Here is a 57,671-nt window from a genome sequence, read left to right on the forward strand (position 1 = left end):
ACCAACCACGCCCAGATCCCGGTGAACCAGCCCAAGAGCCAGGTCAACAACTACAGCCAGGACGGCGCCGGACGCTACCTCTTCAACGCCCCGTCCGTTCCGGTCTACGCCCCGAACACCCTCGGCGGCCCGGCAGCCATCGAGCCGCAGAACCCGGCCGGCGGCTGGGAGAACGACGGCGAACTGACCCTCGCCGCGCACTCCCTGCACGCCGAGGACGGCGACTTCGTCCAGGCCGGCACCCTCTACCGCGAGGTCTACGACGACGCCGCCAAGGCCCGCCTGCTGGACACCATCACCGGCGCCGTGGGCGGCGTGAAGAGCCCCGGCATCAAGGAACGCGCCATCCAGTACTGGACCAACGTCGACGCCGAACTCGGCGCCAAACTCCGCGCCAACCTCGGCGCAGCACCCCTCTCCGACGCAGAGGCAGCCAACAAGATCGGCTAACAAGCCACTACCGGCTGAAAAGAACCCCGCCCCGGCACTCACACTGCCGCGGCGGGGTTCTTTGTCTTCTCCACGGTTGTCCACATAGCCTGCGCTGTCCACATAGCCTGCGGCGGGGGTGGGCAGCGGTGCGCACCGTCCCTACTCTTCAATCATGAGCACATTTGACGGCATTCCCGCTGCTGCCGCGGAATTCTACGAGGAGCTGGAACAGAACAACACCAGGGAATGGTGGCACGCCCATGAGGAGGTGTATGCGGCGTCCGTCAAGGAGCCGCTCACCACGCTCCTGGCCCGGCTTGAGCCCCGGTTCGGGCCCGGCAAGATCTTCCGCCCGCACCGGGACATCCGGTTCTCGCAGGACAAGTCCCCGTACAAGACAGCCCAGGGCGCGTTCGCGTCATACCAGGAAGGCGTCGGCTACTACCTGCAGCTCAGCGCTGACGGCCTGCTCGTGGGCGGAGGCTACCATTCCCACTCCCCCGCCCAGCTGGCGCGGTACCGGAATGCCGTGGACGCCGCCGGCACCGGGGAACAGCTGCAACACATCGTCGATTCCATAGCCATGGCCGGGTTCCACATCGAGGGAGAGAAGCTCAAGACGGTGCCCCGGGGTTACGCCCGGGACCATCCCCGCGGGGAGCTCCTGAAACACAAGTCGCTCGCCGCGAGTGTGGCTCTGGGCCAGCCGGAATGGCTTCCTTCACCTGCAGCGGAGGCCGAGATCGCCCGGCTGTGGGAGCAGCTGCGGCCGCTGGTGGACTGGGTCGGACGGCACGCCGCGCCCTAGGACAGGTCTCCGCTCCAGCATGCCGGCTTCAGCGCTGTTCAGCCCCCGAAGTGCCATGCATCGAGCACAACACGGCCACGCGGCGATTCCAGCGCCGCGGTGAGCGGCGCGTTCTGCACAGCGTCGACCGGGCTCGCCTGAACGGCCGGAAGCTTCAGCACGTCGACCGCCTGGGCGGGAACGCCGCGCAGCACCAGCCCCTGCAGCGCCACATCGCTGAGGGGCATGTGGGCACACGGATGTTGCCCTTCCCATTCGATCAAGCTGGGCAGCGCGCCTGCACATTCGGCGCGGCCGTCGTCGCGGATGGTGATTCGCCACTTCAACAGTCCGTCAGGCGTGTCGCGCTGCGCTGCCACCAACTCGCCAGGGTCGAGGGCGAAGTTGGCAAGTTCCCGCCGCAGCGTCTCAATCTTGCGCGTGCGCGCCACTGCGTGCACCAGCCGAGGGGATTCGCGGACAGCCTCACGCACTTCGGGGTGGTCGAGCCCAAACCAGCGCGGCCTCCCCGGCGCCGGCGCCTCGGGATCGATCGCGATCACCTCGAGGTAGCAGTCGGGGAAACTCTCGCTGCTGATGGCCATCACTCGGTTGTGAGTACCCATCAACGGGTGTTTGCCACCGCCGGAGGGCTGAATGCCGAACGTTGCCGCGCACCAGGCAGCGCCCTGTTCCAGGGAATCGGCGGCGATGACCAGGTGATCGATAGTGGCGTTCACAAGTCAACCGTACCGCTCGGGGCGTTTGGCAGATCGGACCGCTGTCCGACGACTCGGACCCAACGGTTGGAAGAGGCACCCTGGGGGCGCGGGGCACGGTACGCCTAAGCTGTCCCCACGCCGGCCGTCCAACGCCAGTCCAGCAGCGGGTCAGACCTTCGTCAGGGCGTCCTCGTCGTCGTCCAGGTCGTCGTCCGAGCTCCGGGCCGGGCCGCCGTTCACGGCGGCCTTCGCTCCGGCGAACTTTTCGTTGAGCCGGGAGTGGCGCTGGCCGTAGGCAAAGTAAATGCCCAGGCCCACCGCGAGCCAGATGGCGAAGAAGATCCACGTCTCCACGGCCAGGTTGGTCATGAGATACAGGCACAGCACCGCAGACAGGATCGGCAGGACCTTGCCGAACGGCACCCGGAACGCAGGCTTGAGATCCGGCCGCTTCTTACGCAGCACCAGGATCCCCAGGCTGACCATCACGAATGCGGAGAGCGTGCCGATGTTGATCATTTCCTCGAGCAGATCAACGTTCGTCAGGCCTGCCACGAGGGCCACCGCGGCGCCGCAGATGATCTGGAGCCGTGCCGGCGTCGAACGCTTCTCGCTGGTCTTGGACAGGGACCGCGGAAGCAGCCCGTCGCGGCTCATGGCCAGGACCACGCGGGAGAGGCCCATCAGCAGCACCATGATCACCGTGGTCAGGCCCACCAGGGAGCCGAATGCGATGATCTTGGCGGCATCGGTGTTCCCGACGGCTTCGAAGGCGGTGGTGAGCGTCGGGTTCTCGACCTCGGCCAGCTGCTTGTAGGAGACCATTCCCGTGAGGGCGAGGGATACCAGGATGTACAGCAGCGTGACGAGGGCAAGGCCGCCGAAGATGCCGCGCGGCAGGGTCTTTTGCGGGTTCTTGACCTCTTCCGCGGAGGTCGCCACCACGTCAAAGCCGATGAAAGCGAAGAACACCAGTGCTGCTCCGGCGAAGATGCCCAGCGTTCCATACTGGGCGGGGGCGGCACCGGTGAGGAAGCCGAAGAAGGACTGCTTCATGACATCCGCTGCCCCGGTGCCCGCTGTGGGTTCAGAGGCCGGAACGAACGGGGCGTAGTTGGAGAACTTGACGTAGCTGAAGCCCACAACGATCACGAAGATGACGACGCCGATCTTGATCAGCGTGAAGATGTTGCCCACCCGGGCGGACAGTTTCGTTCCCAGCACCAGCAGTACGGTGAAGACGGCGACGATGAGGAACGCGCCCCAGTACAGGTCCACGCCGCCGAGCGAGACAGCGGGCGGGATCTCCACGCCCATGAGAGCGAAGACCTTGCTGAGGTAGATGCCCCAGTATTTGGCAATCACGGCAGCAGCGGTGAACAGCTCAAGGATCAGGTTCCAGCCGATGACCCACGCAAGAACCTCGCCCATCGTGGCGTAGGTGAACACGTAGGCGGAGCCGGCCACGGGGATGGCAGTGGCGAATTCCGCGTAGCACATGATGGCAAGGGCACAGGTGATGGCAGCCACCGCAAAGGACACGGTGACAGCGGGGCCGGCGAAGTTGGCTGCGGCCTTGGCACCCACGGAGAAGATGCCGGCGCCCACTGCTACGGCGACGCCCATGATCATGAGGTCCCACGTGCTCAATGAACGCTTCAGCTGGCGTCCGGGCTCATCGGCGTCGGCAATTGACTGCTCGATGGATTTGGTCCGGAAAAGATTCATAGGTAGTCCACAATCCTGATCGGGGTTGGAAACAGACCTAGCAATAATAGAGTCCAGCCAATGGACGGCTGCATTTGTCCCAAATAATGAGACTGGAATGGTGTTCGACGGCACAAAACCACGCCCGGACCTCCCCCGCGCTGCGGCTGCGCGGTGTGGTGGAAGGTCCGGACGTGGTGGTATGGGCCTGTATCAGCGCTGAAGGCTGATACTGGGGTGGAGCAGCCTCCCGGCCCGTCCGGGTCCGGGAGGCTGCTGGGAAACGGACTAGCTGATGGCGTTCATGATGTTCCAGCCCGTGCCTGCCGAGACCCTCGTCGGGAAGATTCCGGCACCGTTGCCCAGGTAGGTCCAGAGCGTGCCGCCCGAGTCCCTGGCGACCAGGTCAGCCCTGCCGTCACCGTTCAGGTCACCGGCACCGCTGATTGCCGTCATGGTGTTCCAGCCGGCGCCTGCGCGGATCCGGTTCGGGAAGGTTCCGGCACCGCTGCCCAGGTAGGACCACAGCACGCCGCTCGTGTCCCTGGCCAGCAGGTCAGCCCTGCCGTCACCGTTCAGGTCGCGCGAGGAACTGATGGCATTCATGCCGCCCCAGCCGCCGCCGACCCGGATCCGGTTCGGGAAGATTCCGGCACCGTTGCCCAGGTAGGACCACAGCACACCGCTCGTATCCCTGGCGATCAGGTCAGCCCTGCCGTCACCATTCACGTCACCGGAGGCGCTGATGGCATTCATGACACCCCAGCCGCCGCCGACCCGGATCCGGTTCGGGAAGATTCCGGCGCCGTTGCCCAGGTAGGACCACAGCACACCGCTCGTATCCCTGGCGATCAGGTCAGCCCTGCCGTCACCGTTCACGTCACCGGAGGCGCTGATGGTATTCATGACACCCCAGCCGCCGCCAACCCGGACCCGCGTCGGGAATGCTCCCGATGCGTTGCCCATGTAGGTCCAGAGCACTCCGCTCGAGTCCCTGGCCAGCAGGTCCGCGTTGCCGTCACCGTTGAAGTCACGCAGCGCTGTCAGGAGGCCCACAACGTTGGCTGCCGTTACCGCCGTCGAGGTCTGGGATGCCGTGGCGTACCCGTCCTTCGACCCGGTGACCCTGACGGTGATTGCCTTGCCGGCGTCGCCGGCCCTCAGGGTGTACGTGTCCGCCGTAGCCCCGCCGATGGCAGTGCCGTCCGCGAACCACTGGTAGCTGAACGTGACCGGCGCCGGTCCCCAGACTCCGGTGTTGGCCCTCAGCAGGCCTCCGACTACAGAGGCTCCCGTAATGGTCGGGGCCGCAGTCACCAGCACCGGCATGACGGGAGTGACCGCGTTGGACACTGCAGCCGGGCTGGAGCCGTGGACGTTCTTAGCCGTGACCTCGAAGCGGACCTGCACTCCGTTGGCCAGCCCGGTGACAACCAGGCTGTTGGCATCGCCTGGTGCTGTGCGAAGTGCACCGACCTGCTCTCCGGTAGCCACATTGACAACCTTGATGGAGAACTCGTCCGTGATCCCGCCGGCCACAGCAGCCGTGAAGTTCACGGTTGCCGAAGCGTTGCCGGTCACGGCCGTCACACCGGTGGGTGCGCTGGGCGCGACCGAGTCGGCGAAGATCAGCGTTTCGATGTTCCGGAGGGTGTCCGTTCCATCGGGGCCGGCGTTGTTGTGGGTCACCGTGGTCACCCCGGTCTCTTCGTTGACGTCGACGGTGTAGTTCGCCTCGATATCGGAGAACACGGCCTTGTCGGTGCCACCGCTGGTGGAGAGGAGTTCCCGCACCACCTCGATGTTGCCCGGGTCGACCTTGCCGGCGAACACGTCCGCCTGGAGGGTCGCTCCGGTCAGGGCACCGGCCTCGTTCTTCAGGTACTGCGTGGTCATGCCCGTGGCGCTGCCGATCACTTCGCCGGCGTCGTTCTTGACGCTCAGCCGAACGTTCAGGTAACGGTCACCGTCGATGATGTCGTTGCCTCCACGGCCTTCGATAATGTCGTTGCCGCCGCCGCCGAGGAGGACGTTGCCGTCGCCCCAGGCCATCGCGTTCTCGGACTTGTCCAGAAGCGGGCAGTCCTTCGAGGCCGAAGCGGCAATCACATCGGCGATGGGGGTTGTCCGCGCTTCTGCCGGGATCAGCTCATTGAGGCCGGCGATGCGGTTCACACCGTGCTCATCAAGGACGTTGCAGCCGATGAAGCCGGCGCCGCCGATGTCAGCGGGAACCACGTCGTCACCGCGGAGTTTGTCGTCGAAGGGGCCTCCGGAGAGGGCCTCGACTTCGTTGTAGCGGTCGCGGACGCCCGTCTGGAGGATGTCCAGCGGCAGGATCTGCAGATCCAGGTCGGCATCCTGCGGCTGCGGATCGGCAATGCCGATCTCCCAGTCATAGCCGGAGCCGCCGGCAACCTTCTCGATGCCGGGACCTGCGAGGCCGATGTCGTCGCCACCTTCCATGTCGTAGTCATCGTCACCGCCCTGGCCTGCCTGGACGTCGTGGCCCGGCTTCTGCGAGTCGTCCAGGAAGAACAGGTTGCTGGAGTCACCCATCAGGAGGTCGGGCTCGTCTCCGCCCTCCATCCAGTCACTGCCACCGTCGCCGAAGACAGCGTCTTCGCCCTGGCCGGCGATTGCAAAGTCATCGCCTTCGCCGGAGAAGGTTTCGTTGATGTTGGGTCCGCCGTTGGTGAAGTCCTTGCCGTCACCGGCCATGATGATGTCCAGGCCTGGGCCTGCATCGATGGCGTCGTTGCCCGGGCCGCCCTTGTGGACGTCGTCACCGGCGATATCGGTGATGATGTCGTTGCCTTCGCCGCCAAGTCCGACGTCGGCCCCGTCACCGCCCTCGATGATGTCGTTGCCTTCGCCGCCCCAGAACGTGTCGTTATCGTTGCCGCCGTAGACGCGGTCAGGGTTGACGGTTCCGTTGAAGACGCTCTGGCCGTTGATGCCGGAAGGGTCCACGGTGTTGGTCATCCGGTACTTGATGGTGCCGTCAGCCATGCGGATCAGAACCTTGGTTTCGTTGCACTCCGAGGCCGAGTCGTCAGCGACGGTGTTGCCGAATGTGGTGAACCCGTCCCGGGTGCCGGCAAGGTTCTTCAGCTCGAACTTGCAGTCCGCCGTGGCAAAGGCGTCTGCCTTCAGGGCCTGCGCATTGGTGTTGCGCATCATGAGTTCCGCAAATGAGTTGCCTTCCAGCTGAGCCCGCAGGTTCATGCCGGGGGTGCGGGCCAGGTAGTAGAACCGGTCGCCGTTCTGCAGCTCGGTGAGCTGCTGCTCGAAGACGTGGTTGAACGTGCTGCCCAGGAGGCCACCGAACATGTTGGTGCGTTCCGCGAGGCCACCGACCCACAGTTCGACGTCGTCGAGGCCGGTCCGGGAGTGTCCGTTCTGGTCTGACCAGGTATCGCCGTCACTGTTCATGAACGCCGCGGCGTCCGCCGGAGGAACATCGCCGGCAAGGGCGTCCGGGTTGACGATGGCACGGGCAGCGTCGCGGCGGGACTTCAGCGAAGCGGGTTTGTCATCGGCGTTGTCCAGTACCTTATCCGGTCCAGCATCCTTGAGGATCGTGGGGTGCTTGCCGTAGGCCGCCACGAAGTTGATCAGCGACTCAGGGTGCTTGAGGTTCTCACCGAAGTCGATCCAGTTCGTGTAGGGCTTGAGCTGGCCGTCATTGGTCTCAGCGTGGAGGTCCTTGCGGAATTCGTTGAGCGTCGGGATGCCCTCAGACCTGGCCCGCGTCATGTTGATAGTGGCAAGGTCAAGGGGAAGTCCCAGCAGGTTGTTCCGGAGCGTGTCCGTGACGAATTCGTCCAGTTCGTTGCCGGCCTGGTCGGACATGCCCATGATGATGCTGCCCGCTGCCTGTTCCGACGTCAGCTCACCCTCGGCGCCGCCGTCGGTGTAGGCCGGCGGGTTGAGGAATCCTTCGAGCAGTGAGATGTCGTTTTCGGAGCCCCGGATGTCGTCGGACGTTCCGTAGGCGGCGTCGGGGCCGGGCTTGTCTTCGTTCCGGCGCGAGATGGTCTCGGTCAGCATGGAGTGGCCGAACCGGTAGACGGCGTGGGCGAATTCGGCCTTGATGGCCGGGTTGATTTCCGTCTGCGTGAAGGCAAACGGCTGGAACGGGTTGATCAGAGGCTGGATCTTGCGCGCGAATTCTTCGAAGACCAGGTGCTGGTACTCCATCTCGGTCACGAAGCGGGCCGCCTGGAAGAGGCGCTCACCGTAGTTGAACGTCGCGTCGCCGACAGCCTGGTAGTCGCCCAGAAGCGCGGCATTCTCCGGCTTGGCCAGCGTGGTCTTGATGTCGTCGACCAGGCGGTCGTGCTCGGAGTGGAACACCTGGTGAATGGCGGTCAGGCCGATGTTCTCGTTGACGCGGCCGTCGCCGGCGATGAAGTGCGCATCGAGCATCTCATCGTCGTAGGTGCCGGGTGCCTGGCTGGCGAAATCGGCCGAGGCGGTGGTGTCCGCGTCCTTGGTCGGGGCCACAGCCGGAGTCCCGGGGTTGTGGTCATGGTCCTTCTTTGACGGGTCGGCGTTGTGCGCAATGTCCGTCAGGAACGGGGTGTTGAAGTAGTGCACATCGGCAGGAACGAGCGTTCCCGTTCCGCCGTTGTCGGCGGGGTTCGCCTCAACCTCGCCGCTGGCCGTCATGAACACGGGAAGGCCGCGTTCCGGACCGGGGACGAAGTTGCCGTACAGGTCAGACTTGATCATCGGGACGTTGAGGACATCCTTGTCCTCAAGCCGGATGCCGAGCTTCTCGAAGGCCTGCACCTTGGTGGTTGCCCACGTGGCCATGCCTCCTGCGGTCGGTCCGGCGGGGCCGCCGAGCAGCTTGCCGGTGGCAACGGGACGGCCGGCGTCGTCCGTCACGTACTCACGGAGGAACACCTGGTGCGAGGGGTGGGAGGTGTAGGTCTGGCTCTGGTCCACCCACGGGGAGTCGGTGTTGAGGGCGTCCTGGACATCGTCAGCACTTTCATCAACAGGCGTGCTGGGGTCGTCACCGAGAATGCCGTCCGCACCCGGCTGGTTTAGGCCGCGGGTCAGGGCCATGAAACGCAGGTGCACGGGCAAGTCGTCGCCTTCAACAACATCCCGTGTTGCCGGATTGTCCACGCCCTCGACGGCGGGAGTCGCCGGGTCGTCGTCAAATTTATGGTTGGGGCCCGCGATCAGCGGGTCGTCTGCCTTGAGGGGAACGTAGACGTTGCCGCCGCCTTTCACGGTCTGGTCGATGCCGTGGTCGAAGAACTGGCCGAACAGAGTGAAGAGGGAGTTGTAGGGCGGGGACAGCCCGACGTCCGTGGTCACGTTGGGGATGAAGAGCGTGCTGTAGGACGGAACGCAGTCCACGGGGTCAGCTGCCACCGGCGGATCGGACAGCGGGTCCGGGTCGGTGGTGCAGGGCTTGACCCCTTCATTGCCCTGGGTACGCACGGGATTGCCGGCAGCGGAAACGGCTGCCGGGTTCGTGGACGTCTGGTCGACGATCAGGTTGCTGATGACGCGTGGGTGCGAGTCGAAAACGTTGCCCTTCTTTTGGGAGTACTTGGTGGCGACGGGAGGACCAAAGGCCGCGTTCTCTGCGTCCTTGAAGGATGCGGCACCCAAACGCGGGAACACCTGGTCGGCGGCGCCGAAGTTGTCCTGTCCGGGCTCGAGGTGGTTGCAGCTGCCGTCTACCGTCCGCAGTCCGAGGGAGAGCATCGGGCTTGCGAGCTGGTTTTTCAGGGCGCCACAGGGGCCGGTCTCGGCCGTCGTATCGGCCACGTGCTTTTCGGCGATCTTGATCTGCTTCAGGATGAACGACAGGTCCGAAGGGGTGACATTGAACCCCGCCCCTACTGGTCCCTGCACCGCGTTGGCTGCAACCACGGGCAGTCCCATGGCCGCGGGCATCGCCAGGGTGGTTGCTGCCGCAATCAGCCGGAAGGAGACCGGCCGCTTGTTTCGCTTGCTGCGTCGTAGACGCCGATTGGTTGGTGGATCGGTGGGGGCTGTGGATCGGCTTTGATCCCCGCCCCCGTCTGACTTCAAGGCTGAGAGTTTCATGGCACACCTGCCGCTAGGAGGGATGGAACACTGACATGGTGTTCGGCCCCACTCCTAAAAACCTTGGAGTAAATGGGTTCTGCAGAGGCGCGGAGAACGGTTCCCTTCGAAAAGGCCACCCAGATTGGGGGTTCCCAATGACGGCTTGAACATGCAACGCCCGGGCCGGGCCTTCAATTGCGGCCCCGCGCCCGGGCGTCATCTTCTAGGTTTTTTCTGCAGTAAGGCCGACCGGCTTCCATCGGTCCGTCCATCCCGCGGCTTCCCCCGGGAGCGCGTCATCAGTGCGCGCCAAAGTGTCAGGTGCGGGAAATCTCGATCATTTCCTCGCGCGGCACTACTTTGATGCGTTCGCGCACGACGCCCTCAGCCGCCGCTGATTCGGACCACGCCGCTCCGAGGGCTGCTTCGTGCGCGTTCAGCCGGTTCCAGCCCTCCCACGTGGTGTACTGGATGCCGCGTTCCTCGAGCAGGTCGATGATCGCCTGCGGATCCGGGTTCTCCGCGGGCGGCAGCGTCAGCCGGTCCTCGAGGAGGAAACCGATGGTTTCCAGGGCGTCGCCTTTGGTGTGCCCGATCAGGCCGACAGGCCCGCGCTTGATCCAGCCCGTGGCGTAGATGCCGGGGACGGGCTTCCCCTCGGCGTCGAGCACGCGGCCGCCCTCGTTCGGGATCACCCCTCGCTCGGCGTCGTATTCCAGTTCGTCGAGCGGGGAGCCGTGGTAGCCGATGGCGCGGTAGACCGCCTGCACCGGGTAGTCAATGAACTCCCCCGTGCCCTTGACGTTTCCGGTGCCGTCCAGCTGCATCCGCTCGAACTTGATGCCGGCAACCTTGCCGGACCCGCCGTCGTCGTATATCTCCACGGGGCTGTGCAGGAAGTGCAGGTGCAGGCGGCGGGAGGACGGCTGTTCGGACTCGGCGTGCTCTTCCACCAGCCAGTTGGTCATGGTGTTCACCATGGTCTTGGTCTGGTTGTTGGTGCGGATCGCCTCGTCCGAGGCCTCATCAAACTCAAAGTCCTCCGGGTACAGCACAATGTCCACGTCGCGGGCATGGCTAAGTTCGCGAAGCTCCAGGGGCGTGAATTTGACCTGCGCCGGGCCGCGGCGTCCGAACACGTGTACGTCAGTGACCGGCGAATTCTTCAGGCCCTGGTAGACGTTGTCCGGAATCTCGGTGACGAGGAGCTCATCGGCGTGCTTGACCAGCATCCGCGCCACGTCCAGAGCCACGTTGCCGTTGCCGATCACGGCGATTTCCTTGGCGTCCAGCGGCCACTCGCGCGGGACGTCGGGGTGGCCGTCGTACCATGACACGAAGTCCGCGGCGCCGAAGGAGCCCTCGAGGTCGATGCCCGGGATGTCCAGGTCGGCGTCCTTGATGGCGCCGGTGGAGAAGATCACGGCATCGTAGAAGGCCCGGAAGTCGTGCAGGGTGAGGTCCCGGCCGTAGGTGACGTTGCCGAGGAAACGGATGTCGCCGCGGTCCAGGACCTTGTGCAGGGCGTTGACGATGCCCTTGATGCGGGGATGATCCGGAGCAACCCCGTATCGGATCAGGCCGTAAGGTGCAGGGTAGGCCTCGAAAAGATCGATGCTGACCTCCAGGTCCCCGCCCTTCACTTCATTGGATTTGGTCAGGATGTCCGCAGCGTAGACACCGGCGGGTCCGGCTCCGACAATTGCGACGCGGAGCGGCCTCTGGGAGGTGGATTCAGCTGAGTTGGACACCGGGAGCCCTTCTGGAACGGGAAATTGCGCGTGTCATCCTGCGCGCAGTTTTCAATTCTAATTGTCCTCATGTTCCTGCGCTGAACCGTGACGCAGCGGGTCAGCCGCCAGGCCTCGGGCAATCAGCCGCTCTCCTTTAGGGGCACCACGTCGCCTTCGCGGTAGAGCAGGGCCCGCAGTTCCGATTCCCCGGAGTCCAGCCGTTTGGGGTCGATCGTCTCGCCGGCCGCGAAGTGATCCAGCATGCGCGGATCCACGTAGCTTTTCCGGGCGATCGACGGCGTGTTCCCCAGGACGGCGGCGGCATCCTGCATGGCAGCTTTGACGGCACCCTTCCGTGCCGCAACCTTCGTCTGCGGGCCGCTCCGGGCGAGGCTGACGGCGGCTGCGACGGTCCCGTGGAGGGTCCGGAAGTCCTTTGCGGTGAAGTCGGATCCGGTGCGCTCCTTGACGTATTCGTTGATGTCGGCGCTGGTCACCGGATGCCAGTTCCTCCCATCCTTGTAGGCCAGCAGGCGGGCGTTGCCACCGCGCCGCTTGAGCACGCGTACCAGGGCGGCGAGGTCCTCGTCGGCGATTTCCGATTCCCAGTTCTTGCCGCTCTTGGCCGGGAAGCTGAGCAGCACGCGCCCTTTCCTGACCTGCACGTGCGCGCAGAGCAGCGTGGCGAGGCCGCGGCTGCCGTTTTCGTTCGTGTACCGTTCGGAGCCCACGCGCAGGGATCCGCTGTCAAGCATGCGAAAGGCGGCGGCGAGGACTCGGCGGCGGGTAACGCCGTCGCTCCTCAGATCCATGGTGACCAGCCGGCGGGCGGCGGGCAGCGACTCCGCGAGCTGGAGCGCGCGGTTGTACTTCACCCGGTCCTTCCGCTCGCGCCATTCCGGGTGGTAGATGTACTGCCGGCGCCCCATCGCGTCCAGGCCGGTGGCCTGGATGTGGCCGTTCTCAAACGGCGAGATCCACACATCGGTCCAGGCCGGCGGGATGCCGATGCTTTCGAGCCGCTCCCGGACGGGCCCGGGCGGCAGGGTTGACCCGTCGAGGTCCCGGTAGCTGAACCCCTTGCCCGCCGCCACCCTGCGGTACCCGCGCCCGGAGGCGTTGCTGCGGCGCAGCCTCATCGCGCCTCATCCTGCCCGCTAAACATCCTCATAATGGAAAGCCTACTGACTATTCCTGTGCGGCACGCAACTACGGCCCCACTGGACGGAATACGGCAGCGCCAGATGGCGTTATGGATCTTGTGCCTACGCCTGACGGATCCGTCTCCTCCGCTGTACCTCCCGCCGCGCCGCCCACTGCGGAACGGCCGGCGGTGACCGCTTCCGGTGCGCAGACTCCGGGCCTGAAGGCCGTGGACAAGGACACGACGGCGGGGGTCCTGTTCGGCGTCGGCGCATACGGTCTGTGGGGGCTGCTCCCGCTCTACTTCTTCGTGCTGCAGCCGGCGGGAGCCGTCGAAATCGTGGCCAACCGGGTGGTCTGGTCCCTGCTGTTCTGTGCACTTCTGGTCACCGTCACCAGGGCGTGGCGTGTCCTGGGCGCCGCCTTCCGGAACCGCTCCGTCCTGGGCACCCTCACTCTCGCCGCCGTCCTGATTGCCGTGAACTGGCTGACCTACACCTACGGCGTGACCACCGGCCAGGCCGTCGAGACCTCGCTGGGCTACTTCATCAACCCGCTGGTCTCCGTCCTGCTCGGCGTGTTCGTACTGAAGGAAACACTCCGCCCCCTGCAGTGGGCCGCCGTCGGCATCGGTTTCATTGCTGTCGCCGTGCTCACGTATTCCTACGGCAAACTGCCATGGATCGCCCTCACATTGGCCGTCAGTTTCGGCCTGTACGGGTTCGTCAAGAAGCGCGTGGGTCCCAAGGTGGGCGCCGTCACGGGTCTCACGGTGGAGACCGTGGTGCTGACGCCGTTGGCCGCCGCCACCATGATTTTCCTGGGCGTCAGCGGGAGTGCCACGCTGGCCAGCCACGGCGCCGGACACTTCTGGCTGCTTGCCGCATCCGGCATCATCACCGCCGTGCCACTGATGTTCTTCGGTGCGTCCGCCCGCAGGCTGCCGATGACCACGATCGGGCTGCTGCAGTACTTCGCGCCGGTGCTGCAGTTCATCGTCGCCCTGGCGGTCTTCCAGGAAGCCATGACCCTCGAGCGGTGGATCGGCTTCGGCGTCGTCTGGCTGGCCCTGCTCGTGCTCACCGTCGACATGCTCACCACGGCCCGCAAGAACTCCGCTGCCCGCAGGCTCTCCCTTCGGGAAGCGCGAACGGACACCTAAGCCCCCACCTCCGGCGCGCTCGGTGGGGTCGTCTGGTGGAGTCCTCAGAGCACCGCGTCGACCTGCTCATAGTCACGCGGGACAACCACCATGGGCACCGGCAGTGCCCGCAGCACTTTGTTGGCCGTGCTGCCGAGGAATATGCGGTTCCTCTCCGCGAGGCGCGAGGAACCCACGATGAGGATCTCGCCGTCGTGCCATTCCAGGCCGTCGATGGCTTCCTCGATGGTGCGGCCATGTGCTACGGCCACGCTGACCTCATGGCCCGCGGGCACTTTCCCGGAGGCCGCGGTCAGGACGGTGTTCGCGTGGATGTGGGCGGCGTTGATTGCCTCCCCGGCGTCCCCCGCGGCATCCAGTTCGACGAGCGACACCAGGCGCAGTGGCACCCCACGCCTCTTGGCCGCGTTAATCGCCGTATCAATCGCGGCCTCGGCCCCGGCACGCTGGCCCACGGCAAGGGTCAGGCGCGTCATGGGGGCCGTCCGCTGGTACCCGCGCGGGGCGAGGGCGACGGGAACCGGCGAGGCATGCAGCAAAGCGTTGGCCACGGTGCCGACGGTGTACCGCTTGAACAGGCCGGTGCTGGCGGCACCCACCACGATCAGTCCGGCCTTTAACTCCACGGCCGCATCGATCAGCCCGCCCGCAAAAGAATCGGCCTCCCGCACATGAAACGTGGCGGGAAGGCCCTGCGGAATAAGGCCGAGGCCCTGCCGTTCGGCCGCCAGCACCTCCTGCTCCGCCGCGCTGACGTGGCCGCCCTCCGGGTTCAGCGCCACATAAGGGGCACCCTTCTTCACGACATAGACGAGGTCCAGGTGTGCGCCCTGGGCCAGGGCCAGCGACGTGGCGAGCGCGACGGCGTCCGCGCCGCGCTCGGTGGGCGTGTAACCGACGACGTAGCGCATGCAAAACCCCTCTACGGGTGAGGCAGACGGCGGCGCCGTTTCCCCGGCGCTTCCCGGCCTGCGGTGTGACGTTCACTGGTGAAGACGACTTTACCCCCGCGATACGGGGACGGGCCGGGTATCCGAAGGTACCCGGCCCGCCGTCGTCGTGCACGCCGTTGCAAACTCCCGCGCGAACGGGCAGATAATGCCCTCAAAAGACGCGAAACGGGGCATTATCTGCCAATTCGCGCCCGAGGGGAGGGGGTGGATTACGCGTTGGCCTTGATGGCGGCGGAGAGCACTTCGAGGCCGTCCAGCAGCAGCTCGTCGCTGATGACCAGCGGCGGCAGCAGCCGGATGACGTTGCCGTAGGTGCCGCAGGTCAGGATGATGACGCCTTCCTTGAGGCAGGCAGCCGCCACGGCCTTGGTGAGCTCGGGGTTGGGCTCCTTGGACCCGGCCTGGACCAGTTCGATGGCCAGCATGGCACCCCGGCCGCGGATGTCGCCGATCACGGAACGCTCGGACAGCTCAGCTACCAGTTCGCGGAGGCGGCCCACCGCGAGTTCCTCAATGTGCTTGGCGCGGCCGTTGAGGTTGTGCTCCTCCATGGAGCCGATGGACGCAATCGCCGCGGCGCAGGCCACGGGGTTGCCGCCGTAGGTGCCGCCCAGGCCGCCCGGGTGGACAGCGTCGAGCAGGTCGGCGCGGCCGGTGATCGCGGACAGCGGCATGCCGCCGGCGATGCCCTTGGCCATCGTGATGATGTCCGGGACAACGCCCTCGTGGTTCACGGCGAACCATTCGCCGGTGCGGCAGAAGCCGGACTGGACCTCGTCCGCGATGAAGACGATGCCCTTTTCCTTCGCCCACGCGGACAGCGCCGGGAGGAAGCCGTCGGCCGGGACGATGAAGCCGCCTTCGCCCTGGATCGGCTCGATGATGATCGCGGCCACGGACTCGCCGCCGATCTGCTTTTCGATCATGGTGATGGCGCGCTTGGCAGCCTCGGCCCCCGTGATTGCGGGGTTTTCCTCGCGGAACGGGTAGCTCATGGGCATGCGGTAGACCTCGGGCGCGAACGGACCGAAGTTGGTCTTGTACGGCATGGCCTTGGCGGTCAGCGCCATGGTCAGGTTGGTGCGGCCGTGGTAGGCGTGGTCAAAGGCGACGACGGCGTCACGTCCGGTGGCGAGGCGGGCCACCTTGACGGCGTTTTCCACGGCTTCGGCGCCGGAGTTAAAGAGGACGGTGCGCTTCTCGTGGCTGCCCGGCGTGAGGCGGTTCAGCTGTTCGGCGACGGCGACGTAGCCTTCGTAGGGCGTGACCATGAAGCAGGTGTGGGTGAAGTGCTCCACGGCTTCCTTCACGGCTCCGACGACGGCGGGATCGGACGCGCCGACGCTGGTCACCGCGATTCCCGAGCCGAGGTCGATGAAGGAGTTGCCGTCGACGTCGTGGATGATGCCGCCGTCGGCGTCTGCAACGTAGACGGGAACGCCGGAGGCGACGCCCGCGGCGACGACAGCCTTGCGGCGCTCGGCCAGCGCGAGGGACTTAGGGCCCGGGAAGTCGGCCTGGACGCGGCGCTTCTGCTCGAGGCGGTAGGTGATTTCGTTGGCGGTGGTGGTCATGAAGTGAGCCTTTCTTCGCGTCAAGGGTTAAGCATCAAGGGCGGACATGACGTGCTTGATGCGCGTGTAGTCCTCGACGCCGTACACGGAGAGGTCCTTGCCGTAGCCGGACTGTTTGAATCCGCCGTGGGGCATTTCGGCGGTGAGCAGGATGTGGGTGTTGATCCAGACCGCACCGAAGTCAAGATCGCGGCTGAGCCGCATGGCGGTGCCGTGGTCGGAGGTCCAGACGCTGGACGCCAGGGCGTAGTCGACGTCGTTGGCCATCTCCACCGCTTCCTGTTCCGTGCTGAACTTCTGCACGGTGATGACCGGGCCGAAGGTTTCCTTCTGCACGATGTCATCGGTCTGCTTGGCCCCGGTAACGATCGTCGGCTCGAAGAAGTAACCCTTGTCCCCGGCGCGGTGGCCGCCGGTTTCGATGCGGCAGTTGGCTGGCAGGTGCTCAACGACGGAAGACACGGCGTTGAAGTGGTTGACGTTGTTCAGCGGACCAAAATAGTTGTCCTCGTCGTTCTGGGAGCCGGTGTGCAGCGTCTTGGTGTGTTCCACCATGGCAGCGACCAGGTCGTCGTGAACGGAGTCCTGGGCCAGCACTCGAGTGATGGCGGTGCAGTCCTGGCCGGCGTTGAAGAACGCGAATTCGGCGATCGCGGCGGCGCTCTTCTTGATGTCAGCGTCCTTGAAAACGATGGCCGGAGCCTTGCCGCCGAGCTCCAGGTGGGCGCGCTTGAGGCCCTTGGCTGCACCGGAGGCGACGGCGATGCCGGCGCGGACGGAGCCGGTGATGGAAACGAGGCCGGGGACCTTGTGCTCCACCATCATGGCGCCGGTTTCGCCGGTGCCCAGGATGACGTTGAGGACGCCTGCCGGGAAGATGTCCTTGGCCAGCTTCGCCAGCACCAGGGTGGACTCCGGCGTGGTGTCCGAGGGCTTGAGCACCACGGTGTTGCCGGCGGCGAGCGCGGGGCCGATCTTCCAGATGGCCATCAGGAACGGGTAGTTCCACGGCGCCACCTGGGCCACGACGCCGATGGGCTCGCGGCGGACGAAGGACGTGTGGCCCTCGAAGTATTCGCCGGCTGACTTGCCTTCGAGGATGCGGGCAGCACCGGCGAAGAAGCGCAGCTGGTCAGCGCCGGCGGCCACTTCCTCCGAGGCGATCAGCGAGCGCACCTGCCCGGTGTTGCGGTGCTGTGCCTCCACGAGTTCATCGCTGTTCGCCTCGACAGCGTCCGCGAGCTTGAGGAGCATGAGCTGGCGCTGGCCCGGCGTGGTGTGCTTCCAGGTCTTGAAGGCGTCCTTGGCGGCCGCCATGGCGGCGTCGACGTCTGCCGCGTCAGAGATGGGCGACTTGGCCACGACGTCACCGGTCACGGGATTCACGATGTCAAGAAGTCCGGTGCCGGCGGGTGCAACGAACTCGCCGTTGATGAAGTTCTGCAAGGTTTGAACCACGGTGTACAACCTCTTTCGTCCTGAATGGTGTGATGAAGCTGCTTTGAGCCTATGCCAGCCCGTCTGCCCGGGGAATAGCCACCTGCACACCCTTGCGCCGGGGTTTTAGTGCGATCGGCCAGCCACCGGCTACCCTTGATTCCATGGCAATATCCCTCGCGGCCCTCCTCGCCGTGCAGTCTCTGGGACTTAAGAAATCCGGCCTCGCGGAGACCACCTCGCATCAGGACATTCGCTGGGTCGCGGTCACGGAACTCGAGGACCCGCAGCGCTTCCTCAACGGCGGCGAACTGGTGTTGACCACGGGATTGCGGATGCGCACCGCTCCGGAACAGCGCCGCTTTGTCCGCCAGGTCCAGCGCGCCGGCGCTGTGGGGATTGGTTTCGGCGTGGGGCTCACGCACGACGCCGTTCCGCCGGCTTTGGTTGCAGAGGCAAACCGCTGGGGGCTGCCGGTGGTGGAAGTACCGTATGGCACGCCGTTCATTGCGATCAGCAAGCTCGTGGCGGATGCGCAGTCCGCGGACCACTATTCCAAGCTGGAACGCCTCATTGCCGGCCACCAGATCCTGGCGCGCGCGCTGCTCACGGGCGGCGGGCTGGCCGAACTGCTCAAGCACCTCGGCGGCATGCTGCGCACGGATGTCGTCCTGACCCAGTTCACGGCCGAGCTGTACAACAGCGGTTCCGTACCGCCGGAGGCCAACTCCTGGTCCTCGTACCCGATCCCCACCGGCCGCCGCGACGCCTGCACGCTGTGGGTGAAACAGCCATTCGAGGACTCCGGCATCATCGGGTACGCGCAGAACCTCATCAGCGTGGAGCTCAACAACATGGTCAAGCAGCGCCAGGCCGAGCGCGCGCTGTGCGGACAGGTCCTGGAGGACGTGATCCACGGAACCCTGGAACCCAGCGAAGCCACGCGCCGTCTGGCGGGCACCGGTATCAACAGCACCCGCAAGAACGTCGTGCTCCTGGCCAGTTCCGAGGCGCACCACAAGCAGCTGGTAACCTCATCGCTGCCGCGGGCCCTCGAGAAGGCGGTGACCGCCGTCGTCGGCAAGGACCTGATCACCGTAATCGCCGACGACGGCCGCGGCGCCACGGCGCTGGCCCGGAGCCTGAGCGACCATCTCGCCGAGGCGGGAATCCATGCGACGATCGGTATCGGCGGCGCCTACACGAAGCCAAACGGCCTGCGCTGGAGCTACTTCGAGGCGCGCGACGCCGCGAGCCACGGACTGCCCGTCAACGAGCCGGAGCGGCTCAGCCTGACGTCGCTGCTGCTGGCGAGCGAGGACGTGCCCCTCGCGGACATGGCCCATGAGTCGCTGAATCCGCTGCGCACGTTCGACGCCGCCCACGGGGCTGAGCTGATGACCACGCTGGAAAGCTACCTGAACAACAACGGCTCGGTGGCCGCCGTCGCCGAAGCCCTGACCCTGCACCGGAACACGGTGCGCTACCGTCTGGCCCAGATCACCGAACTCACCGGCTACGACCCCTCCATCACCGCCGACCGCGTCCAGCTGTGGCTTGCCCTCGCGGTCTCGCGGCTCGGATCGCGGCACCAGGCGTAGTTCAGCGCGCGTGGACGAGACCACCGCTGGAGGCCGAAAACGGCTAGCTGACTCCGCGCTTCAGGAGCTTGCGTGCCTTCCGCCGGGACTTGCGGTACTTGGCTTCGGTGCGGGCGGTGATCCTGGCTTCCGTTTCCAGTAGGGAGCCGTAGGCAGCGGTCACCTGCTCCGGCAGCTCCGGACCGCGCGCCATTTTGTCCAGGAGCGTCCGTGCCACCACGCTGTCGTGGTACTCGCCCAGGATCTTCTGCTGCCGGCGGGCGGCCTTGGCCAGTTTGGTTGCCCGCTTCCCGTGGACCGGCACGGCCGACTCCGCGGCGTGCCGCAGGCGTTTGGCGTCCTTGCGCACCTGGTGCAGCGCGGTCTCATGCTCCGGGCCCTTCTTCTCGCGCAGCGCCGCCTTGTGCGAGCGGCGCAGCCGCCGGACCGTCTTCTTCACCCGTTTGCGGGTCACGGTTCCGGCGGGGGCGGCCGCAGCCGGGCTGACCGGAGGGTTGTCCCGGAAGTCCTCAAGGTCATCCAGCAGCCGGAAGTAGCGGTCTGCCATGAGCACTTCCTGCACCTTCCGGTAGCCCGCGTCGAACCGGTCGCCCAGTTCGCGGTCCAGCCTGTGGTTGACGGCGCGGGCCTGCTCCGGCGGCAGCTCGGCAACGTGGGTGCGCAGCCGCTCGCGCATCACTTCTGCATCACGCGGTGATCCGAGGATCCGGCCAAGCCACTGCAGTTCATCGCGGAGTCTCCGGACCGCGGCGGCTCCGAACAGCTTGCGGTACACCGCCAAGGCGGAGCGCATCCGCCGTGCGGCGGAGCGCATTTGGTGAACGGCGTCGGGGTCTTCCAGCCGCACCGCAGGATCGATCGCCAGCAGCGCCCCGATCTGCTGGGCAAGATAGGCGGTCACGACACTGGATCCCGGGGCCTTCTTACCGGCCGGCCGCTGTCCCCCGTTTCCGGGATCCGGCGCTGCTTCCCCGCTCGGCCAGGCCTCTCCCAGTACCCGCGCCAACTTGGACTCGTGGGCTGCCGGCTTCGCCCCCGCCGCATCGAAGGCGGCAGCGGCGGCAGGGAACAGCTCCGCGTCCCCGTGGACGAGTTCGAGCTCCCACTCGCGCCATTCCTTTTTCTGGCCCCCGCCGCCCAGACCCGCACCGCCCAAGGGTTCGGCTTCTACCCTGTCGTCTGCAAAGTCGGCCAGGTGCACGCCGTCGTGCCCGTAGAGGGCATGGGTGGTGCGCCTGGTCTTCAGCCGGGCGACGGGCGCCGGCTCGGCGCCGCGAAGGTAGACGTGCAGGTGCGCCAGCAGGTCCCCGGGGACGACGGCGGCCTGTCCCAGCGGCGCATGAATCTCCCGCCGCTGCCGGGCTACTTTCTCCGGAGCCGCGGCCGCGCCGGGTTCCGCCGGCAGCTTGAGGTGCCAGCCGGCGTCGGCTCCCCCGGTGCGGCGCCGGAGGGTGATCCGGCGCGAAGCCAGGGCGAGGTCGTCGGTGTCGAAATAAACCGCCTCGAGGTCGGCATCGTACGGCTCGCCCACGCGCTCCACTCCGGCTATATCCTGCAGTGCCGGCAGCGCGGCGCCGGGATCGACGTCGTATTTCTTCTCGGTTTCTACGCCCTCGGGAGTCATGGCACGTACGCCATCCTTTCGGTTCGGCGGCCCCAGTCGCCACCTGTTCCTGTGCCCGAGTCTATGCTTCCGGCCAGGGAGCCGCGAGAGCTTTGCCACAAAACCCTAGACATCAAACGTCTAACGTCTAACCTTAAGGAATGACCTCCGTTTCATCAGCTCCCGCCGCGACCGCTGCCCGCCCGCCCAAGGCCCACGGCGCCGTCGTGGCCAGCGTTATTGCGCTGGTGCTGATTGGACTGAACCTCCGGGCGGGCATCACCGGCGCGTCTGCGCTCCTCCACGATCTTCAGCTGGTGCTGGGCTACGGCCCGCTGGTGGCGTCAGTGATCCCGTCCATTCCCACGCTGTGTTTCGCGGTGGCGGGGGCGGCGACGTCGTGGCTCACAGGGCGGCTGGGCGTCGAGAAGTCCATCCTTCTGAGCCTCGCGATGCTGGCCGGCGGGCTGATGCTCCGCGGCATCCCCTCGACCGGCATGCTGCTGGCCGGAACGGTGCTGGGAATGTCCGGCCTGGCGGTCTGCAACGTGGCCATGCCGTCATTCATTCGCGAGCATTTCGCTCACCGCACGTCCCTCATGACCGGCCTCTACACCGTGACCATGACCACCGGGGCCACCGTCACCGCCGTGGCAGTGGTGCCCCTGGCCCAGCTGCTTGGCTCGCCGTCCGCGGGTGTGGGTGCGATCGGCATTCTCGCCGTGACCGCCTTCCTGGGGTTCCTTCCGGTGGCGCTGCATGCCCACCGCCACAGCGTCCGCGGGACGTCAGGGCCTGTGTCGCCGTGGCCGCTGCTGCGGACCCGCAAGGGGGCGCTGCTGACCGCAATCTTCACATTGCAGGCCCTGCTCGCCTACGCGCTGCTGAGCTGGTTCCCGTACATGCTCACCACCATGGGGCTCAGTGCCGCGGACAGCGGCCTGATGTTCGGGCTCATGCAGCTGGTTTCGGTTCCGGCCGGCATGGTGCTGATCGCCATCGGCTCCAGGCCACGCATGCTGCGCCCGGCCTTTTACCTGGTCAGTCTCACGATGCTCATCGGGATCGCCGCGCTCCTTGTCCTGCCGGTATCCCTCGCGGCCATCCCGGCTGTGCTGCTCGGATTTGGGCTTGGCATCTTTCCGCTGGTTATGGTGATGATCAGTCGCAGCGGCCAGGACACCGCCGAGACCACCGCGCTCTCGACTCTCGCGCAGTCCACCGGCTATCTCCTGGCCACCGTGGGTCCGTTCGGAATGGGCCTGCTGCACAGTGCTACCGGAGGCTGGACGCTGCCGCTGGCGTTGCTGCTGGCCATTGCCGTGGCGCAGATAGTTGTAGCCCACCACCTCACTGCCAAGAACACTGCCAAGACGAAAGGCTAGGACGCCATGACGCTAAGCACTTCGCACCGCCAGCCGCTGGCCGACGAAATAACCGCCAAACTCCGGGCAATGGTCCACTCGGGCGAGTGGCCGCTGCAGCAGCGGATCCCCTCCGAGACAGAGCTGATGGCCGGCCTGGGCGTGTCACGCGGAACGCTCCGCGAGGCGATTAAGGCCCTGGCCCACAGCGGCATGCTGGAGGTCCGCCGCGGCGACGGCACGTACGTCCGCGCCACGAGCGAGATTTCCGGCGCTGCCCGCCGCATGTACCAGGACCACACCGAGGAGCACATCCTCGAAGTTAGGGTCGGACTGGACACCCAGGCGGCCCGCCTCGCCGCCCGCAACGCAACGGCCGACGACGTCGCCGCCCTGCGAGCGCTGCTCGCCGAACGCGAAGCCTCCTGGAACACGGCGGACTACGCAGCCTGGGCACGTGCCGACTGGGGCTTCCACGTGCGCGTGGCACAGGCCTCCGCGAACCCGCTGCTGCACGAGTTGTACACCAGCTTCGGTGAAGTCTTCCATGACGACCTGCTGAAGCAGCACGGGCGCCCCGGATTCCAGGGAGTGCCGCGCGAGGGCCACGAAACACTCGTTGATGCGATCGAGGCCCACGATGTTGACGCGGCGGTGGCGAGCGTCAACCGCAACCTCAACTCCTGCGCCGAATGGCTAAGGGAGTAACGGCGGCTGTTACCCCTCATTCAGGCGAACCGATCGGAGGGGTGAAAGCCCGTTTCACAAGGTTTTTCCAAGGTTTTTCCAAGGTCCCGGTTCGATCCTCGATTTAGCGGTTTACCTCGCGGCAGCACCCGCCACCCATGAGCAACGGTCCTTTCAGGCAGTTGGAGGTAGACCATGACGTACAGTGCAGCCGCGGGCCGCAAGATCCCGCGGGAATCCCACAAATCGTCCCGCCGCCTGGTTGGAATTCTCTGCGTCACCGCCGTGGCGGCGTGGGCGCTGGCCGTGGCCGCGGGATTGTCCGTCACGGTCGAGGGACCGCCTCGCGTCCTGAGCCTCGCCGTCCACATCCTCGCCCTGGTCCTGGCGTTCGGTGCCATCCTGCTGGTGGACTGGCACGGTTTCCTGTGGCTGATCGGCAGGCGTGAACTTGCCGAGACGATCCGACTCGACGGCGCCGCCGGCCCCCTGATTTGGTCGGGCACCGCCATCCTCCTCTTCACCGGCGCTTTGCTGAGCCCCGACCTCAGCAATCCCTGGACGCTGGTGAAGCTGGCGGCCGTGCTGGTGCTGATGCTGAACGGCATCATGCTGATTCCGCTCATGCGCCGCCTCGTTGTCATGCCGCCCACGACGACCTTTGCAGCCCTGCCCCTGGGCCAACGCATCCACATGCTTCTGTGCCTGGGCATCTCACAAACGTGCTGGTGGGCGGCCATCGTGATCGGCTTCGTCAACGCGGAATTCTGACATTCCCGCGGGTTGCCGCTTCTTTTGCACTACGAGGCTTGCCCACCGGGTTGCCCGCAGCGTGTGCCCTCAACGATTGCCCAGCGGGTGCCGGTTTCACCGCCACCCTTTACATCAGTAGGCTTACTATCTGATTGGGGAGCCAGACGCTGTCCACTGCCCGCTGAGTACTAGGAGTTCCCATGGCCCGAGCAGCACAACTGTCCGAGCAAGAATTACCTCGCGACCATAATCACGCCGGCAATAACGCAGCCCGGCCGGCCAACAAGACCCCTGCCGCAACGAAGCAGCCCCGCGAACTGTGGACCGACAGCCTGGGCCGGATGGCCACCCGGTCCGCGCAAATCCTGCTGATCCTCACCGTCGCCTGCGTATCCGTGTATGCACTGCTGCAGGTCAGGCTGCTGGTCATCCCGACCATGATCGCGCTGATCCTCTCGGCCGCCATCGGCCCGTTCGTGAACATGCTCCGGCGCAGGGGCCTGCCCGGCGCCGCCGCAACGGGCATAGCGTTTGTGGCACTGCTGGCACTGCTGGCCGGCGTCACCACGGTGATTGTCCTGTCGGTCCGCAGCCAGTGGAACGATCTGGTGCAGCAAGCCGCTTCCGGCCTCGATGAACTGGAAAAGTTCCTCCTCACCGGACCATTCCCGCTGGACCGTGAACAGCTGAACCAGGCCAGGGAAGGCATTATTCAGTTCGCCACCAGCAGCCAGGTCCGGTCCGGAGCAATTTCCGGCCTGTCCGTGGTCACCGAGTTCCTTGCCGGCGCCACCCTCATGGTAGTGATCCTCTTCTTCTTCCTGAAGGACGGCGCGAAGATCTGGAACTTTTTCCTTAGGCCCTTCAGCGGCCAGCGGGAGGCCAAACTCCGCCGCGCTGGACGCCGCACCCTTGAGGTTCTCGGCGGCTACGTCCGCGGTACGGCCATCGTGGCGCTGGTGGATACAGTTGCAATCGGCGCCGCGCTGCTGATCCTGCAGGTGCCGCTGGCCATCCCGCTGGCCATCATTGTTTTCATGGGCGCCTTCGTCCCGCTGGTGGGGGCAACCGTGGCGGGCATCCTGGCCGCGCTCGTGGCCTTGGTAGCCAACGGGCCGGTTGTGGCACTGATCGTCGTTGCCGTCGTCATCGCCGTGAATCAGCTGGAGGGTGACCTGCTGCAGCCGATCGTCATGGGGAAATCCCTCCAGCTCCATGCCCTCGTCATCCTCATGGCCCTTACCGCCGGCACCATCCTGGCCGGCATCATCGGCGCCGTCCTCTCCGTTCCGCTCGCGGCCGTCATCTGGTCCGTGATCCAGGTCTGGACCGCCGAGGATCCCGACCTCGAACCGATGAACCCCAGCCTTCCGCCGGCGAACAGCCAACCGGTGTAGCGGTCCTCGGCCCTGTGCGCAGGACTACGGGGCGCACGACTCCGGTGCGCACGACGACGGCCGGGTCCCCTGATACGGGACCCGGCCGTCGACGTTTGCCTCCTCAGCCAGCCACTGCTTGGGGCTGACCGCCGGCGTCAGCGGTCGCGGAGACCCATGAACACATTCTTGGGCCGCTGCATCTCGCCGTGCTTTGCTCCGAGCACGATGACCCAGGCCGCAAATGCCGGGATAGCCCACTGCAGCGCCTTCAGCTGCTTCTGCGCGGCCTGCAGCTTCTCCGACGCGTCGGGTCGCGGCTCCGTGGCGCCTTCCGCACCCTCGTCCGCCAGTTTCTCGACCTTCTTGCCCAGAATCCCGGCATACAGTGTCACGGCGGCGCCCGCCAGGGTTGCGGCTGTTTTGTAGAGAGTGTCAGCACCCACGCCGTCCTGCTTGGCGATCCGCTCCCTGTTCTCCCAGGCGATGGCCAGGTCAGCCACGAGGTGGGTGGCGAAGGCCGCCGTCTGGATGGGCGCCCACTTCATCCACCCCAGGCTGGAGAGCCTGGTGCGTTCCGCGGGGTCCTTCGCTTCTGCGGCGGCTCCGTTCAGGCCGATGGCCCCCATCAGCGCACCGCCGAACCAGGCAGCCGCCGTCAGGTCGTGAATGGAGCGTGCCAGTAGATTTCCTGCCATGATGTGCTTCCTAACGTAGAGGTCGGATCGGGAACGATGGCTTCCGCGCCGCCGTCGGGGTTTGTCCGCCGGCAGCAGCCACACCAAAGTCATGGTGTGCATATGGTAAGCACACTTACTAATGTTACGGAAGCCCGTAACAGCGCAGCCCTTGAGCGTAAAATCGTCGCCATGGAAGCAACAGGAACCTTGTTCGGCTGGGCCTTTGGCGACTCCGCCCGCGAGGACGACCAGAGCTATGTGGACCAACTCCGGCGCGAAGCGCTGGAAAATGCCCGGCAGGCCGCCGCGTCCAGGGGCTTTGGCATCGAGCCCGGATCGGAAGGGTTCGCCTTACTCAGGGCCGGCGACACACTGGTGGAGCTCGACACGGCGCCCGACACGCTCGTGGTCCGCTGCACGGTGAAACTCACGGGCGAAGGAGCCGAGAGGGTCCACGCCGAAGGACCCATGAACGGCTGACGAAGCCATGACGGACAAGGTGAGCCCGATAGGCGAAGCGGCCGACGCCGCGGAGGCGGCGTCGAATATCAAGGCGCTGGACGTCGTCGCGCGGTCGGGGTTTGCCGTGATTGCGCTGCTCCACATCGTGGTCGGGGCCATCGCCATCGCGCTGGCACTGGGCGAGCCTGGCCAGGCCGAGGCCACCGGGGCAATCGAGCAGCTGGCTGCCAATCCATGGGGACCCGTCGTGATGTGGGCGGGCATGATCGCCTGCCTTGGCCTCGCACTCTGGCAGCTGAGTGAGGCGACGCTGCGTGCCCGCCATTTGCCGACGAAGGAGAGAATCGGCAAACACATTTCTTCGGGCTTTTTGGCCATCGCCTATGGCAGCGTCGGCCTGAGCTTCGGCGGCTTTGCGGTGGGCCTGCGCAGCGATTCGGGTGAGTCAACGAAGGACATCAGCGCCGCACTCCTGACCACGCCGTTCGGCACTGTGGTTCTGAGCGCGCTCGGCCTCACGATCGTGGGCGTCGGGGTCTACTTCATCGCGAAAGGCGTCCGGCGGGGGTTCAAGGAGGAACTCTTCCATTTCGAGGGCACGCGGAGGGGGAAGTTCATTGATTCCCTGGGCGTGACGGGCCACGTGGCCAAGGGAATCGCGCTGATCCTTGCCGGCCTGCTCTTCGTCATCGCCGCCGCCAAGCACAGCCCGGACGAATCCACCGGGCTGGACGGCAGCCTCAAAGCCCTGCTAGACCACCCCTATGGGCCCTATCTGCTGCTCGCGATCGGCGCCGGCTTTATTTGCTACGGCGTTTTCGCCCTGGTCAGGTCAAAGTTTGGCAGGATGTGACTCGCATGGCGGCGTGCGGGGCAGCCCGGTGGAAGCGGCGGGCGAATCGACCCGGGCGATAGCCGCAGCCCGCACGACGTGAAGCAACGAGGAGGGCTTATGACGCAGGAATCGCCTGAAGCCGCGGGGCGGGCAGGTGGGGTGCCCGGCAGCGGAGCCGGGCCGGCGGTTGAACTGGCGGGCCGGGCAACCGGGCTGGCAGGCCGGGGTTTCGCCACCGTCTTCAAGGCCATCAAGACCATCCGCCCCGTCCGGCCAATTCACCCGCGGGGCATCAGCCTCGTTGGCGAGCTGACCCGGCATGGCCTGCAGGGCGGGGCCGCCAGCAGGATACCCGGAGGCGGCATGCCCGGAGGCAGCGGCATGCCGGGAGGGCGGAGCGGCATCAGCTGGCTGGACGCACCCGGTACCGATCAGGTGCAGGCCCGGTTCTCCCGCTCGGTAGGGCTCCCGGACGCACTCCCCGACATCCTGGGGCTCGCCCTGCGCATTGGCGGCGCCACCGGCTCAGGCTCCAGCGCCTCCGGTTCCGACGCCACCGGCACGGCGGACGTCCTGTTCGCGTCCACCGGTTGGGGAGTTCCGGCGCGGTTCCTGTTGCTTCCCAGGCTGGATGTCGGCGCCGCCCGGTTCACCACGTTGATGCCGTACCGGGGAGCGGACGGGCCGGTGCTGCTGGGGCTGCGGACGCTTTCGCTGCCGCCGCGGGCCACCGGCCGGGCCGAAACCCGCGGCGACTTCCGGGCTGCCCTGGCCGAAGGTGACTGGGTGCTCGCCCTGTCCTACGCCACGCCCGCCGGCCCTTGGGTCCATGCCGGAACCCTGAGGCTGAGGTCCGATCCGGACCGGGATGACACCCCCGACCGCTTCGACCCGCTCCAACACCCCGTGCAGGGTGCCGGCACCTACGCCTGGGCGCGGCGCCTCCGGGAAAGTTCGTACCGCACGGCACGCGGCCCGGCGCCGGGCCTTCCTGGCGTGCAGAGTTTGACGGCCGGCGTGTTCAGGCCCCGGGTTCTCACACCCCGGCTTCTTACAACACGCCGGTCGGGTCGGCGGCGGGCCGACCCGAGTTCCATTCCGGAGCATCCGGCCCCGCACGAGAGGAAACCGATGGCCACGATAACCCAGGTCTACAACTCCCCCGCAGCAGACGTCTGGAAGGTGATCGCGGATGGCTGGCTCTACTCCGGCTGGGTTGTCGGGGCCTCGAGGATCCGCGCCGTGGACGCCAGGTGGCCCGAGCTCGGCTCACGGCTCTATCATTCCGTGGGCGCGTGGCCGCTGGTGATCGATGACAGCACCAGGGTCGCTGCCGTTGAGCCGGGCAAATCGCTGGAACTGACCGCCCGCGGCTGGCCCATGGGCGAGGCCAAGGTGGTGATCACGCTGGAGGACATGGGCACGCAGTGCCGGGTCACGATCGCCGAAGACGCCGTCCGCGGCCCCGGCCTGGCGGTTCCCAAAGTCCTGAGGGACGCGCTCATCTCCATCCGCAACCGCGAAACCCTGAAGCGGCTCGAACTCATGGCCGCAGGCGGCGCGGGCGACTAGCGGATTAAACACAGGCGGGGCCACTCCGCGCCCGGTGATCCAAACGGATCAGGCGTGGTGTGGCCCCGCACTGCGGCAGAAACTAGACGCTGGCGGCCACTCCGTCGCGGGAGATGGATACCATCTCCTCACGCGGCACGACCTTGATGCGCTCACGCTTGACCGCAACACCGTGAGAGCCGCCGGCTGCGGTGGCCTCGGCGCCCAGGGCGAGCTCGTGTGCGTCCAGGGCCAGCCAGCCTTCCCAGGTGGTGTACTCCACGCCGCGGCTTTCCAGCAGGTCGACGACGGCGCTGGGGGCGGGTGCCTCGGCAACCGGGAGGTTTTCGCGGTCTTCCAGCAGGTACGTCACGGTTTCGAGGGCGTCGCCCTTGGTGTGGCCGATGAGGCCGACGGGGCCGCGCTTGATCCAGCCGGTGGCGTAGATGCCCGGCACGTGCTCGCCGGACGCGTCCAGGACACGGCCGCCGGCGTTCGGGATGACGCCCTTCTTGTGGTCGAACTCGATCTCCGGCAGGGCCGAACCAAAGTAGCCGATCGCGCGGTACACGGCCTGCACCGGGTAGTCGATGTATTCGCCGGTGCCGCGGGCGTTGCCCGTGCCGTCCAGCTCGGTGCGTTCAAACTTGATGCCGCTGACGCGCCCGGGGTTCGCGGCGTCATCGTAAATCTCCACCGGGCTGTGCAGGAAGTGCAGGTGCAGGCGGCGGGAGGCTTTGAGCTCGGAGATGTCCTCGGGCTGCTCGGCGATCCAGTTGGTGAGCGTGCCCACCATGGTCTTGGTCTGGTTGTTGGTCTGGACCTGGCGGTCGGACTCTTCGTCGAACTCGAAGTCCTCCGGGTACAGGATGATGTCCACGTCCTTGGAGTGGGACAGCTCGCGCAGCTCAAGCGGGGTGAACTTCACCTGGGCCGGGCCGCGGCGGCCGAAGACGTGGACGTCCGTGACAGGCGATGCCTTCAGGCCGGCGTAGACGTTGTCCGGAATCTCGGAGACCAGGAGGTCGTCGGCGTGCTTGGACAGGACGCGGGCCACGTCCAGTGCCACGTTGCCGTTGCCGATCACGGCAATTTCCTTGGCATCCAGCGGCCATTCGCGGGGCACGTCCGGGTGGCCGTCGTACCAGGAGACGAAGTCGGCGCCGCCGTAGGAGCCCTCGAGTTCGATGCCCGGGATGTTCAGGTCCGCGTCCTTGATGGCGCCGGTGGCGAAGATGACGGCGTCGTAGTGCGTGCGGAGGTCCTCGATGGAGAGGTCCGTTCCGTAGTCCACGTTGCCGAAGAACCTGATGTCTCCGCGGTCCAGCACCTTGTGCAGCGCGTTGACGATGCCCTTGATGCGCGGGTGGTCCGGGGCAACGCCGTAGCGGATCAGGCCGTAGGGCGCCGGGTAGCGGTCAAAGAGGTCGATGCTCACGGTCAGCTCGCCGCTCTTGACGGCTTCGCTCTTGGTGAGGATGTCCGCGGCGTAGACGCCGGCCGGGCCGGAGCCGATGACGGCCACACGCAACGGGCGGGCAGCGGTTCCTACGGTGGTGCTGGTTGACACGGCTGTGTTCCTTTTCTTCGGTCCCGACTCGGGGCTAGGGGGTGAGAACGCGGTTGATGCTTGTGCGGGGCTTGTTGGGGCTGGTGGTGCTGTAGTCAGCGGTCTTGAAGTGCGACGGCGCGAACGGGCTCACGCGGACAACGTCACCAATGACGATCACGGCAGGATTCGCGACGCCGGTGGCCTCAGCTTGGTCGGCGATGGTTGCGAGTGTGCCAATCGTCACGCGCTGGTTCGGCAGGTAGCCGTTCTCCACAATACCAACGGGAGTGTCCTCGGGCAGGCCGGCTTTGCCGAGAGCGGAGGCAGATTCACGCAGCTGGCCGACGCCCATCAGGAGCACCACGGTGTGGTCGGGGCGGGCCGGAACCTCTGACAGTTCCTCGTGCCCGGTGACCACGCTGAAGCCCTTGGCCAGGCCGCGGTGTGTCACGGGGATGCCGGCGGCGGCGGGTACGGAGATGGCCGATGTCACGCCGGAGACCACTTCAACCTCGACGCCGTGCCGGCGGCAGAATTCTGCTTCCTCGCCGCCGCGGCCCAGGACATAGGGGTCGCCGCCCTTGAGGCGCACCACGCGGTGGCCTTTCAGGGCTTCGTCGACGAGTATCCGGTTGATCTCCGCCTGCGGAACGGGGTGGTGGCCAGGGGTCTTGCCCACCTCGATGACGCGGACGTCGGGGGCCAGTTCCTTGAGCAGCTCACGCGGGCCGAGGCGGTCTGCCACCACGACGTCGGCCTGGCCAAGGAGCCGGCGGCCGCGGACTGTGATGAGGCCGGTGTCGCCCGGGCCGCCTCCCACGAGGGCCACGGAACCCGTGCTGGCGCCGTCCTTCGAAATGCGGCGGCGGCGGAGCGGCAGGTCACCGGATTCGAGGGCGGTGGCGACGGCGTCGCGCAGGGCCATGGCACGGCGCGGGTCTCCGCCGGCGTTCACGGCGATCTTGACGTCGTCAACCACGGCTACGGCCGGCGTCCAAGCGGCGGACGCTTCATGGTCGGAGGCGTTGACGCACCAGATGCGCTGCGCTTCGGCGTCGGCCGATACCTGGGCGTCCACAGCGGAATCGCCGGTGGCTGTCTGAACGAACCAGACGCCGTCGACATCCTCGGAGCGGTAAGCGCGCGGCTCCCAGGTGAGCAGGCCGGCGTCGGCGAGTTCACGGAGCGGGGCGGAGGCATCAGGCGCCACGACGGTAACGCGGGCACCGGCGTCGAGCAGGCCCTTCGCGCGGCGCGTTGCTACTGGCCCGCCGCCCACCACGAGCACGGGGCGGCCGAGCAGGCGCAGTGCCGTCGGGTAGATGTCCTGAATTGCCATGAATCAACGGTAGGGCCGCGTCACATTCACCAACAACGGCAGCGGAAACACCAGTTCACGCAAGGTAACGCTGCGTCACATTGCGTTTTGGCCCTTGTGCCCCCTCGCAGTGGCTCCTTGGGCCGCCGTCGTTGGGCACTCTACACCGTGTGATGCACCGTGACTTGCCGCTCGCCTTGCCGTCCTGAAGGAAGGGTAAATAGCGCGACATTTTTCCCCATAACTGAAATCCGTGTCTGATCACTTAGGTTCAGGGACGGCGCCTGCATCAACTTCTCCTCAGTCTTCCCGCAGTATTCCCCGAGGATTTCTGCAGAATCGGTGAATTCGGCGGAATATGAGACATGATTTTTTTTGCTACAACAAGCTCTCCACGAATGATTCTCCGGATGTGGGCAAGTCGTGAACGCAAGGGCCGTAATGATCGACAATCGCAGGAGAAAACGGGGAAAGTGTCAGAGGATCAAAGGAATGATTGCCTTTTTCCTGGGCCCGGTCGCTCACATCTTGGGCATGATCGCCCTCTTCCTCAAGGATCGGAAGAAGGGAAGGGCAGTCATCACGTAGAAGGAATTCGGTATCACGAGCCTCTCTGTCACGGGGAGCTACTCCGACGTTTCCGCCGCCGTCACTGGAATCCTGAACGACGGCAAGAGCGCAGGTAAGAACGCGGGTAAAGGCACCTGTGCCCAGGCTTACTGCTCGGGAAGCACTTGGGGTAAATAGTCGCGATCCGCTCGCACAGGAAGTCGAGCCGATCTTCAGTCAGTCTCAACATGGGGGAAGGGGACTAGTTGTCTCTGCACGAAAACGTCCGTACGCGGACGCGCCCTGGTCGCATCACCAGGGCTACAGCCACAGCCGCCGGCATCGCTTTGCTTGCCGGACTTCTGATGGCTCCGGCAGCACAGGCGCTGCCGATGGAAACCAGCACCGTTGCCGAGGATCCAGCACCGGATCCTAGCGCTCAGCCCACCGAATCACAGCCAACCGAAGCTGCCCCGGTGGAAACGCTCCCGACCGAAGGGACGCCTTCGGAGACGGTGCCCACTGAATCGGCGCCTGCCGAGCCCACGCCGGCTGAGACGGCACCAGCCGCTCCTGAAAACCTCAGTCTTCCCGTCATTGACGGGGATCCTCTTGTAAACGGCACCTTGTCGTCCACGGGCGGGCAGTGGATCGGAGCCGGCTGGATCAAGTACAGCTGGATCATCGACGGCGTTCCCATCCAGACTGACGGTCATGCGATTGGCGAGGCTGATGTCCTGCAGATCCTTCCGGCGATGGCCGGAAAGAGCATTCAACTCACCGTGGTGGCTTCGCCGGACGCTCAGACTCCCGGAACCGAAGTTTCAGCCCTTCCGGTGACGGTGCGCCCGGCCGCCTTCACCGGCGTGGTCTGGAGCAACACGGTAACGGGCAGGCCTGCCGTCAGCCAGGAGCTTTCGGTGGGCGCTCCCCAAGGGGGCAACGTGAGCCAAGGCACCGTGACCTATCAGTGGTTCCGCGGAGCGACAGCCATCGCACTGGCCACAGCCCCGCGCTACACAGTTACAGCTGCGGACATTGGACAGAAGCTGTCGGCCAACGTGACCCTGTCCGCCCCCGGCTTCACCTCGGTGATTCTGACATCGGCACAGGTTACTGGCGTCATTGGCACGTTCAGTGCAGCGCCCGTGCCCACCATCAGCGGAACCGCCCGAGTCGGCCAGCTGCAGACGGCTAATGCAGGAACGTGGGCGCCCACCGGCGCAACCCTGTCCTATCAGTGGTATCGCGGCACGGCGGCCATCACGGGAGCGGTCGGTCGAACCTACGCCACCACCGCGGCGGACTATGGAAAGACGATCAAGGTAAGAGTCCGGGCAAGCAAAGCGGGGTTCACAAGCCTGGACCGCTACTCGGCGGCACGCATGATCTACTCCGGAACCATCGTGGCCACCAAGTCCCTGCTCGTGACCGGTGTTCACCGCTACGGTCAGACGCTGCGCATTTCCCAAGGGTGGACGCCCGGCGTTTCCCTCAAGTACCAGTGGTACCGCAATGGCGTGGCGATCAAGGGTGCCACCGGCTCGTCCCTCTATCTCAACACCGGCTACATCGGGTCACGGGTGAATGTGATGGTCACCGTGTCCAAGCCTGGTTATGCCACGCGTTCAGCCGCCACGAAGCTCGTCACCGTGGGCAAAGCCGTGTTCACCGCGACTTCGGCGCCGAGGATTACTGGCGGCCAGTGGCTGGGAGCAACGCTCACCGCCAACCCCGGTACCTACTCGCCGGCACCGACCGCGTACGGCTACCAGTGGTACCGCAATGGTGTGGCCATCACGGGCGCACGTTATAAGACCTACCGTATCGCTGCAGCAGACAACGGAAAGTCAATCGCGGTGCGGGTCTGGGTCAGCAGGGCTTATTACGATACGCGGGCCCTCGGCAGCCCCGCTCTGAAACTCCCCGTGTGGGCAGTGACCGTTCTCCGCGGCGACGGCACGTACAAGGTGGGAACCCACATCCAGCCTGGGCTGTACAAGGCGACCGGCACAGGGAGCGGGTGCTACTGGGAACGTCTTAGCGGCTTTTCAGGAGGCTTCGATGACATCAACGCAAACTACTTTGGTGCCGCACGGACCTATGTTCAAATCCTTCCTGGCGACGTCGGCTTCATGAGCAGCGGGTGCGGCTCTTGGACGACCGTTCCTTCCACAGGTGCCAAAGCCACCCGCATTACCGCTGACGGCACCTATCGAGTGGGGATCGACATCCTGCCAGGTACCTATTATGGCTACGGCACGGGAAGCTCCTGCTACTGGGCAACCCTCAGCGGCTTCAGTGGAACCTTCGACGACATCTACGACAACTACTACGGTTCGGCAAGAACCATAGTGACCATCCCTTCCTGGGCCAAGGGCATCGAAGTCGACGGCTGCGGAACCTTGACACGCGGCTGACAAACGGACAGCAGAAAGCCCGACGGCGATTGTCGCCGTCGGGCTTTCTGGTTTGGGTTGGAAGGAGGCGCTTAGCGGGTGCTGCCCGCCAGGAGGCCGCGGCGGCGGAGGAGGCGCTTTTCAATGGGGCCGAAGACGAGCAGCTCGATCAGGATGCCCACTGCGAGAATGAGCAGGATCGCGGACATCACGATGGTCATGTCGGCGAGGTCGCGGCCCTGGTTCAGCATGGAGCCAAGTCCGAAGCCGATGGTGCCGCCCACGGCGATGATTTCCGCAGCCATGAGTGAGCGCCAGGAGAACGCCCAGCCCTGCTTCAGGCCGCTCAGGTAGCCGGGAAGGGCCGCAGGGAGGATGATCTGCACGGCCATCTGCAGCCGGGAAGCGCCAAGGACTGTGCCGACGCTGCGGTACTGCGGCGGGATCTGGTCCACGCCGGAGATGAGGCCGTTGATGATCGACGGGATGGCGCCCATGAACACCACGAAGTACACCGTGGCGTCGGTGAGGCCGAACCAGATGATGGCCGCGGGGACCCAGGCCACGGACGGCAGGACCTGCAGCCCGGAGATCAGCGGGCCAAACGCGCGGCGCAGCGGGGCCACCTGGGCCAGCAGCAGGCCGATGGGCGTCGCGATGACAACGCTGATCAGGAAACCCAGAAGCCCGCGCTGCAGCGACGTCCACACAGCCTCCAGGAGCGACCCCTCAGCCCACAGCGCGCCGAACTGCTCGAGCACATCCATCGGGCCCGGCACCTGGTCGCGGCGCTTGAGGCCGAGCGAAACATAGAACTGCCAGATGATCACGAGCACCACGAGGGCGGCGATCGGCAGCAGGATACGGCTCCAGTCGATCCTGGCCTTGCGGACAGCGTCGGACTGCAGGGAGTCCAAGCCGGATTCGAGTTCGCGCAGGTCGGCGGAACCGGTGGAGGACCGCGTCAGGGCTGCATGGATTTTGGTGGACTCGCCGCTTTCCGAAGCCGGGGTCTCGGCGGGCTCGGCCAGCGGCGCCTCGGCGGGCTCGACCGGCAGGGCGGGGGCGGCATCCGGCGCAGAGTCAGACAGGAATTTACTTGGCATGGCGGCGGATCTCCTCTCGCAGCCGGGCGGTGATGACCCCGGTCAGCTGTCCGGCAAGACCGGCGTCGGTACGGTGTTCTTCGGTGACGTTCCATTCCTGGACGACGCGGCCGGGCCGGGAGGACAGCAGCAGCACACGCTGGCCGAGCCGGACGGCCTCGCGGACGTTGTGCGTCACGAACACGATGGTGCGCCCCGTTTCCTTCCAGATGCGCTCGAGTTCGTCATGGAGCAGGTCGCGGGTAATCGCGTCAAGGGCCGCGAACGGCTCGTCCATCAGCAGCAGCTGCCGGTCCTGCGCAAGCGAACGCGCCAGGGCCACGCGCTGGCGCATGCCGCCGGAAAGCTCATGCGGGCGCTTGTCCGCCGCCTCGGCCAGATGCACGAGGTCAAGCAGCTCGGCAGCCTTAGTGCGGCGGCTGGCCTTGCCCACACCGCGGAGCTTCAGGGCGAGCTCAACATTCTCCCTGGCCGTCAGCCAGGGGAAAAGAGCAGAGTCCTGGAACATGAAAGCGGCGCCGTCGCTGGGCACCTCAAGAGCGCCCGACGTCGGGACCTCCAGTCCCGCCATGATGTTCAGCAGGGTCGATTTGCCGCAGCCGGACGCACCGAGGAGGGCGACGAATTCGCCTCTGCCGATGGTGGCGTTGACGTCGTCCAGCACCGGGGCGCCGTCGCCGAAGCGCTTGCCCAGGTTTTCCAGTACGACTGGCATGGTCCCGTCCTTTGTTCGTGGTGCGTTGTGTGCTGCTTCAGCAGGGGCTAGTCCTGGCCAAGCCCTGCCGCGGAAGTCTTTGTCTGGGTCACTGTGTTGAGTGCACGGAGGTCGAAAATGCCGTTAAGGTCGGCCTGTTTCGTGGTTCCGGCGTCCACGCCGTCCTGCAGCAGCTTCTTATAGGTTCCGGCCAGCGGGTCCACTGTGAAGACGATGTTCTGCAGCGACCGGTCGATGACGTTCTGCTGGAGCGCCTTGCCGGAGTCCTTCTTGAGAGCGGCGTTTAGCTTGCTGGCCTTTTCCGCGGCCGGGGTGTCGTTAAGCCACTGCACGGCCTGGACGTGTCCCTTCAGCAGGGCTTCCACCGTCTGCGGGTGCTCCGCGGCGAACTTCTTGTTCACGATCAGGACGGTCGTGGGAAACTGGCCCGGCTTGCCGGTCTGGGACCCGTCCCACAGGTCCTTCTCATCGACCAGGACCTTGGCCCCGGCCTGGAGCACCAGGCGGGACGCCCACGGCTCCGGCACCCACGCGCCATCGAGCTTTCCGTCCTGGAACAGCTTCAGCGTCTGGGCGTTTTCGGTCGGGTTGATGGCGACGTCCCCGCCGCCGTCGGGAGTGGTCTTGAAGCCCTGCTTGGCGAGCCAGGCGCGCAGCGCCACATCCTGCGTGCCGCCCAGCTGCGGGGAAGCCAGGGTCTTGCCCTTCAGGTCGGCTGCAGACTTGATTTCCGGCTTCACCACAAGCTGCGCACCGCCCGAGGCAGCGCCCGCGATGATGCTGATCGACTCGCCCTTGCTCTTGACGAACGAGTTGATGGCCGGGTTCGGCCCGATGTACGTCGCGTCGATGGCCCCGGCATTCAATGCCTCCACCGCGGCGGGGCCGGCGTTGAAGACCTGCGTGGACAGCTTGGTGCTGCCCAGGCTCTTCGCAATGAAGCCTTCATTGACGCCCACCAGGGCAGGAGCATGCGTGATGTTGCCGAAATAGCCGAGCTTGAGCTCATCGGCGGGGCCAATGGGGGCTGTAGGTGCTGCAGACGCGTTGGTATCCCGCGACACTGCGGAGGCCACAACAGCCCCCACGATGATCAGCAGGACCAAGCCAAGGGCCAGGGCGATCTCCAGGGCACGTCTCCGCTTGGGCACCTGGCTGTCGCCGGCCTCAATGCGGGTCATGCCCGGCCTGGAACTAGTCATGGATTCACCATAGGGAGTGTCGTTAACCCGGTTCAATGAGTCGGAAACCCGGGGTCACGCGCGTTCATCTAACGTCACATTCGGACGGGCGCCAGCCTGCATTATCTCCCCCTGCAGCCGCCCAGGACCTTCGGTGGACCAGGCCTAAGTCAGGTACGTATCGGCTGCAGCGAGCGCGTCGTCAAGGATGGCCAGCCCCGCGGCGGCGTCGGAGTCGTTCCGGCCGCTGGCGTCGATGACGTAGCTCCCGGAACCGCCGACGAAGGTAGGCACGTCGCGCGGCCCCTGCACCGCCCAGGGGTGGAAGACCAGTTCATCGAGATTCATGACATCCTCCGTTGCTTCAGTGCCGGAATGTTCACGCCTGGTGCTTCACCTTGGCACCGCCCTGCAGCAGCGTCCAGAGCACTTCGACGGTCCAGGTTCAGTCCCCTTTAACGTTGATGATCTGCCGCAGTTTGTGGCGCACACGAACGAGGTCTGCGGCGTCGTGCATGACCTGGTCTATCGGCTTGTAGGCTGCAGGAATCTCGTCGATGAAGGCCTCCGTGGCGCGGAATTCGATCCCGTGCATGGCCTGCTTCAACTCCGTCAGGGAGAACGTCTTGCGCGCCGCATTCCGTGAATATTCCCGGCCCGCACCGTGCGGCGAGGAGTTCAGGGACACCGGGTTGCCGAGCCCCTCCACGACGTAGGAAGCTGTGCCCATGGATCCGGGAATCAGGCCCGGATCCCCCGCTTCGGCCTTGATGGCCCCCTTCCGCGACACCCAGACGGACTTTCCGTAATGGGTCTCCTGCTGCGTGAAGTTGTGGTGGCAGTTGATCCGCTCCTTCTCGTGGACCGGGCCGCCCACCCAGCGGCCAAACTCGGTGATCACGCGGTCCATCATTTCCTCGCGGTTCAGCAGGGCGAAGCGCTGGGCCCAGCGGAGCTCCTTGATGTAGTGCGTGAATTCGGCGGTGCCCTCGTCCAGGGAGGCCAGGTCCGGGTCGGGCAGGACAGTCCCCTTCGCTGCGGCCAGCCGGCGGGCCACATTGATGTGGTGCTGCGCGATCTTGTTGCCGATCCCCCTGGAGCCGGAGTGCAGGAACAGCCAGATGGCGTCCGTTTCATCCACGCAAACTTCGATGAAGTGGTTACCGGAACCAAGTGAGCCAAGTTGCAGCGCCCACTTCGGCACGTACTGGCCCGGGTCAAACCCCGCCTTGGCAGCCAGTTTCCTCAGCTCAGCGACGCGCGGTTCGGCTGTGCCGAGGACGGTCCGGTTGTTGTGGCCCGCCGACAGCGGAATGACGCGCTCAATGTCCTCGCGCAGCCGTTTCCTGTCCTTGGGCAGGTCTTTCAGCACGTACTGCGTCCTGACGGCGATCATTCCGCAGCCGATGTCCACGCCCACGGCGGCTGGAATGATAGCGCCCAGCGTCGGGATGACCGAGCCGACGGTGGCCCCCTTGCCGAGGTGCGCATCCGGCATCAGGGCCAGATGCGGGTAGATGAAGGGAAGCCGGGCGGTTGCCAGCGCCTGCTCGCGCGTCTTGTCATCCAGGATGGACGCCCAGTTGATGAGCCGGTTGTTGATGGTTTCCACGACTTCCTCTCCCGCTGGATGAGCTGGGCCCGGCTGGGGCCACGATCCGGCTGGACAGGGTGAAACTATTGCCCACGTGCCGGGCTGAGTCAAGGGATGCCGCCTGCCGCCCTTGACGGGGGCTGGAGCTCCTGCAGAAGCTCAAGTCGATCCTCGAAGCCGGCAAGGCCGGCTAAAGCGGCCGCCGGGCCGGAGGAACAGCGAAGGCCCCGGTCCGGAAAATTCCGAACCGGGGCCTCTGCGGTCAGAGCAGGCGCATCAGATGCTGTAGCGCTCGTCCTCGTGGTCGCCGGGGTGGTCCTTGACCAGGCCCGCGGCGAGGGTGTTGCCGTCCAGCGGGTCGATCACCAGGAACGCGCCGGTGCGGCGGTGGTGCAGGTAGTTCTCCAGCGGCAGCGGCGCGGCGAGCCGGAGCTGCGCGTGCCCGATGTCGTTGAGCTCCAGGCTGGACGCACCTTCGAGGTTGAAGGTGGCCAAGTCCAGCTTGCCGCTCACGCTGCGGACCAGCGCCTGCACGGTGCGGGCGCCGTGCTTCACCAGGACCTTGGCGCCTTCACGGAGCGGCTTCGGGGACAGCCAGCACAGGGCCGCGTACAGGTCGGCCGACGCTTCCCGGACAGTGCCGGCGGCTGCGATGGTGTCACCGCGGGCGACGTCGAACTCATCCGCCAGGCGGATCGCCACCGACTGCGGCGCGGCTGCCTCCTCCAGGGAGGTACCGGCGAAGTCAATTCCTATGACGGTGGTGGTGCGCGGGTCCTGGCCGGGCGTCAGCACGCTGACCTTGTCCCCCACCTTGACCGAGCCCTCGGTGATCTGGCCGGCGTAGGCGCGGTAATCCCGGTATGCCTCGGGATCGAGTCCGCCGGCAACGGCGTCGGGGGCCAGGGCGCCCTGCGGCCGGATGACCAGCTGCACCGGGAAGCGGAAGCTCTCCAGGTGGCTTTCGAGTTCGTCGGCGGCGGGCAGCGTCTCGAGCACCTCGAGCAGTGCAGGTCCGGTGTACCAGGGGGTGCGCTCCGAGCGCTCCACCACGTTGTCGCCGTCGAGCGCGGAAACCGGAACAACCAGCAGGTCCGTGATGCCATCGGAACCGAGGCCGAGTTCGCGCCCCACCTGCTGCACGTCCGCCTCGATCTCGCGGAACACAGACTCGCTGAAGTCCACGAGGTCGATCTTGTTCACGGCCACGATCACGTGGGCAACACGCAGCAGCTGCAGCACGGAGAGGTGCCGGCGGGTCTGCTCCAGGACACCCTTGCGGGCGTCAATAAGTACGACGACGGCGTCCGCGGTGGACGCGCCGGTCACCGTGTTCTTGGTGTACTGCACGTGTCCGGGGCAGTCCGCGAGGATGAAGCTGCGGCGGTCCGTGGCGAAGTAGCGGTAGGCGACGTCGATGGTGATGCCCTGCTCGCGCTCGGCACGCAGGCCGTCGGTCAGCAGCGCCAGGTCAATGCCGCCTTTGTCGCCGCCGAACCCGCGGTCCGAGGAGGTGCGGGCAACGGCCTCGAGCTGGTCGGCGAGGATGGCCTTGGAGTCGTGCAGGAGGCGGCCCACGAGAGTGGACTTGCCGTCGTCGACCGATCCTGCGGTGGCAAACCGGAACAGTGAGGCGGAAGCGAGCGGTGCCTCGTCAAGAAGAGCGGCCGCGCGGGCGGTGTCGATTTCGGTGCTCATTAGAAATAGCCATCCTTCTTGCGGTCTTCCATGGCGGCCTCGGAGATGCGGTCATCCGCACGGGTGGCGCCACGTTCGGTGATGGTGGAGGCGGCAACTTCGATGACGACGTCGCGCACGGTGGCGGCGGCCGATTCGACGGCGCCGGTGCAGGACATGTCGCCGACGGTGCGGTAGCGGACGGTCTTGGTGATGACTTCCTCATCGGGCCGCGGCTGGGAGACCTCGCCGACTGCACGCCACATGCCGTCGCGGGCGAAGACCTCGCGCTCGTGGGCGTAGTACAGGCCGGGCAGCTCGATGTTTTCGCGCTCGATGAAGCGCCACACGTCCAGCTCGGTCCAGTTGCTGATGGGGAACGCGCGGACGTGCTGGCCCACGGTGTGGCGGCCGTTGTACAGGTTCCACAGCTCGGGGCGCTGGTTGCGCGGGTCCCACTGGCCGAACTCGTCGCGGAGGCTCAGGATGCGCTCCTTGGCGCGGGCCTTGTCCTCGTCACGGCGGCCGCCGCCGAAGACGGCGTCGAACTTGTTGGACTGGATGGCGTCCAGCAGCGGGATGGTCTGCAGCGGGTTCCGGGTGCCGTCGGCACGCTCGGCCAGCTCGCCGCGGTCGATGAATTCCTGGACGCTGCCGACGACGAGCTTGAGTCCCAGGCGTTCCACGGTCCGGTCACGGAAGTCGATGACCTCCGGGAAGTTGTGGCCGGTGTCCACGTGCAGCACCGGGAACGGAACCTTGCCCGGCCAGAACGCCTTGGTGGCCAGGTGCAACATGACCACGGAGTCCTTGCCGCCGGAGAAGAGCAGCGCAGGCTTCTCGAACTCGGCGACAACCTCGCGGATGATGTGGATGGCCTCGGACTCGAGGGTGTCCAGGCTGGAGAGGCGCGTGGAAGCTGCGACGTCGGTCACCTGGGTGGGCTCCTCGGTTAGAAAAGTGCTCATACGTGTAGTCCGCATTCTGTCTTGTTGGTTCCTGCCCAACGGCCGGCGCGGGGATCATCGCCGGGTGCCACCTTGCGGGTGCAGGGCTGGCAGCCGATCGACGGGTAGCCCTGGGAGAGGAGCGGGTTGACGGGAAGGAGGTTGTCATCGGAGTACTGGACCAGCTGATCGAAGGTCCAGGCGGCTACCGGATTGACCTTGACCAGGCCGTTGGCTTCGTCCCAGGTCACCAGCGGGGTGTTGGTGCGCGTGGGGGCTTCATCGCGGCGCACGCCGGTGAACCAGAGTTCGTAGCCGGCGAGCGTGCGGCGGAGCGGGGCCACCTTGCGGAGCGCGCAGCACTGGGCGGCGTCGCGGGCAAACAGGTCCTTGCCCAGGAGCCGGTCCTGCTGTTCCACGGTGTTCTCCGGAAGGACGTCCACCACGTTGACGCGCAGGTTCGCGGCCACCTCGTCGCGCGTGGCGTAGGTTTCCGGGAAGTGGTAGCCGGTCTCGAGGAACAGGACGTCGACGCCGGGAAGCTGGTCCGCGACGAGCGCCGGGAGCACGGCGTCGGCCATGGAGCAGGCGACGGCGACGGCAGGCATCTCGAAGTTGCGCTCCACCCAGGCGATCACGTCGCGGGCGGGGGCGTCCCAGCCGAGTTCGGCGGCGCCGGCCTCGGCGAGGGCCTTGAGCTCCTCGTGCGAGCGGAGTGTGGGCCCACGGCCACCGGGGTCCCCGGCCGAGCTTGCGAGGTTGGGGTGTGGCTGGGGAGTGGTCACTGGAGGGCCTCCTCGTCTGCGGCGTGGGCCCACTCGGCGAAGGTCTGGCCTTCGGCGCGCTCGGCCACGAACCGCCGGACAACCCGCTCCACGTAGTCCGGAAGATCCGCCACGTAGACCTTCAGGCCGCGGACGGTACGTCCGAGGCCGGCCTCTTCGCGGTCGGCGGAAGCCAGCCCGCCGCCCAGGTGAACCTGGAAACCCGGGGTGGGGTCGCCGTCGGGCGTGGGGAGCATCATGCCCTTGAGCCCGATGTCCGCGGTCTGGATGCGGGCGCAGGAGTTGGGGCAGCCGTTGATGTGCAGGGACAGGGCCTGCGGCAGCTGGCCGCTCTCGGCCAGGTCCGCGAGGCGGCGCTCCAGCTCGGCAACGGCGGTGGCAGCGGTGACCTTCGTTTCCACGATGGCCAGCTTGCAGTACTCGATGCCGGTGCAGGCGATGGTGCCGCGGCGGAAGACGGACGGGCGGGCGGAAAGACCCAGCGCGTCCATTTCGGCGACCAGCGGTTCAACCTCGTCCTTGGGCACATCCAGCACCACCAGCTTCTGGTGCGGCGTGGTGCGCAGGCGGTACGAGCCGCGGGCTTCGAGCGTGTCCGCGAGCTTCACCAGCTGGGAGCCGGAGAGGCGGCCCGCAATCGGGGTGGCGCCGATGAAGAACTTGCCGTCCTTCTGCTCGTGCACGCCCACATGGTCGCCCGGGGTGGACGGCTTGGGGGCGGCGGGGCCATCAGCCAGCTTGTAGCCGAGGTATTCGTCCTCGAGGATCTGGCGGAACTTCTCCGGACCCCAGTCAGCCATCAGGAACTTCAGGCGGGCCTTGGTGCGCATGCGGCGGTAGCCGTAGTCGCGGAAGATGCTCGTGACGCCGAGCCACACGTCCGCGGCCTGCTCCGGCTTGACGAAGGCGCCGAGGCGCTTGCCGAGCATCGGGTTCGTGGAGAGGGCACCCCCGGCCCAGAGGTCGTAACCCACACCCAGTTCAGGGTGCTTGACGCCAACGAGAGCGAAGTCGTTGATCTCATGCACCACGTCCTGGCTGGGGTGGCCGGTGATCGCCGTCTTGTACTTGCGCGGCAGGTTGGACAGCAGCGGGTTGCCGATGAAGCGCTCCCCCAACTCAGCGATGAGCGGGGTGGGGTCGATGATCTCGTCCTTGGCGATGCCGGCCACCGGGGATCCCAGGATGACGCGCGGCACGTCGCCGCAGGCTTCCGTGGTGGACAGGCCGATGCCTTCAAGGCGGCGCCAGATCTCCGGGATGTCCTCGACGCGGATCCAGTGCAGCTGGATGTTCTGGCGGTCGGTGAGGTCCGCGGAATCGCGGGCGAAGTCGACCGAGATGTTGCCGATGACGCGCAGCTGCTCGGTGGTGAGCGCGCCGCCGTCGATCCGCACGCGGAGCATGAAGTACTTGTCCTCAAGCTCATGCGGCTCAAGCGTGGCGGTCTTGCCGCCGTCGATCCCGGGCTTGCGCTGCGTGTAGAGACCCCACCAGCGGAACCTGCCGTGCAGGTCCTGGCTGGGGATCGCGTCGAAGCCTTCCTTGGAATAGATGGACTCGATACGCTCGCGGACGTTGAGGCCGTCGTCTTCCTGCTTCCAGGTTTCGTTGGCGTTCAGCGGGGTGGTTCCGTCCACCTTCCACTGGCCGTGAGGCTTGGCGGCGGGGCGCGAGGCACGGGCTGGGCGCGCGGGCTTTTCCGCGGGCTTGTCGGTGGCCGCTCCGGCTAGAGCTGTATCAGTCATGCATCGACTGTAGAGCCGCGCGGAAACCCGCCACAAAGGTCCCGGAAACGCTAAGTCACCTAGGGAAATATTTCGTCATGAATCGCCGGAGGGCCTTGAAGGGACCCGCAGGCTGTGCTTCCACTGGTCCTTCCCGGCCACATCCCCGGACCGGCCACATCCCCGGACCGGCATCTGGCGCTCAGGCCCGCGCGGCGTGCGCGGCCAGGGCGGCGTCGTAACGCTCCAGCGCGATCTCGGCGAGCACCGGCGACGGCAGCAGCGGCGCGGTCACCAGATCGGCACCGGCCTTGGCGAGCTGGTCGTGGAAGAAGCCCGGCGCGAGGAGGTAGGAGGCGATGACCACCCGGCCACCCAGATCCACTCCCCCCGCGGACTCCCCCGCGCCCGCACCGCCCGCGGCTTCCTCACGGAGGATGGCGACGGCCTCGGGCACCGAAGGCTTGGCGGACGCACCGTAAGCGGGAAGGACGCGGTTGGAGCGCAGGGCGCGAAGCTGGTCGGCGAGCTCTTCCACGCTGACCGCCGCGTTGGGGTTTGACGAGCCCGCGGCGGCGAGGACCACGGCGTCGTTGTCTGTCACACCGGCTTCGCGGAGCCGCTGGTCCAGCAGGGCCGCCAGGCGGGGGTCCGGGCCCAGCGGCGCGGCGGCGACGCTCCCGGGGCGGCTCTTGACGGCACGCGCAATGTCCACCTTCACGTGGTAGCCCACGCTGAGCAGCAACGGGACCACGACGGCCGACGCGACGGCCGCTCCGCCGTCGGGGTCCGCGGGGAGGCCGGCCATCACGTCCACAAGATCGGGCTGCTGGACGTCCACGTACGCCTCGCGGACATCGAGCCCGGGCCGGAGCGCGGCGATGGCGTCACGGAGGGCGTTGACCTCGGCTGCCCCCTGCGCGTTGGAGGTCCCGTGGGCACAAGCGATCATGATCGGGCTGTTCATAGGGGCTAGCGTAACGTTGGAGCTGCACTGTCCGCCCCCTGAAATTAGCCGGGACGCTTTCATGACATTCCCTTTTGACATCGCCCTGGTATGGCTGGACCTGGCCGGCATCTTCTTCTTCGCGGTTTCCGGATCCCTGCTCGCGGCGCGGAAGCAGTTCGACTTCCTCGGCTCGCTCCTCCTCGCGTCCCTTGTTTCGCTCGGCGGCGGGGTGATCCGCGACATTATCCTCAACAGCGGTCCGCCGGCTGCCTTCACCAATCCCGCGTACCTTGTGCCTCCCCTGCTCGCCACTGTGCTCGTGTACTTCCTGTTCTCCAGCGTCCAGCGCTTCACGTCCCTGCTCATCCTGTTCGACGCCGGAGGCCTGGCGCTGTTCTGCATCACCGGCACGCTCAAGGCTCTGGCGTTTGGAATGAACCCGGTGGCGGCGGTCCTGTTGGGCGTGACGACGGCGGTGGGCGGAGGCCTGCTGCGCGACATCACGGCCAACGAGGTGCCCCAACTGTTCGACGCCAGCGACATCTACGCCCTTCCGGCCTTTACCGGCGCGGCGCTCACCAGCATCCTGTGGGGTCTTGGTGCCTTCAACGCCCTGTCCGCGTGCGGCATCGCGGCCGTGGTCTTTGCGTTCCGGGTGGTGGCCTGGCGCCGCTCATGGCGCATTCCGCTGGCTGTCCGGGGGTGGTCCCGGCTGGGGTTGGACACCGGCAATTCGAGGGGCCGGGATTAGCTAGGATAAGAGCCATGACTGACATGTTCCTCGAGAAGTTCCGCGCGCTTGTTCCGAAGTATCTCGAAGACGAATGGCAGGAAGAGGACGGGCTGCCGGCTGACGAGCTCGATTCCGCCCTCGCCGAGCACCAGTTCACCGTTCCCCTGGTGCTGCGCGAGTTTTACCTTGCCCTCGGCGGCTGCGAGGACCTCATGGAGGCCTACCACTACTTCTGGGACCCCGAGGAACTCGAGGTGGACGACGAAGGCTTCCTGATGTTCCTCGAGGACGAGGAAGAAAACTTCACCTGGGGCTTCCGCGTGGGCGACCTCAGCGTCCCCGACCCCATCGTGTACCGCCGCAACAACGCCCGCGGCCAGTGGAAGAGCGAAGAGGGGACCTTCTCCGAGTTCGTCTTCGACATGTTCGACTGGGCGTTCAACGACGAGGACTAGGCCGGCCTCTTCCTTTGGTGCCGTCCTGACGCTCTTTGGCCACCAACGGGCCGCGACTCGCCGCTGAGCCTGCGTGTCGGGGGCCCCGCTGCGGCAAAGAGGGTCACGACGGCGGCACTCGCTTGGCGGCGCCAGTCACCAGTCAGGCGCGAACCTGCCCAATGCCCGCAGACGTATCACTGCGCGGACCTGATCCACCATGGCCTCGGGGTGGTGCACCACGTCGTCGTAGTAAAAGCGCAGTGTGAGATGGCCCCCGAGCATGCCGGCGTTGTTTCGCCGCTGATCCTTCTTAACCTGCCGGGGTTCAAAGTGTGTGGAGCCGTCCAGCTCCACCACCAGGCATTCCTCAACCAGACAATCCACTTCGCCCACCCCCGGCAGGTTCACATGCATGCGGACTTTAAGGCCGGCGCGGATGAAGTGCGTACGGGTCAGTATCTCCAGCACCGAGTCCGCCCGCGGAATCAGCAGATCCAGTACGGCACGGGCCTTGCCATTCCTGTTCCCGACGAGTTTGCCCCTCAGGAAGTCGGCGGAGATCTGGCCTCTGCCAGTGGCTGACTGCACGAGGACCAGCGCTTCAAGCTCTGGCAGGCATTTCAGTCCATGAAGGAGCACATCCGCCAGGCCCGCCACGGGACTCGCGGGGTCGGGGGCATGCGTGCACGGGCCATGGTTAATCACGCCGGCCTTTGGCACACCGTTCCCGCAGCTCAGGTGCACGGCTTGCGGCGGATGTAGGGCCCAGAGGCTGTAGAACCGCGCTGCCGACACCCAGGTGAGCCGGCCATTCGCCCTAAAGGCGGCCAGGACGCCGTCGTCCGCGTTGCGCAGCGCGTACACCCCGCGGAGAGGCCGGAACAGCCGGCGGGAGTCAACAGCAGCCTCAAGCGCGGGCCGGTGGAACCCGGCGCGCAGGAGCACACTCCTCCGGGCGGCTCCGCCGCGTCGCACCAGGAAGGCTTCAAGGTCCATGGATCAACGGTGCCCCTGACCCGCGGCAATGGGCAGATCCTGCCTGGGCCATGTGGACAACGCTGCCGATCCTGGTCCGTCGTGACCCACTTTCCCGGCTGATTGCCCACGGCACGCTACTCCATCGGCGGGTCCCTCCCCGCTAGAGCCCAAACAGGGTAGGGACGGCTGCCGACCCCCGTGACACACGGATTAACAAGCGACTTGAATAATGTGACAAACCTGTCATAGACTTATTCACGGGTCCACTAAATGCCTCCGGTGGATTTGATGCGAACGGAGAAACGGCCCCGGTTCCAAGCAGTGTGGCGCTGCTGGGAACCGGGGCCGTTCCGTTTAAGCGGGGTTGAGCGCTAGCTGGCGCGGTCCACGACGGCCCGGGCGAAGCTGGACAGCGACGCCTTCACTACTCCCTCGGGCAGCGGGGCGAGGGCGGCAATCGCCTCGTCGGCCCATGCACGGGCAACCACCCACGATTCGGCGGTCACGGGGTGCTCACGCAGCCCGGCGACCGCTTCGGCCAGGGCCTCGTCGGAGGAGAGGTCGCCGTCGATCAGTTTGAGAAGTTCGACGGCGGACTGGTCGCCTTGCGCAGCAGCGCTGCGCAGGAGCAGCACGGGCAGGGTGGGGACACCTTCACGCAGATCGGTGCCCGGAGATTTGCCCGACTTGACCTTAACGCCGGTGACATCAATGACGTCGTCGGCGAGCTGGAAGGCTACGCCAACCTTTTCGCCGTATTCCACCAGGACGTCCTCGTAGGCTTCGTCGGCGCCTGAGAAGATCGCACCGAACTGGCCGGAGGCCGCCACCAGGGATCCGGTCTTGTCAGCGATGACGGAGAGGTAGTGCTCAACCGGGTCCTCGTCCGGCCGCGGTCCCACGGTTTCGTGCAGCTGGCCCAGGCACAGCCGCTCAAAGGTGCGAGCCTGAATGCCCAGGGCCCGGGAGCCCAGCTCCGACACGAGGATGGAGGCGCGGGCGAAGATGAGGTCTCCGGTAAGGACAGCCACGGAGTTTCCCCAGACCTCGTGCGCCGTGGGGGCACCGCGGCGGAAGGGGGCTGAGTCCATGACGTCGTCGTGGTACAGCGTGGCGAGGTGCGTCAGCTCCACCACCACGGCGGCCTGCACCACGGCGGGCAGCGAGGCGTCGCCAAGGTGGGCGCACAGCAGGGTCAGCAGGGGCCTGATGCGCTTGCCCCCGGCTTCCACGAGGTGACGCGACGTTGCGTCAGCCAGGGGGTCCGAGTTGGCAATGGCCTCGCGGAGCTTTTTCTCCACGCGGGCCAGGTTGTTGGTGATGGCGGGGCCGAGGTCAGGGTCCTCCGCAATGGCCGCGAATCCTGCCGGCAGCTGCAGTCCGGTGGCGATGGCGGTGGTGTTGAGGCTGGGTTCGGAGGCCGGCAGTCCATGCCCGGCGTGCGTCCAGCTGTGGTTAGCGGAGTTGGTCACGGGTTAACCCTAACTTTTTGTTGCGGAAACCGCTGATTTGATGCGGGAGGGCGACGGGGCGGACGTGTTGGAGGTGGCCGGCACCAGCAGTTCCAGAACACGGATCACTCGGTCCTCGAAGCCCCTGGCCGACGGGTCGGTCAGGTTGGCCAGGAGCCGGACCACGAAACGCATCAGCACGGGGATGGGCATGCCGGTGCGCAATGCGAGCTTCATGACCGCCGGCTTGCCGATCAGCGCGGCAAACGCCCGGCCCAGCGTGAAGTGCGAACCCCACTGTTCCCGCACGTAGTCCGCATATCCCGCCAGGTGCGCATCGGCGTCGTGCGCGGACAAGCGGCCGGAAGCAGACCCGCCAGCGGACCGGGACCCGTCAATGATGAACTCCGCCGCGAACCGGGCGGACTCCATGGCGTAGGAAATGCCCTCGCCGTTGAACGGGGACACCATGCCGCCGGCGTCGCCCAGGAGCAGGAGCCCGGGCGAGTAGTGGGGCGTGCGGTTAAACCCCATGGGCAGGGCGGCGCCGCGGATTTCCCCCACCTGGTTCTCGGGCGTGAAGCCCCACTCGGCGGGCATGCCGGCGGTCCATTCGCGGAGCACCTGCTTGTAGTCCAGCTTGCCGAATTCCTTGGAGGAGTTCAGGATTCCCAGGCCCACATTGGACGTTCCGTCGCCGACGCCGAACACCCAACCGTAGCCGGGCAGGAGCTTGCCGTCGCGTCCGGGGAGTTCCAGCCAGCCTTCCATCCAATCGTCCTCGTGGCGGGGCGAGGTGAAGTATGTGCGGACGGCCACGCCAAGGGGGCGGTCGTCGCGCTTCCGGATGCCGAGGGAGACGGCGGTGCGGCTGGAGTTACCGTCCGCGGCGAGCACGACGTCGGCGGTAAAGTCGCGCGTCTCCCCCGTCTTGCGCCCTGACTCGTCAAGGATGGCGGCATGGACGCCGGCAACCCTGCCGCCGTCTCCATGGAGCGCTTTGGTGACGCTGTGGCGTTCCAGCACGACGGCGCCCGCGGCCTGGGCGTGCCGGGCCAGCTCCTCATCGAAGCCGAGGCGGGTGCGGATCAGGCCGTATTGCGGAAAGTCCGAGACCTCGGGCCACGGCAGCTCGATGGAGCGGCCGCCGGCGAGCAGGCGCAGGCCCTTGTTCCGGCGCCAGCCGTCCTCCTCGGGGTGCGGCAGCCCCAGCTTCTGGATCTCGCGCACCGCCCGGGGCGTGAGGCCGTCGCCGCACACTTTTTCCCGCGGGAAGCTGGTCTTTTCGAGGACCGTGACCTCGATGCCGGCCTTGGCGAGGTAATACGCGGCAGTGGATCCGGCCGGACCCGCGCCAACAATCAGTACTTTCACAGTGTCAGCGGGTGATACGCGGGATGTTGCGGCGCAGCTTGGCCACCGGGCCGGTGTGGGCTGCGATCGACGCGGCCGAGCCGTTGCCGACGGGCGGCTTGTGGGCGCGGTGAACGGCCACGATGCCACCGCTGAGGTTGCGGTACGTGACGTTGTCCCAGCCGGCTTCCTGCAGCCATGCGGCGAGGTGGTCCTGGTCCGGCCAGGCGCGGATGGACTCGGCGAGGTACACATAGGCGTCCGGGTTGGAGGACACCTTGACGGCGATCGCAGGCAGCGCGCGCATGAGGTATTCGGTGTACATGGTGCGCCAGAGGGGCACCACGGGCTGGGAGAACTCGGCAATGACGAGCTTGCCGCCGGGCTTGGTCACGCGAAGCATCTCGGCCAGCGCCTTTTTCGGCTCGTTAACGTTGCGCAGGCCGAAGGAGATGGTGGTGGCGTCGAAGGTGTTGTCCGCGAAGGGCAGGTTGGTGGCATCGCCGGCGATGAAGTCGATGTCCGGGCGGCGCCGCTTGCCCACTTTAAGCATGCCAAGGGAGAAATCACAGGCCACGACATCTATACCCGCATCGGCATATGGCTCGCTGGACGTACCTGTTCCCGCTGCGAGATCAAGAACGCGCTGGCCGGGCCGGACATCCACGGCTTCCACCACAACCTTGCGCCAGCGGCGGGTCTGCCCCATCGACAGGACATCGTTGACGACATCGTATTTCGGTGCGACGTCGTCAAACATCGTGGCTACTTCGTCCGGACGCTTTTCCAAGGATGCTCGGTTCACCCTGTCAATCTATCCGAATTCACTGCAAATCACTGCAAATCACTGCGCCCACGCAGTGACGTGCCGTACCGGAGTAGTGTTGATCCATCATGACCAGAACGCTCCGCACTCTGACAGTCCCTTTGGATGGAGAATCGACCCCCGGGGGGCTGCCGTCGTATCTGGTGCGGGACGACGTTCTGTGCTGGACGCGGCGCGAGGCCGGACTCGTGGGCTTCGGCGAGGTTGCCCGGTTTACAGCAACCGGGCCCGAGCGGTTCCTCGAGGCGGACATCTGGTGGCGGCACCTTGTCATAGAGGCCGACATCACGGACCGCGTCGAATGCCCTGGCACCGGCCCGGTGGCCTTCGGCTCGTTCGCGTTCTCCAAGGTTTCGGCGCATGAATCGCGCCTCATCGTGCCCGAGATCGTCGTGGGCCTCCGGGACGGGCGCACCTGGCTCACCCAGATAACGGCCGACGACGGCGAGCTCACCGAAGAGGGCGCCCTCGCCGCTTTGAGGGGGTGGCTCGAGTCTGGCACCTCGGCCCCCAGCGGCGTGACGCCCGCCAGCGGCGAGGCGCCCGCGGAGCCGGGCTCCGCCGTCGGGCCTTCCGGAACCGCCACCCTGGAAACAGGCTCGCTCAGCGAAGAGGACTGGATGGCCGCCGTCGCGGCCGGTGTTGCCGAGATCCGCACGGGCAGGCTGGAAAAGCTGGTGCTTGCCCGGGACGTCGTGGCCACCGTGCCAGAGGGTATCAACGCGGCCGAGGTGTTGCGGCAGCTCGCCATTCGGTACCGGGAATGCTGGACCTACGGAGTGGACGGCCTCGTGGGCGCCACCCCCGAAATGCTGATCCAGGTGGAGGGCCGCACCGCCCAGGCGCGGGTCCTGGCCGGGACGCTGGACCGCCGCGACGCCCTGGGCGAGGCCGGGCTGCCCCTGGACTACGCCGAGCGGGTACTGGCCGGCTCCGAAAAGCAGCGGCACGAGCACGAGATCGCGATCCAGTCGCTGACCACGCAGCTGGCGCCGTTCTCGGAGGCCATGAATGCACACAGTGAGCCGTTCATCCTGGAGCTGCCGAACGTGTGGCACCTGGCGTCGGACGTCAAGGCCGAGCTCACCGAGGTGGAGGGGCACGTGCCTACCTGCCTGGCCCTGATTAACGCCCTGCATCCCACGGCCGCTGTCTGCGGCACGCCCACCCAGGTGGCCGGCGCCTTAATCCGGAAGCTGGAGCACATGGACCGGGGCCCCTACGCCGGACCAGTTGGCTGGCTCGACGCGGCTGGAAACGGTGAGTGGGGCATTGCCTTGCGCGGGGCCGTCATCGAGTCGCCGACCACGGTCCGGTTATATGCCGGATGCGGCATAGTCGAAGGCTCACACCCCGACGCGGAACTGGCGGAGACGTGGGCCAAGTTCCGTCCCATGCTGGAATCGCTGGGCATCAGGCACTAAGGCAGCCGGCCTAGCGGCGGGCGTTGCCCGGAATACCAGACACGCGCAGCCGCAGCGGGCTTGCCAAGCGGCCATGTCTAGTTATCCAATAGTGAAACTTAGTTTTCTGTGACGCACATCTCACAAACAGCGTTACACTATTAGCCGTCTTAGTTCCGCATCCCCTGCAACAAAAGGTAAAGAAATGCAGCTCAAGTCCCTCGCCGCGGCCAAACTCAGTGCCAAGGCAGCCGCGCTCCTCGCCGTTGGGGCCCTCAGCCTCACCGCATGTGGCGGCGGCGGCGCGACCCCCGCAGCCACAAGCAGCGACGGCGCCGTGCAGCTCATCAACTCCGGCAAACTGACCGTCTGCTCGGATGTCCCCTACGAGCCGTTCGAATTCCAGAAGGACGGCAAGATCGTCGGCTTCGACATGGACATCGCCGCCGAGGTCGCCAAGGACATGAAGGCCGAACTGAACGTGGTGGACAGCTCGTTCGAAGCCATCGAGACCGGCACGGCCCTGACCCAGTGCGACGTTTCAATCTCCTCGATTTCGATCACGGAACCGAGGAAGGCCGTCATGGACTTCTCCGAGCCCTACCTGAACGACGACCTGACACTGGTCGCTACCGACGCTTCCGGCATCACGAATCTCGACAGTGCAAAGGGCAAGAAGGTGGGCGTCCAGCAGGCCACCACCGGCGCCAAGTACGCGCAGGAGAAGGGCCTGGACGCCCAGCAGTTTGAGGACACGGGCCTGCTGGTCCAGGCGCTCAAGGCCGGCACCATCGATGCAGCCCTGGGCAACCAGTCGGTCCTCGGCTACGCCATCAAGGATGACCCCAAGTACAAGCGCGTGGAGAACTACGCCACCGGTGAAAAACTGGGCATCTCGATCAAAAAGGGCAACACCGCCATGCTTGACCAGGTCAACGCCACTCTGAAGCGCCTTACCGACGACGGAAGCCTCAAGAAGTTTGAGACCACCTGGTTCGGCGAAGCCACCAAGTAGCCAACGCGCCTGAGACCTACGCAGCAGGGGCCCCGTTCAGGATCTGTTCAGCAGTCCGTTCGGGGCCTCAACTGCGCAAAACGATTGTGAGTAGACCATGGCAATGACAATGACCGCACGTCAGCGAGCCAGAGTAAGCCTGTATGTCCAAGCCGGAATCTTTGTAGTGGCCATGGCCGCGCTGATCCTGGCCACCGACTGGAAGACCGTCGGCAACAGCGTCTTCAACTTCGGTAAGATCGGCCCGATGTTCCCGGATATCTTCGTCTCGGGCCTAAAGAACACCCTGATCTATACCTTCCTCGGATTCATCGTGGGCCTGTCCGGGGGCCTGCTGCTGGCCCTCATGAAGCTCTCCAGCTTCCCGCTGTACCGCTGGATTGCCACCGGCTATATCGAGTTCTTCCGGGGCATCCCGGCCCTGCTGGTGTTTATCGCCTTCGGATACGGCGTTCCGCTGGCCTTCGGTGTTTCATGGAACGTGACCGTTGTGGTGATGGTTTCCCTCGGCATGGTCGCCGCGGCCTACATCGCCGAAACCCTCCGCGCCGGACTGCAGGCAGTTCCGAAGGGCCAGATGGAGGCCGCACGTTCCCTGGGCATGCCGCAGTGGCGGGCCATGGTCACCATCGTCATCCCTCAGGCCTTCAAGATCGTCCTGCCGCCGCTGACGAACGAGGTCATCCTGCTGACCAAAGACTCGTCGCTGATCTACGTGCTGGGCCTGACCGCTTCGCAGTACGAACTCACGAAGTTCGGCCGGGACGGCATCTCCAGCCTGGGCGCGGGCCTGACGCCGCTTCTGGTGGCGGGTGCGTTCTACCTGGTGATCACCATCCCGCTGAGCCTCCTGGCCCGGAAGTTCGAAAGCCGCTCCGCGCGGACCAAGCGATAGGCAGTGAAGTCAATGAACGACGTCGTAACCAACTCCCGCAACCACACCGGTTCCCTCAACGCTGCCGGCGTTTCCATCCAGAACCTGCGAAAGTCCTACGGGACCAACGAAGTCCTCAAGGGCATCAGCCTGAACGTGGCGCCGGGAGAGGTCGTCTGCCTGATCGGTCCGTCCGGATCCGGCAAATCCACCCTCCTGCGCTGCGTGAATCTCCTGGAGCAGCCCAACGAGGGCAGCATCCACGTGGGTGGCTTCGACGCCACGGACCCCGACGTGGACATCGACAGGATGCGCCGCAAGGTGGGCATGGTGTTCCAGCAGTTCAACCTGTTCCCGCACCTGAGCGCACTGCGGAACTGCACCGTCGCCCAGACCAAGGTGCTCAAGCGCTCCCAGTCCGAGGCGGACAATGTGGCACACGCCAACCTGGAGCGCGTGGGGCTGGGGCACCTCGCCGACCGGTACCCGGACCAGCTGTCCGGCGGCCAGCAGCAGCGCGTGGCAATTGCCCGGGCGCTGAGCATGGACCCGGAGCTGATGCTGTTCGATGAGCCCACATCGGCCCTCGACCCGGAGACCGTGGGCGACGTCCTCTCCGTCATGCGGAACCTGGCCAAGGAAGGCATGACCATGCTCGTGGTCACGCACGAGATGGGCTTCGCCCGTGAAGTGGCCGACCGCGTGGTCTTCATGGACGGCGGCGTTGTGGTGGAGGAAGGCGTGGCCGAACAAGTCATCAGCTCCCCCAGCCAGGCCCGCACCAAGGAGTTCCTCAAGCGCGTGCTGGACCCGACGCACATCGACATCACGGAGTAGGCTCGACGCGCTTGTTGCGTGGCGACGCGCAAATGCCCCGGCGCTACTGGAATTCCGGTAGCGCCGGGGCATTTGCGCATCCGGGGGCATTTTGCGCGTCGCCGGCCCGCCCGCCGGCTTTAGCGAGCTGACCGTGCACGACGGCGGGGTACGCCGGCCGCCGCCAGCTTCCGTTCCAGCCGTCCAGGCGCCATCAGGTCTGCCCAGACCCAGCGGACCACGGTGCAGCCGGTGGCACGGATCCGGTCCTCGCGGTACTTCTCGTCCACCACTGCCTGCGATGGAGTCCGGCCCTTGAGATATTCCGGCTTCAGGTATTTGTCCACACCGTCGAACTCCCCTGCGACGCGGGCACTATGCCAGTAGTAGTCGGAGTAGCCAATCAAACTGTCATCGCGGATCTCGTGCTGCAGGGCAGGTGTTTCGAATCCCGCGGCGAACATGAGGGCCCTGCCGTAGGACTCCCCCGCCGACGCAGACAGAGGATCGGCGAACTCAATGGCGGCGGCGATCCTGCGGGCCGCCGCCGCGGTGTAGTTCCCTTGAACTCCGGCCAGAAGCTCTTCCTTGGACAGCGCGGGCAGCCCCTTGGCACTGTCCGGTCGAAGCACATGGTCCAGCGGAACGACGGCCTCCGCGAACGGCGTGAAAGCCGCAAGGTCCAGGACAGTGCGGACCCGGCCGGTCACCAATAACCCGTCGCGCCGGAACGCTTGCACGCCGGCAGGATCGGCATAGTGCCGCCGGACCCCTGCCCGGGACCGGCCGCCGTCGTTCTGAAACGTCAATGCATGCACGGGGTGATGGTGACCGATCGTTGGAACGCCCCAGACGCTGGCCGCCGAATGCCTGGCAAACACCGTGGGTGCAGTGAACGTTTCCGCCGCCGCCTGGACGCGCAGCCGGTACTGCTCCCACGGCCTCAGTGCGCCCCAGGCTGCCCCGTCCACGTAGACGCCGTGACGGAGCCGGACGAGCGTGCCGACGTTGCAGCACCGGGCGAGCATCTTGGGGGTCAGTCCCTGCTGAATGTGCTCACGGGCGAGGACCAGCCTGGGTAAATCCGTCATGGCTCGTACACTTGCAGGTCTCGGTGACCCCCGGACAGAGGCCTAGGGCGCGATGTGGATAACCCCCGGCGGCCCGGCCATGACGCGCTCCGACTCCTTCGACGCGGAAATTACCCTGCGCGCACGGAATTCCGGCCGCGGGAGGCCATTTGCGCGTCGCCAGGCAATTGCCGTGTCCCGCCCGCGTCCCGCGACTATACGGCCAGCCCCTACCCGGCCAGTACCCCGGCTACGGCCGCGCTTATGGCCGCCCGGATCCGGCGGTGCAGGTCCCGGAGCCCGTGCCGGTCCGTGCGCACCTCGACGATGGTGCGGCCCGCGAAGGGCGCGGTGAGCGCTTCGGCGAGTCCCGCCGTCGTGCTTACCGTGCTGTGCCCGACGCCGTACGCTGCCGCGAGTGCCGCAATGTCCACCGAGTGGGGGGTGCCGAAAAGCCTTTCGACGGCGTCTCCGTAGCCGCCTGCCTCTTCCACCGCGCCGTGCTCGAGAAGGCTGAAGATCGCCCCGCCGGAGTCGTTGAGCACCACGATGCGCAGCTGCGGCTGGTTTTCGCCGGCCCCGAGGAGGAGTCCGCCCGCGTCGTGCAGGAAGGTGACGTCGCCGAGCAGCAGGGTGGTTTCCTGGTGACCGCCGAGGGCGATGCCGGTGGCGGTGGAGATGGTTCCGTCGATGCCGGCGAGGCCGCGGTTGGCGAAGACCGTGGCGGCGGGTTCGGTGGCGGGCTGGCCGGCAAGGTCCACGTCGCGGATGCCGTTGGAGGAACCGAGGACCAATTGGCCGCGGGAGTGCTTCCAGACGAGGGCACCCACGGACGGCCCGGTTGCCGCCTCGTGGTTTGAGAGTACGCCGTCGAGCGCGTGCTGCGCCGCCGCACCGGCCAGCAGCCAGGCGTCGAGCCACCCGGCGGAACCGCGGCCGGCGAACTCGGCGAGTTCGGTCAGGCTGGCAACGGACGTTTCGCGGCGTCGGCCGGGCTCGTGCCAGGCGACCGGTACGGGTTCGTACAGGGCGGCGGGAACGTCGGTCCGGGCCAGCAGCGCCGAGACAGGCCGCGACAGGGTGGGGCGTCCGAACACCACCGCACGCTCGATCGGCAGCGCGGCGTCGGGGCCGAAGTGCTCCAGCAGGAGCCGGTATGGGCCTACGGCGTTCGGGCCGAAACGCGAGTTGGACGACGGCTCGGCCAGCAGCGGCAGGCCGTGGGCCCGGGCGAAGGCCTCGGCGACTGGACCGGCGTCGTGCCCGGCGAGCACCACGGTGCGCCGCTCCGGCAGGTCCGCCGTGGTGTGCGTCAGGGACATGGTGAGCGGCTCGGTGCCGATGCGGAACGTGCCGTGGCCGCGCTGCTCCGGCAGCCGCTCCCCCGCCGCGGGAACGAGGGGGTCGCGGAACGCGAGGTTGAGCTGCACAGGCCCGGGCGGCGTGTCCTCGAAGGCGCCGGTGGCGGCGGCGAGCGCCGTCTCGACCGCACGCTGCGGGCTCTCGCCGGCAGGGACGTCGACGGCGAAACGCACGTGCTCGCCGAACAGGTCCAGCTGGACGGTGGTCTGGTTCGCGCCGGTTCCGCGGAGCT

The 57,671-nt window shown here is 66.4% G+C and carries 46 protein-coding genes (1 of these 46 running past the window's edge); 18 read left to right on the forward strand and 28 right to left on the reverse strand.

Annotated features, from left to right (window positions below):
* A partial coding sequence (locus ACIP90_RS09695) for a catalase-related domain-containing protein (protein WP_400578941.1) occupies positions 1–450 on the forward strand: 450 nt, incomplete at its 5' end.
* Positions 451–604: 154 nt separating this feature from the next.
* Positions 605–1,240, forward strand: a complete 636-nt coding sequence (locus tag ACIP90_RS09700; protein ID WP_400578943.1) for a DUF2461 domain-containing protein — start codon at positions 605–607, stop codon at positions 1,238–1,240.
* A 38-nt stretch (positions 1,241–1,278) separates the two neighbouring features.
* Here ACIP90_RS09700 and ACIP90_RS09705 read toward each other — a convergent pair whose 3' ends face one another.
* The 5 genes from ACIP90_RS09705 to ACIP90_RS09725 all read right to left on the reverse strand — a co-directional run bounded on the left by ACIP90_RS09705 (position 1,279) and on the right by ACIP90_RS09725 (position 12,580).
* Complete coding sequence (locus ACIP90_RS09705; protein ID WP_400578945.1) at positions 1,279–1,959, reverse strand: VOC family protein; 681 nt, start codon at positions 1,957–1,959, stop codon at positions 1,279–1,281.
* A gap of 150 nt (positions 1,960–2,109) precedes the next feature.
* A complete protein-coding gene (locus ACIP90_RS09710) occupies positions 2,110–3,669 on the reverse strand; it encodes an APC family permease (protein ID WP_400578946.1) in 1,560 nt (519 codons plus the stop codon).
* Positions 3,670–3,936: 267 nt separating this feature from the next.
* Positions 3,937–9,573, reverse strand: coding sequence for a peroxidase family protein (locus tag ACIP90_RS09715; RefSeq protein WP_400579373.1), 5,637 nt, complete (start codon positions 9,571–9,573; stop codon positions 3,937–3,939).
* Positions 9,574–10,025: 452 nt separating this feature from the next.
* Positions 10,026–11,459 (reverse strand): FAD-dependent oxidoreductase, encoded by a 1,434-nt coding sequence (locus ACIP90_RS09720; RefSeq protein ID WP_400578949.1) that lies wholly within the window; start codon positions 11,457–11,459, stop codon positions 10,026–10,028.
* A gap of 122 nt (positions 11,460–11,581) precedes the next feature.
* Entirely contained in the window at positions 11,582–12,580 is a 999-nt protein-coding gene (locus ACIP90_RS09725; RefSeq protein WP_400578950.1) for a DNA topoisomerase IB, read from the reverse strand.
* A 113-nt stretch (positions 12,581–12,693) separates the two neighbouring features.
* Here ACIP90_RS09725 and rarD point away from each other — a divergent pair, with 113 nt between their 5' ends.
* Positions 12,694–13,746 carry an EamA family transporter RarD gene (rarD, locus tag ACIP90_RS09730; RefSeq protein ID WP_400578952.1) on the forward strand — a complete coding sequence of 351 codons (1,053 nt, stop codon included), beginning with the start codon at positions 12,694–12,696 and terminating at the stop codon, positions 13,744–13,746.
* A gap of 44 nt (positions 13,747–13,790) precedes the next feature.
* On the opposite strand, the gene ACIP90_RS09735 is transcribed toward rarD, so the two are convergent.
* The 3 genes from ACIP90_RS09735 to ACIP90_RS09745 all read right to left on the reverse strand — a co-directional run bounded on the left by ACIP90_RS09735 (position 13,791) and on the right by ACIP90_RS09745 (position 17,731).
* Positions 13,791–14,657 carry a universal stress protein gene (locus ACIP90_RS09735; RefSeq protein ID WP_400578953.1) on the reverse strand — a complete coding sequence of 289 codons (867 nt, stop codon included), beginning with the start codon at positions 14,655–14,657 and terminating at the stop codon, positions 13,791–13,793.
* Positions 14,658–14,908: 251 nt separating this feature from the next.
* The gene (gene gabT / locus ACIP90_RS09740) at positions 14,909–16,273 is read right to left on the reverse strand and encodes a 4-aminobutyrate--2-oxoglutarate transaminase (protein ID WP_400578955.1); all 1,365 of its coding nucleotides are present in this window, start codon (positions 16,271–16,273) and stop codon (positions 14,909–14,911) included.
* A 27-nt stretch (positions 16,274–16,300) separates the two neighbouring features.
* Positions 16,301–17,731 (reverse strand): aminobutyraldehyde dehydrogenase, encoded by a 1,431-nt coding sequence (locus ACIP90_RS09745; protein WP_400578958.1) that lies wholly within the window; start codon positions 17,729–17,731, stop codon positions 16,301–16,303.
* A 143-nt stretch (positions 17,732–17,874) separates the two neighbouring features.
* On the opposite strand from ACIP90_RS09745, the gene ACIP90_RS09750 reads away from it, so the two are divergent.
* A complete protein-coding gene (locus ACIP90_RS09750; protein WP_400578959.1) occupies positions 17,875–19,311 on the forward strand; it encodes a PucR family transcriptional regulator in 1,437 nt (478 codons plus the stop codon).
* A gap of 43 nt (positions 19,312–19,354) precedes the next feature.
* Here ACIP90_RS09750 and ACIP90_RS09755 read toward each other — a convergent pair whose 3' ends face one another.
* Positions 19,355–20,935 carry a CHAD domain-containing protein gene (locus ACIP90_RS09755; protein WP_400578961.1) on the reverse strand — a complete coding sequence of 527 codons (1,581 nt, stop codon included), beginning with the start codon at positions 20,933–20,935 and terminating at the stop codon, positions 19,355–19,357.
* A gap of 140 nt (positions 20,936–21,075) precedes the next feature.
* Between ACIP90_RS09755 and ACIP90_RS09760 the strand changes: the two genes are divergently transcribed.
* The 4 genes from ACIP90_RS09760 (at position 21,076) to ACIP90_RS09775 (ending at position 25,115) form a co-directional block, all read left to right on the forward strand.
* Positions 21,076–22,299 carry an MFS transporter gene (locus ACIP90_RS09760; RefSeq protein WP_400578962.1) on the forward strand — a complete coding sequence of 408 codons (1,224 nt, stop codon included), beginning with the start codon at positions 21,076–21,078 and terminating at the stop codon, positions 22,297–22,299.
* A gap of 6 nt (positions 22,300–22,305) precedes the next feature.
* Complete coding sequence (locus ACIP90_RS09765) at positions 22,306–22,986, forward strand: FadR/GntR family transcriptional regulator (protein ID WP_400578964.1); 681 nt, start codon at positions 22,306–22,308, stop codon at positions 22,984–22,986.
* Between the two features lie 174 nt (positions 22,987–23,160).
* Complete coding sequence (locus tag ACIP90_RS09770; protein ID WP_400578966.1) at positions 23,161–23,736, forward strand: hypothetical protein; 576 nt, start codon at positions 23,161–23,163, stop codon at positions 23,734–23,736.
* Positions 23,737–23,918: 182 nt separating this feature from the next.
* Positions 23,919–25,115, forward strand: coding sequence for an AI-2E family transporter (locus ACIP90_RS09775; protein WP_400578967.1), 1,197 nt, complete (start codon positions 23,919–23,921; stop codon positions 25,113–25,115).
* 137 nt (positions 25,116–25,252) lie between these two features.
* On the opposite strand, the gene ACIP90_RS09780 is transcribed toward ACIP90_RS09775, so the two are convergent.
* Positions 25,253–25,792 carry a hypothetical protein gene (locus ACIP90_RS09780; RefSeq protein WP_400578969.1) on the reverse strand — a complete coding sequence of 180 codons (540 nt, stop codon included), beginning with the start codon at positions 25,790–25,792 and terminating at the stop codon, positions 25,253–25,255.
* Between the two features lie 171 nt (positions 25,793–25,963).
* Between ACIP90_RS09780 and ACIP90_RS09785 the strand changes: the two genes are divergently transcribed.
* The 3 genes from ACIP90_RS09785 to ACIP90_RS09795 all read left to right on the forward strand — a co-directional run bounded on the left by ACIP90_RS09785 (position 25,964) and on the right by ACIP90_RS09795 (position 28,643).
* Positions 25,964–26,254: a hypothetical protein gene (locus ACIP90_RS09785; protein WP_400578971.1), complete on the forward strand. Its 291-nt coding sequence runs from the start codon at positions 25,964–25,966 to the stop codon at positions 26,252–26,254.
* Between the two features lie 7 nt (positions 26,255–26,261).
* Positions 26,262–27,089 (forward strand): DUF1206 domain-containing protein, encoded by an 828-nt coding sequence (locus ACIP90_RS09790; RefSeq protein WP_400578973.1) that lies wholly within the window; start codon positions 26,262–26,264, stop codon positions 27,087–27,089.
* A gap of 99 nt (positions 27,090–27,188) precedes the next feature.
* Positions 27,189–28,643: an SRPBCC domain-containing protein gene (locus ACIP90_RS09795; RefSeq protein ID WP_400578974.1), complete on the forward strand. Its 1,455-nt coding sequence runs from the start codon at positions 27,189–27,191 to the stop codon at positions 28,641–28,643.
* A gap of 82 nt (positions 28,644–28,725) precedes the next feature.
* Here the strand turns inward: ACIP90_RS09795 and ACIP90_RS09800 are convergent, their stop codons facing one another.
* Both ACIP90_RS09800 and cobA read right to left on the reverse strand, forming a co-directional pair.
* Positions 28,726–30,192 carry an FAD-dependent oxidoreductase gene (locus ACIP90_RS09800; protein ID WP_400578976.1) on the reverse strand — a complete coding sequence of 489 codons (1,467 nt, stop codon included), beginning with the start codon at positions 30,190–30,192 and terminating at the stop codon, positions 28,726–28,728.
* 34 nt (positions 30,193–30,226) lie between these two features.
* A complete protein-coding gene (cobA, locus tag ACIP90_RS09805; protein WP_400578978.1) occupies positions 30,227–31,513 on the reverse strand; it encodes a uroporphyrinogen-III C-methyltransferase in 1,287 nt (428 codons plus the stop codon).
* Between the two features lie 794 nt (positions 31,514–32,307).
* On the opposite strand from cobA, the gene ACIP90_RS09810 reads away from it, so the two are divergent.
* Entirely contained in the window at positions 32,308–34,461 is a 2,154-nt protein-coding gene (locus ACIP90_RS09810) for a hypothetical protein (RefSeq protein WP_400578980.1), read from the forward strand.
* 71 nt (positions 34,462–34,532) lie between these two features.
* Here ACIP90_RS09810 and ACIP90_RS09815 read toward each other — a convergent pair whose 3' ends face one another.
* The 10 genes from ACIP90_RS09815 to ACIP90_RS09860 all read right to left on the reverse strand — a co-directional run bounded on the left by ACIP90_RS09815 (position 34,533) and on the right by ACIP90_RS09860 (position 45,139).
* Complete coding sequence (locus tag ACIP90_RS09815; protein ID WP_400578982.1) at positions 34,533–35,546, reverse strand: ABC transporter permease; 1,014 nt, start codon at positions 35,544–35,546, stop codon at positions 34,533–34,535.
* Positions 35,536–36,261, reverse strand: coding sequence for an ABC transporter ATP-binding protein (locus ACIP90_RS09820; RefSeq protein ID WP_400578984.1), 726 nt, complete (start codon positions 36,259–36,261; stop codon positions 35,536–35,538). Before ACIP90_RS09820 ends, ACIP90_RS09815 begins: the two co-directional genes overlap by 11 nt.
* Positions 36,262–36,308: 47 nt before the next feature.
* A complete protein-coding gene (locus ACIP90_RS09825) occupies positions 36,309–37,463 on the reverse strand; it encodes an ABC transporter substrate-binding protein (RefSeq protein ID WP_400578986.1) in 1,155 nt (384 codons plus the stop codon).
* Between the two features lie 144 nt (positions 37,464–37,607).
* Positions 37,608–37,790 carry a hypothetical protein gene (locus ACIP90_RS09830; protein WP_400578989.1) on the reverse strand — a complete coding sequence of 61 codons (183 nt, stop codon included), beginning with the start codon at positions 37,788–37,790 and terminating at the stop codon, positions 37,608–37,610.
* A 97-nt stretch (positions 37,791–37,887) separates the two neighbouring features.
* Positions 37,888–39,054: an RtcB family protein gene (locus ACIP90_RS09835; protein WP_400578990.1), complete on the reverse strand. Its 1,167-nt coding sequence runs from the start codon at positions 39,052–39,054 to the stop codon at positions 37,888–37,890.
* Positions 39,055–39,312: 258 nt separating this feature from the next.
* On the reverse strand, positions 39,313–40,734 hold the full coding sequence (locus tag ACIP90_RS09840) for a sulfate adenylyltransferase subunit 1 (RefSeq protein WP_400578992.1): 1,422 nt from the start codon (positions 40,732–40,734) through the stop codon (positions 39,313–39,315).
* The gene (gene cysD / locus ACIP90_RS09845; RefSeq protein ID WP_400578994.1) at positions 40,734–41,681 is read right to left on the reverse strand and encodes a sulfate adenylyltransferase subunit CysD; all 948 of its coding nucleotides are present in this window, start codon (positions 41,679–41,681) and stop codon (positions 40,734–40,736) included. Before cysD ends, ACIP90_RS09840 begins: the two co-directional genes overlap by 1 nt.
* On the reverse strand, positions 41,678–42,445 hold the full coding sequence (locus ACIP90_RS09850; RefSeq protein WP_400578995.1) for a phosphoadenylyl-sulfate reductase: 768 nt from the start codon (positions 42,443–42,445) through the stop codon (positions 41,678–41,680). The genes cysD and ACIP90_RS09850 overlap by 4 nt, the downstream gene beginning before the upstream one ends.
* The gene (locus tag ACIP90_RS09855; RefSeq protein ID WP_400578997.1) at positions 42,442–44,193 is read right to left on the reverse strand and encodes a nitrite/sulfite reductase; all 1,752 of its coding nucleotides are present in this window, start codon (positions 44,191–44,193) and stop codon (positions 42,442–42,444) included. Before ACIP90_RS09855 ends, ACIP90_RS09850 begins: the two co-directional genes overlap by 4 nt.
* A 181-nt stretch (positions 44,194–44,374) precedes the next feature.
* A complete protein-coding gene (locus ACIP90_RS09860; RefSeq protein ID WP_400578998.1) occupies positions 44,375–45,139 on the reverse strand; it encodes a sirohydrochlorin chelatase in 765 nt (254 codons plus the stop codon).
* Between the two features lie 61 nt (positions 45,140–45,200).
* On the opposite strand from ACIP90_RS09860, the gene ACIP90_RS09865 reads away from it, so the two are divergent.
* Together ACIP90_RS09865 and ACIP90_RS09870 are read left to right on the forward strand one after the other, a co-directional pair.
* Positions 45,201–45,872, forward strand: a complete 672-nt coding sequence (locus tag ACIP90_RS09865) for a trimeric intracellular cation channel family protein (protein WP_400579001.1) — start codon at positions 45,201–45,203, stop codon at positions 45,870–45,872.
* Positions 45,873–45,886: 14 nt separating this feature from the next.
* Positions 45,887–46,309 carry a hypothetical protein gene (locus ACIP90_RS09870; protein ID WP_400579003.1) on the forward strand — a complete coding sequence of 141 codons (423 nt, stop codon included), beginning with the start codon at positions 45,887–45,889 and terminating at the stop codon, positions 46,307–46,309.
* A gap of 135 nt (positions 46,310–46,444) precedes the next feature.
* On the opposite strand, the gene ACIP90_RS09875 is transcribed toward ACIP90_RS09870, so the two are convergent.
* From ACIP90_RS09875 to ACIP90_RS09890, 4 genes are all read right to left on the reverse strand, one after another.
* Entirely contained in the window at positions 46,445–47,287 is an 843-nt protein-coding gene (locus ACIP90_RS09875; protein WP_400579005.1) for an endonuclease domain-containing protein, read from the reverse strand.
* Positions 47,288–47,640: 353 nt separating this feature from the next.
* Positions 47,641–48,741, reverse strand: coding sequence for a polyprenyl synthetase family protein (locus ACIP90_RS09880; protein ID WP_400579007.1), 1,101 nt, complete (start codon positions 48,739–48,741; stop codon positions 47,641–47,643).
* Between the two features lie 9 nt (positions 48,742–48,750).
* Positions 48,751–50,094, reverse strand: coding sequence for a geranylgeranyl reductase family protein (locus ACIP90_RS09885; protein ID WP_400579008.1), 1,344 nt, complete (start codon positions 50,092–50,094; stop codon positions 48,751–48,753).
* 4 nt (positions 50,095–50,098) lie between these two features.
* Positions 50,099–50,878 (reverse strand): demethylmenaquinone methyltransferase, encoded by a 780-nt coding sequence (locus ACIP90_RS09890; RefSeq protein ID WP_400579010.1) that lies wholly within the window; start codon positions 50,876–50,878, stop codon positions 50,099–50,101.
* Positions 50,879–50,967: 89 nt separating this feature from the next.
* On the opposite strand from ACIP90_RS09890, the gene ACIP90_RS09895 reads away from it, so the two are divergent.
* The 4 genes from ACIP90_RS09895 (at position 50,968) to ACIP90_RS09910 (ending at position 55,028) form a co-directional block, all read left to right on the forward strand.
* Complete coding sequence (locus ACIP90_RS09895; protein WP_400579012.1) at positions 50,968–52,323, forward strand: isochorismate synthase MenF; 1,356 nt, start codon at positions 50,968–50,970, stop codon at positions 52,321–52,323.
* 184 nt (positions 52,324–52,507) lie between these two features.
* Positions 52,508–53,317: an ABC transporter substrate-binding protein gene (locus ACIP90_RS09900; RefSeq protein ID WP_400579014.1), complete on the forward strand. Its 810-nt coding sequence runs from the start codon at positions 52,508–52,510 to the stop codon at positions 53,315–53,317.
* 103 nt (positions 53,318–53,420) lie between these two features.
* Entirely contained in the window at positions 53,421–54,212 is a 792-nt protein-coding gene (locus tag ACIP90_RS09905; protein WP_400579016.1) for an amino acid ABC transporter permease, read from the forward strand.
* A 12-nt stretch (positions 54,213–54,224) separates the two neighbouring features.
* Complete coding sequence (locus ACIP90_RS09910; protein WP_400579374.1) at positions 54,225–55,028, forward strand: amino acid ABC transporter ATP-binding protein; 804 nt, start codon at positions 54,225–54,227, stop codon at positions 55,026–55,028.
* 119 nt (positions 55,029–55,147) lie between these two features.
* Here ACIP90_RS09910 and ACIP90_RS09915 read toward each other — a convergent pair whose 3' ends face one another.
* Positions 55,148–56,098, reverse strand: coding sequence for a hypothetical protein (locus ACIP90_RS09915; RefSeq protein WP_400579018.1), 951 nt, complete (start codon positions 56,096–56,098; stop codon positions 55,148–55,150).
* Positions 56,099–56,307: 209 nt separating this feature from the next.
* Positions 56,308–57,671, reverse strand: the 3' portion of a protein-coding gene (gene menD / locus ACIP90_RS09920) for a 2-succinyl-5-enolpyruvyl-6-hydroxy-3-cyclohexene-1-carboxylic-acid synthase (RefSeq protein WP_400579375.1). 373 nt of this gene lie beyond the right edge of the window; the window shows 1,364 of its 1,737 coding nt (coding positions 374–1,737); its start codon lies off the right edge, out of view; the stop codon is at positions 56,308–56,310.

Source organism: Arthrobacter sp. NPDC093139 (assembly GCF_044754165.1).
Taxonomy (GTDB): domain Bacteria; phylum Actinomycetota; class Actinomycetes; order Actinomycetales; family Micrococcaceae; genus Arthrobacter.

Excerpts from the sequence above, each read along its gene's own strand:
- ACIP90_RS09790 (WP_400578973.1), top strand. The coding sequence starts at position 26,262 with ATGACGGACAAGGTGAGCCCGATAGGCGAAGCGGCCGACGCCGCGGAG.
- cysD (WP_400578994.1), bottom strand. The coding sequence starts at position 41,681 with ATGAGCACTTTTCTAACCGAGGAGCCCACCCAGGTGACCGACGTCGCA.
- ACIP90_RS09715 (WP_400579373.1), bottom strand. The coding sequence starts at position 9,573 with ATGCCCGCGGCCATGGGACTGCCCGTGGTTGCAGCCAACGCGGTGCAG.
- ACIP90_RS09760 (WP_400578962.1), top strand. The coding sequence starts at position 21,076 with ATGACCTCCGTTTCATCAGCTCCCGCCGCGACCGCTGCCCGCCCGCCC.
- ACIP90_RS09785 (WP_400578971.1), top strand. The coding sequence starts at position 25,964 with ATGGAAGCAACAGGAACCTTGTTCGGCTGGGCCTTTGGCGACTCCGCC.
- ACIP90_RS09700 (WP_400578943.1), top strand. The coding sequence starts at position 605 with ATGAGCACATTTGACGGCATTCCCGCTGCTGCCGCGGAATTCTACGAG.
- ACIP90_RS09875 (WP_400579005.1), bottom strand. The coding sequence starts at position 47,287 with ATGGACCTTGAAGCCTTCCTGGTGCGACGCGGCGGAGCCGCCCGGAGG.
- ACIP90_RS09780 (WP_400578969.1), bottom strand. The coding sequence starts at position 25,792 with ATGGCAGGAAATCTACTGGCACGCTCCATTCACGACCTGACGGCGGCT.
- ACIP90_RS09735 (WP_400578953.1), bottom strand. The coding sequence starts at position 14,657 with ATGCGCTACGTCGTCGGTTACACGCCCACCGAGCGCGGCGCGGACGCC.
- ACIP90_RS09815 (WP_400578982.1), bottom strand. The coding sequence starts at position 35,546 with ATGCCAAGTAAATTCCTGTCTGACTCTGCGCCGGATGCCGCCCCCGCC.
- rarD (WP_400578952.1), top strand. The coding sequence starts at position 12,694 with ATGGATCTTGTGCCTACGCCTGACGGATCCGTCTCCTCCGCTGTACCT.
- ACIP90_RS09855 (WP_400578997.1), bottom strand. The coding sequence starts at position 44,193 with ATGACTGATACAGCTCTAGCCGGAGCGGCCACCGACAAGCCCGCGGAA.
- ACIP90_RS09905 (WP_400579016.1), top strand. The coding sequence starts at position 53,421 with ATGACAATGACCGCACGTCAGCGAGCCAGAGTAAGCCTGTATGTCCAA.
- ACIP90_RS09825 (WP_400578986.1), bottom strand. The coding sequence starts at position 37,463 with ATGACTAGTTCCAGGCCGGGCATGACCCGCATTGAGGCCGGCGACAGC.
- ACIP90_RS09725 (WP_400578950.1), bottom strand. The coding sequence starts at position 12,580 with ATGAGGCTGCGCCGCAGCAACGCCTCCGGGCGCGGGTACCGCAGGGTG.
- ACIP90_RS09820 (WP_400578984.1), bottom strand. The coding sequence starts at position 36,261 with ATGCCAGTCGTACTGGAAAACCTGGGCAAGCGCTTCGGCGACGGCGCC.
- ACIP90_RS09910 (WP_400579374.1), top strand. The coding sequence starts at position 54,225 with ATGAACGACGTCGTAACCAACTCCCGCAACCACACCGGTTCCCTCAAC.
- ACIP90_RS09915 (WP_400579018.1), bottom strand. The coding sequence starts at position 56,098 with ATGACGGATTTACCCAGGCTGGTCCTCGCCCGTGAGCACATTCAGCAG.
- ACIP90_RS09775 (WP_400578967.1), top strand. The coding sequence starts at position 23,919 with ATGGCCCGAGCAGCACAACTGTCCGAGCAAGAATTACCTCGCGACCAT.
- ACIP90_RS09710 (WP_400578946.1), bottom strand. The coding sequence starts at position 3,669 with ATGAATCTTTTCCGGACCAAATCCATCGAGCAGTCAATTGCCGACGCC.
- ACIP90_RS09830 (WP_400578989.1), bottom strand. The coding sequence starts at position 37,790 with ATGAATCTCGATGAACTGGTCTTCCACCCCTGGGCGGTGCAGGGGCCG.
- cobA (WP_400578978.1), bottom strand. The coding sequence starts at position 31,513 with ATGGCAATTCAGGACATCTACCCGACGGCACTGCGCCTGCTCGGCCGC.
- ACIP90_RS09795 (WP_400578974.1), top strand. The coding sequence starts at position 27,189 with ATGACGCAGGAATCGCCTGAAGCCGCGGGGCGGGCAGGTGGGGTGCCC.
- ACIP90_RS09870 (WP_400579003.1), top strand. The coding sequence starts at position 45,887 with ATGACTGACATGTTCCTCGAGAAGTTCCGCGCGCTTGTTCCGAAGTAT.
- ACIP90_RS09900 (WP_400579014.1), top strand. The coding sequence starts at position 52,508 with ATGCAGCTCAAGTCCCTCGCCGCGGCCAAACTCAGTGCCAAGGCAGCC.
- ACIP90_RS09750 (WP_400578959.1), top strand. The coding sequence starts at position 17,875 with ATGGCAATATCCCTCGCGGCCCTCCTCGCCGTGCAGTCTCTGGGACTT.
- ACIP90_RS09895 (WP_400579012.1), top strand. The coding sequence starts at position 50,968 with ATGACCAGAACGCTCCGCACTCTGACAGTCCCTTTGGATGGAGAATCG.
- ACIP90_RS09770 (WP_400578966.1), top strand. The coding sequence starts at position 23,161 with ATGACGTACAGTGCAGCCGCGGGCCGCAAGATCCCGCGGGAATCCCAC.
- ACIP90_RS09860 (WP_400578998.1), bottom strand. The coding sequence starts at position 45,139 with ATGAACAGCCCGATCATGATCGCTTGTGCCCACGGGACCTCCAACGCG.
- ACIP90_RS09755 (WP_400578961.1), bottom strand. The coding sequence starts at position 20,935 with ATGACTCCCGAGGGCGTAGAAACCGAGAAGAAATACGACGTCGATCCC.
- ACIP90_RS09765 (WP_400578964.1), top strand. The coding sequence starts at position 22,306 with ATGACGCTAAGCACTTCGCACCGCCAGCCGCTGGCCGACGAAATAACC.
- gabT (WP_400578955.1), bottom strand. The coding sequence starts at position 16,273 with ATGACCACCACCGCCAACGAAATCACCTACCGCCTCGAGCAGAAGCGC.
- ACIP90_RS09840 (WP_400578992.1), bottom strand. The coding sequence starts at position 40,734 with ATGAGCACCGAAATCGACACCGCCCGCGCGGCCGCTCTTCTTGACGAG.
- ACIP90_RS09865 (WP_400579001.1), top strand. The coding sequence starts at position 45,201 with ATGACATTCCCTTTTGACATCGCCCTGGTATGGCTGGACCTGGCCGGC.